Origin of the sequence: Emticicia fluvialis (assembly GCF_024793945.1) — a bacterium.
In the GTDB taxonomy this organism is placed as follows: domain Bacteria; phylum Bacteroidota; class Bacteroidia; order Cytophagales; family Spirosomataceae; genus Emticicia; species Emticicia fluvialis.
Genome location: NZ_JANUSD010000003.1, coordinates 83732 through 140313, shown reverse-complemented (window position 1 = coordinate 140313; position 56582 = coordinate 83732). Strand labels below are relative to the sequence as shown.

General features: G+C 43.3%; 56 protein-coding genes, 1 pseudogene and 1 riboswitch. Of the genes and pseudogenes, 27 read left to right on the top strand and 30 right to left on the bottom strand.

The annotated features are described in order from the left end of the window. The first annotated feature begins 216 nt into the window (after positions 1-216). A complete protein-coding gene (mgtA, locus tag NZ848_RS04465; protein ID WP_259014525.1) occupies positions 217-2745 on the top strand; it encodes a magnesium-translocating P-type ATPase in 2529 nt (842 codons plus the stop codon). Positions 2746-2850: 105 nt separating this feature from the next. Here the strand turns inward: mgtA and NZ848_RS04460 are convergent, their stop codons facing one another. From NZ848_RS04460 to NZ848_RS04445, 4 genes are all read right to left on the bottom strand, one after another. Then, the gene (locus NZ848_RS04460; RefSeq protein WP_253524761.1) at positions 2851-3057 is read right to left on the bottom strand and encodes a hypothetical protein; all 207 of its coding nucleotides are present in this window, start codon (positions 3055-3057) and stop codon (positions 2851-2853) included. Positions 3058-3075: 18 nt separating this feature from the next. Further along, entirely contained in the window at positions 3076-3342 is a 267-nt protein-coding gene (locus tag NZ848_RS04455) for a YciI family protein (protein ID WP_259014524.1), read from the bottom strand. 822 nt (positions 3343-4164) lie between these two features. Then, positions 4165-4317, bottom strand: coding sequence for a hypothetical protein (locus NZ848_RS04450; protein WP_259014523.1), 153 nt, complete (start codon positions 4315-4317; stop codon positions 4165-4167). A gap of 192 nt (positions 4318-4509) precedes the next feature. Then, a complete protein-coding gene (locus NZ848_RS04445) occupies positions 4510-4665 on the bottom strand; it encodes a hypothetical protein (protein WP_259014522.1) in 156 nt (51 codons plus the stop codon). 415 nt (positions 4666-5080) lie between these two features. Here NZ848_RS04445 and NZ848_RS04440 point away from each other — a divergent pair, with 415 nt between their 5' ends. Continuing rightward, the gene (locus tag NZ848_RS04440; protein WP_259014521.1) at positions 5081-6904 is read left to right on the top strand and encodes an asparagine synthetase B family protein; all 1824 of its coding nucleotides are present in this window, start codon (positions 5081-5083) and stop codon (positions 6902-6904) included. A gap of 144 nt (positions 6905-7048) precedes the next feature. Here NZ848_RS04440 and NZ848_RS04435 read toward each other — a convergent pair whose 3' ends face one another. After that, on the bottom strand, positions 7049-7198 hold the full coding sequence (locus NZ848_RS04435; protein WP_259014520.1) for a hypothetical protein: 150 nt from the start codon (positions 7196-7198) through the stop codon (positions 7049-7051). Between the two features lie 395 nt (positions 7199-7593). Further along, positions 7594-8403 carry an SDR family NAD(P)-dependent oxidoreductase gene (locus NZ848_RS04430; protein WP_259014519.1) on the bottom strand — a complete coding sequence of 270 codons (810 nt, stop codon included), beginning with the start codon at positions 8401-8403 and terminating at the stop codon, positions 7594-7596. 62 nt (positions 8404-8465) lie between these two features. Here NZ848_RS04430 and NZ848_RS04425 point away from each other — a divergent pair, with 62 nt between their 5' ends. The 5 genes from NZ848_RS04425 (at position 8466) to NZ848_RS04405 (ending at position 10672) form a co-directional block, all read left to right on the top strand. Next, positions 8466-8597 carry a hypothetical protein gene (locus NZ848_RS04425; protein WP_256503988.1) on the top strand — a complete coding sequence of 44 codons (132 nt, stop codon included), beginning with the start codon at positions 8466-8468 and terminating at the stop codon, positions 8595-8597. Positions 8598-8611: 14 nt separating this feature from the next. Next, on the top strand, positions 8612-9430 hold the full coding sequence (locus NZ848_RS04420; protein WP_253524716.1) for a universal stress protein: 819 nt from the start codon (positions 8612-8614) through the stop codon (positions 9428-9430). Positions 9431-9462: 32 nt separating this feature from the next. Further along, complete coding sequence (locus NZ848_RS04415) at positions 9463-9684, top strand: heavy-metal-associated domain-containing protein (RefSeq protein WP_253524713.1); 222 nt, start codon at positions 9463-9465, stop codon at positions 9682-9684. A 47-nt stretch (positions 9685-9731) separates the two neighbouring features. Then, positions 9732-10139 carry an Hsp20/alpha crystallin family protein gene (locus NZ848_RS04410; protein ID WP_259014518.1) on the top strand — a complete coding sequence of 136 codons (408 nt, stop codon included), beginning with the start codon at positions 9732-9734 and terminating at the stop codon, positions 10137-10139. A 164-nt stretch (positions 10140-10303) separates the two neighbouring features. Then, positions 10304-10672 carry a hypothetical protein gene (locus NZ848_RS04405; RefSeq protein ID WP_253524707.1) on the top strand — a complete coding sequence of 123 codons (369 nt, stop codon included), beginning with the start codon at positions 10304-10306 and terminating at the stop codon, positions 10670-10672. A gap of 80 nt (positions 10673-10752) precedes the next feature. Here NZ848_RS04405 and NZ848_RS04400 read toward each other — a convergent pair whose 3' ends face one another. Continuing rightward, entirely contained in the window at positions 10753-11493 is a 741-nt protein-coding gene (locus NZ848_RS04400) for a sulfite exporter TauE/SafE family protein (RefSeq protein ID WP_259014517.1), read from the bottom strand. Between the two features lie 763 nt (positions 11494-12256). Here NZ848_RS04400 and NZ848_RS04395 point away from each other — a divergent pair. The 3 genes from NZ848_RS04395 (at position 12257) to NZ848_RS04385 (ending at position 15027) form a co-directional block, all read left to right on the top strand. Further along, positions 12257-12997 carry a hypothetical protein gene (locus NZ848_RS04395; protein ID WP_259014516.1) on the top strand — a complete coding sequence of 247 codons (741 nt, stop codon included), beginning with the start codon at positions 12257-12259 and terminating at the stop codon, positions 12995-12997. Between the two features lie 176 nt (positions 12998-13173). After that, a complete protein-coding gene (locus tag NZ848_RS04390; protein WP_259014515.1) occupies positions 13174-14028 on the top strand; it encodes a DUF4261 domain-containing protein in 855 nt (284 codons plus the stop codon). A 153-nt stretch (positions 14029-14181) separates the two neighbouring features. Then, entirely contained in the window at positions 14182-15027 is an 846-nt protein-coding gene (locus NZ848_RS04385; RefSeq protein ID WP_259014514.1) for a DUF4261 domain-containing protein, read from the top strand. 78 nt (positions 15028-15105) lie between these two features. On the opposite strand, the gene tenA is transcribed toward NZ848_RS04385, so the two are convergent. Genes tenA through thiM form a run of 4 tightly spaced genes read right to left on the bottom strand, consistent with a single transcriptional unit; the run spans position 15106 to position 18004 of the window. Beyond that, complete coding sequence (tenA, locus tag NZ848_RS04380; RefSeq protein WP_259014513.1) at positions 15106-15756, bottom strand: thiaminase II; 651 nt, start codon at positions 15754-15756, stop codon at positions 15106-15108. Next, positions 15743-16579, bottom strand: a complete 837-nt coding sequence (gene thiD / locus NZ848_RS04375; RefSeq protein ID WP_259014512.1) for a bifunctional hydroxymethylpyrimidine kinase/phosphomethylpyrimidine kinase — start codon at positions 16577-16579, stop codon at positions 15743-15745. Before thiD ends, tenA begins: the two co-directional genes overlap by 14 nt. Next, positions 16576-17211: a thiamine phosphate synthase gene (gene thiE, locus NZ848_RS04370; protein WP_259014511.1), complete on the bottom strand. Its 636-nt coding sequence runs from the start codon at positions 17209-17211 to the stop codon at positions 16576-16578. The genes thiD and thiE overlap by 4 nt, the downstream gene beginning before the upstream one ends. A 1-nt stretch (position 17212) precedes the next feature. Beyond that, the gene (thiM, locus tag NZ848_RS04365; protein ID WP_259014510.1) at positions 17213-18004 is read right to left on the bottom strand and encodes a hydroxyethylthiazole kinase; all 792 of its coding nucleotides are present in this window, start codon (positions 18002-18004) and stop codon (positions 17213-17215) included. 77 nt (positions 18005-18081) lie between these two features. Next, positions 18082-18174, bottom strand: a riboswitch (TPP riboswitch). 279 nt (positions 18175-18453) lie between these two features. On the opposite strand from thiM, the gene NZ848_RS04360 reads away from it, so the two are divergent. The 4 genes and pseudogenes from NZ848_RS04360 to NZ848_RS04345 form a co-directional block, all read left to right on the top strand. Then, entirely contained in the window at positions 18454-18867 is a 414-nt protein-coding gene (locus tag NZ848_RS04360) for a hypothetical protein (RefSeq protein ID WP_259014509.1), read from the top strand. A gap of 76 nt (positions 18868-18943) precedes the next feature. Continuing rightward, on the top strand, positions 18944-19336 hold the full coding sequence (locus NZ848_RS04355; protein ID WP_259014508.1) for a hypothetical protein: 393 nt from the start codon (positions 18944-18946) through the stop codon (positions 19334-19336). A gap of 568 nt (positions 19337-19904) precedes the next feature. Next, complete coding sequence (locus NZ848_RS04350) at positions 19905-20474, top strand: PKD domain-containing protein (RefSeq protein ID WP_259014507.1); 570 nt, start codon at positions 19905-19907, stop codon at positions 20472-20474. 943 nt (positions 20475-21417) lie between these two features. After that, positions 21418-21615, top strand: a pseudogene (locus tag NZ848_RS04345) (helix-turn-helix domain-containing protein); the annotation flags it as partial. Between the two features lie 148 nt (positions 21616-21763). Here NZ848_RS04345 and NZ848_RS04340 read toward each other — a convergent pair. From NZ848_RS04340 to NZ848_RS04325, 4 genes are all read right to left on the bottom strand, one after another. After that, a complete protein-coding gene (locus tag NZ848_RS04340; protein ID WP_253524592.1) occupies positions 21764-22738 on the bottom strand; it encodes a DUF4435 domain-containing protein in 975 nt (324 codons plus the stop codon). 1 nt (position 22739) lies between these two features. Continuing rightward, complete coding sequence (locus tag NZ848_RS04335; RefSeq protein ID WP_253524589.1) at positions 22740-24113, bottom strand: AAA family ATPase; 1374 nt, start codon at positions 24111-24113, stop codon at positions 22740-22742. 224 nt (positions 24114-24337) lie between these two features. Continuing rightward, positions 24338-25003 (bottom strand): DNA alkylation repair protein, encoded by a 666-nt coding sequence (locus tag NZ848_RS04330; RefSeq protein ID WP_259014506.1) that lies wholly within the window; start codon positions 25001-25003, stop codon positions 24338-24340. Between the two features lie 29 nt (positions 25004-25032). Further along, the gene (locus NZ848_RS04325) at positions 25033-26490 is read right to left on the bottom strand and encodes a hypothetical protein (protein WP_259014505.1); all 1458 of its coding nucleotides are present in this window, start codon (positions 26488-26490) and stop codon (positions 25033-25035) included. A 285-nt stretch (positions 26491-26775) separates the two neighbouring features. Here NZ848_RS04325 and NZ848_RS04320 point away from each other — a divergent pair, with 285 nt between their 5' ends. Continuing rightward, positions 26776-27999 (top strand): sialidase family protein, encoded by a 1224-nt coding sequence (locus NZ848_RS04320; RefSeq protein WP_259014504.1) that lies wholly within the window; start codon positions 26776-26778, stop codon positions 27997-27999. A gap of 118 nt (positions 28000-28117) precedes the next feature. On the opposite strand, the gene NZ848_RS04315 is transcribed toward NZ848_RS04320, so the two are convergent. Next, positions 28118-28336: a hypothetical protein gene (locus NZ848_RS04315; RefSeq protein ID WP_259014503.1), complete on the bottom strand. Its 219-nt coding sequence runs from the start codon at positions 28334-28336 to the stop codon at positions 28118-28120. A gap of 376 nt (positions 28337-28712) precedes the next feature. On the opposite strand from NZ848_RS04315, the gene NZ848_RS04310 reads away from it, so the two are divergent. The 8 genes from NZ848_RS04310 (at position 28713) to NZ848_RS04275 (ending at position 40816) form a co-directional block, all read left to right on the top strand. Continuing rightward, positions 28713-29039, top strand: coding sequence for a PadR family transcriptional regulator (locus NZ848_RS04310; RefSeq protein ID WP_259014502.1), 327 nt, complete (start codon positions 28713-28715; stop codon positions 29037-29039). Between the two features lie 307 nt (positions 29040-29346). Next, positions 29347-32025, top strand: a complete 2679-nt coding sequence (locus NZ848_RS04305) for an FtsX-like permease family protein (RefSeq protein ID WP_259014501.1) — start codon at positions 29347-29349, stop codon at positions 32023-32025. Between the two features lie 405 nt (positions 32026-32430). Continuing rightward, a complete protein-coding gene (locus NZ848_RS04300; RefSeq protein WP_259014500.1) occupies positions 32431-35073 on the top strand; it encodes an ABC transporter permease in 2643 nt (880 codons plus the stop codon). Between the two features lie 449 nt (positions 35074-35522). Further along, positions 35523-36902: an ApeA N-terminal domain 1-containing protein gene (locus NZ848_RS04295; protein WP_259014499.1), complete on the top strand. Its 1380-nt coding sequence runs from the start codon at positions 35523-35525 to the stop codon at positions 36900-36902. A 153-nt stretch (positions 36903-37055) separates the two neighbouring features. After that, positions 37056-37871 carry an AraC family transcriptional regulator gene (locus NZ848_RS04290; RefSeq protein WP_259014498.1) on the top strand — a complete coding sequence of 272 codons (816 nt, stop codon included), beginning with the start codon at positions 37056-37058 and terminating at the stop codon, positions 37869-37871. 71 nt (positions 37872-37942) lie between these two features. Continuing rightward, positions 37943-38395 carry a VOC family protein gene (locus NZ848_RS04285; RefSeq protein ID WP_253524543.1) on the top strand — a complete coding sequence of 151 codons (453 nt, stop codon included), beginning with the start codon at positions 37943-37945 and terminating at the stop codon, positions 38393-38395. Between the two features lie 119 nt (positions 38396-38514). Then, positions 38515-39444: a hypothetical protein gene (locus NZ848_RS04280; protein ID WP_259014497.1), complete on the top strand. Its 930-nt coding sequence runs from the start codon at positions 38515-38517 to the stop codon at positions 39442-39444. Between the two features lie 172 nt (positions 39445-39616). Then, positions 39617-40816: a multidrug effflux MFS transporter gene (locus NZ848_RS04275; RefSeq protein WP_259014496.1), complete on the top strand. Its 1200-nt coding sequence runs from the start codon at positions 39617-39619 to the stop codon at positions 40814-40816. A 105-nt stretch (positions 40817-40921) separates the two neighbouring features. On the opposite strand, the gene NZ848_RS04270 is transcribed toward NZ848_RS04275, so the two are convergent. Next, on the bottom strand, positions 40922-41695 hold the full coding sequence (locus NZ848_RS04270) for an NYN domain-containing protein (protein ID WP_259014495.1): 774 nt from the start codon (positions 41693-41695) through the stop codon (positions 40922-40924). A 267-nt stretch (positions 41696-41962) separates the two neighbouring features. Between NZ848_RS04270 and NZ848_RS04265 the strand changes: the two genes are divergently transcribed. Further along, entirely contained in the window at positions 41963-42391 is a 429-nt protein-coding gene (locus NZ848_RS04265) for a hypothetical protein (RefSeq protein ID WP_259014494.1), read from the top strand. Between the two features lie 225 nt (positions 42392-42616). Continuing rightward, positions 42617-43030 carry a hypothetical protein gene (locus NZ848_RS04260; protein WP_253524509.1) on the top strand — a complete coding sequence of 138 codons (414 nt, stop codon included), beginning with the start codon at positions 42617-42619 and terminating at the stop codon, positions 43028-43030. An 87-nt stretch (positions 43031-43117) separates the two neighbouring features. Here NZ848_RS04260 and NZ848_RS04255 read toward each other — a convergent pair whose 3' ends face one another. Next, positions 43118-43891, bottom strand: coding sequence for a hypothetical protein (locus NZ848_RS04255; RefSeq protein ID WP_253524506.1), 774 nt, complete (start codon positions 43889-43891; stop codon positions 43118-43120). 157 nt (positions 43892-44048) lie between these two features. Further along, positions 44049-45128 (bottom strand): alkene reductase, encoded by a 1080-nt coding sequence (locus tag NZ848_RS04250; RefSeq protein ID WP_259014493.1) that lies wholly within the window; start codon positions 45126-45128, stop codon positions 44049-44051. Positions 45129-45200: 72 nt separating this feature from the next. Between NZ848_RS04250 and NZ848_RS04245 the strand changes: the two genes are divergently transcribed. Continuing rightward, a complete protein-coding gene (locus tag NZ848_RS04245) occupies positions 45201-45545 on the top strand; it encodes a winged helix-turn-helix transcriptional regulator (protein ID WP_259014492.1) in 345 nt (114 codons plus the stop codon). Positions 45546-45624: 79 nt separating this feature from the next. On the opposite strand, the gene NZ848_RS04240 is transcribed toward NZ848_RS04245, so the two are convergent. From NZ848_RS04240 to NZ848_RS04195, 10 genes are all read right to left on the bottom strand, one after another. Next, entirely contained in the window at positions 45625-46353 is a 729-nt protein-coding gene (locus NZ848_RS04240; RefSeq protein WP_259014491.1) for an Ig-like domain-containing protein, read from the bottom strand. A 420-nt stretch (positions 46354-46773) separates the two neighbouring features. Further along, positions 46774-47433, bottom strand: coding sequence for a hypothetical protein (locus NZ848_RS04235; protein WP_259014490.1), 660 nt, complete (start codon positions 47431-47433; stop codon positions 46774-46776). A 243-nt stretch (positions 47434-47676) separates the two neighbouring features. Next, on the bottom strand, positions 47677-48414 hold the full coding sequence (locus NZ848_RS04230; protein ID WP_259014489.1) for an Ig-like domain-containing protein: 738 nt from the start codon (positions 48412-48414) through the stop codon (positions 47677-47679). Positions 48415-48749: 335 nt separating this feature from the next. Further along, complete coding sequence (locus NZ848_RS04225) at positions 48750-49271, bottom strand: TetR/AcrR family transcriptional regulator (RefSeq protein ID WP_259014488.1); 522 nt, start codon at positions 49269-49271, stop codon at positions 48750-48752. 119 nt (positions 49272-49390) lie between these two features. Further along, on the bottom strand, positions 49391-50935 hold the full coding sequence (locus tag NZ848_RS04220; protein ID WP_259014487.1) for a hypothetical protein: 1545 nt from the start codon (positions 50933-50935) through the stop codon (positions 49391-49393). Positions 50936-50976: 41 nt separating this feature from the next. After that, positions 50977-52152 (bottom strand): HlyD family secretion protein, encoded by a 1176-nt coding sequence (locus tag NZ848_RS04215; RefSeq protein ID WP_259014486.1) that lies wholly within the window; start codon positions 52150-52152, stop codon positions 50977-50979. A 35-nt stretch (positions 52153-52187) separates the two neighbouring features. Then, the gene (locus NZ848_RS04210; protein WP_259014485.1) at positions 52188-53507 is read right to left on the bottom strand and encodes a TolC family protein; all 1320 of its coding nucleotides are present in this window, start codon (positions 53505-53507) and stop codon (positions 52188-52190) included. A gap of 126 nt (positions 53508-53633) precedes the next feature. Continuing rightward, complete coding sequence (locus NZ848_RS04205) at positions 53634-54476, bottom strand: helix-turn-helix domain-containing protein (RefSeq protein WP_259014484.1); 843 nt, start codon at positions 54474-54476, stop codon at positions 53634-53636. Between the two features lie 75 nt (positions 54477-54551). Beyond that, the gene (locus NZ848_RS04200; RefSeq protein WP_259014483.1) at positions 54552-54908 is read right to left on the bottom strand and encodes a YdeI/OmpD-associated family protein; all 357 of its coding nucleotides are present in this window, start codon (positions 54906-54908) and stop codon (positions 54552-54554) included. A gap of 5 nt (positions 54909-54913) precedes the next feature. Beyond that, positions 54914-55072, bottom strand: a complete 159-nt coding sequence (locus NZ848_RS04195; protein WP_259014482.1) for a hypothetical protein — start codon at positions 55070-55072, stop codon at positions 54914-54916. Between the two features lie 572 nt (positions 55073-55644). Here NZ848_RS04195 and NZ848_RS04190 point away from each other — a divergent pair. Continuing rightward, positions 55645-56019: a hypothetical protein gene (locus NZ848_RS04190; protein WP_253524401.1), complete on the top strand. Its 375-nt coding sequence runs from the start codon at positions 55645-55647 to the stop codon at positions 56017-56019. Between the two features lie 245 nt (positions 56020-56264). On the opposite strand, the gene NZ848_RS04185 is transcribed toward NZ848_RS04190, so the two are convergent. Then, positions 56265-56582: hypothetical protein (locus NZ848_RS04185; RefSeq protein WP_259014481.1), on the bottom strand; the 318-nt coding region annotated here is incomplete at its 5' end.

Here is a 56582-nt window from a genome sequence, read left to right as displayed (position 1 = left end):
AGCTTAGGATTAGAACAGTTAGGTTAGAAGAAGACAGGCCATGCCTGTCTTTTTTCTGATTATGGCATTCAGCCGTCAGCTATTCTTTTTTCAGGGTACACGTACAGCCTGTAAAATACCGGTTGAAAATTCTTTTAACAGGTATTTAATACTTTCTTAAAACTAAAGCTAATGTCTTGATGTTCAGGGTCTGACAGGCTTCAAACAATCTTGATAATGCAAACACCCGACTCTAAGTTTTTCTGGCACTATAATGTTTCAGACTGGGTTCAATGGCTTGGCAGTTCAGACACCGGCTTAACCGGGGCATCTGCACAGCAGCGTTACAAGGCATCGCTTTCCGGCCGCAAAAACAGGTCTGGTTTCAGAAAAGACCTTGATTTGTTTTTGGGGCAGTTTAAAAATCCGCTTATGCTTTTGCTGATAGGCGCGGTTATTCTCTCGGCTTTTCTGGGCGACAGCTCAGACGTTTTCATTATTCTGTTCATTATCTTAAGTACAAGCGTGCTTAGTTTTCTGCAAGAACGCAACGCAGGGCGCATTGTAGAGCAGTTGCAGGGGCTTATCAGCCTGAAAGCCATGGTTATCAGAGACGGCCAGCTGCAAAAGGTGGCGTCGGCAGGGGTGGTGGCCGGAGACCTGCTCGTGCTGAAAGCCGGTGACATTTTACCCGGCGACTGCCTGCTGATGGAGGCCAATGAATTATATGTAAACGAAGCAAGCCTGACGGGCGAGTCGTTCCCGGTCAGGAAAGAACCCGGCCTGATAGAGAAAGAAACTGCGCTTGCCAAAAGAACCAATTGCCTGTGGGAAGGCACCAATATTGTAAGTGGCACAGCCAAAGCGCTGGTGGTTCATACCGGAGCCGACACCATATTTGGCAGCATTATTAAAAGCAGCGGTGTTACCACAGAAACGTCGTTCGAAAAAGGCATCAGGGATTTTGGTTTTTTTCTGATGCGCATTACGCTCATCCTGTCTATTTTTATATTGGTTGTTAATTTGCTTGAACACGAAAGTGTGATAGAGTCGACACTCTTTGCGCTGGCGCTGGCCGTGGGTATGGCTCCAGAACTGCTGCCGGCCATTACCACCATTGCCATGAGTGCCGGAGCCAGGCGCATGCTGAAAAAGAAAGTAATTGTAAAAAAGCTGGCTTCTATACAGAATCTGGGTGAGGTAAACCTGCTTTGCACTGACAAAACTGGCACCATAACCGAAGGCGTAATAGTAGTAAATGCGGTGCTTGACGGCACCGGTAAAGATAGCCCGTTTGTGAAACAACTGGCGTTCTGGAATGCTACGTTTGAATCTGGCTACAGTAATCCGATTGATGATGCGCTCAGGCAAATGACAGTGGGCGATATACAGCCAGCCACCAAAACCGGAGAAATACCTTATGATTTTATCAGGAAACGCCTGAGTATTGCGGTTGAAACCGGAGGCGAAAAGCTACTGATAAGCAAAGGTGCATTTGGGCAGATTACGGCTATATGCAGTCGGATACGGTTATCTGACGGTACTTTGGAGGCCTTTGATACCTACCGCGCCCAAACAGAAGACCGTTATGCCCAGTATGGTAGCCAGGGGCTGAGGGTAATTGCTGTGGCCTATAAAACCATAACCATAGGCAACCCCGGAAAAGCTGAAGAGACCGACATGATTTTTGCAGGCTTTGTATTGCTGCAAGACCCCATTAAGGCAGGCATAACAGACACCCTTGCCCTGCTGAAACAATTGCACATAGATTTGAAAATCATTACCGGCGACAACCAGAACATAGCCCGCACCATTGCACAAAACATAGGCATTGCGCAACCGCTGGTGATGACAGGCAAAGAACTGATGAGCACCAGCACCGAGGCTTTGACACAAAAGGTAAAAAGTGTGCATATTTTTGCCGAGGTTGAGCCGCAACAAAAAGAGAGCATTATTCAGGCATTGCGGAAGTCGTACACGGTGGCTTACATGGGCGACGGCATTAATGATGTAGCTGCGCTGAACGCTGCCGATGTGGGGATATCGGTAGATAATGCCGTAGATGCCGCCAAAGAAACAGCCGATTTTGTGCTGATGGAAAAAGATTTATCGGTGCTGGCAGATGGCATGCGCGAAGGCCGCAAAACATTTGCCAACACGCTCAAGTACATTTATATAAGCACGGGGTCTACCTTTGGTAATATGTGCAGTGTGGCTTTTGCCTCGTTGATACTGCCGTTTTTGCCCATGCTGCCCAAACAATTGCTGCTTACTAATTTTCTTACCGATTTGCCTTACCTGATGGTGGCGTCTGACAACGTAGATGAAGAGCAACTGGACAAGCCGGGCAAGTGGCGGCTTAAGGTAATCAGAAACTACATGGTAGTTTTTGGGATCCACAGCTCTTTGTTTGATATCATTACGTTTCTAACCCTGATGTTTGTGCTGAAGGCTAAGGAGGCCACGTTTCAGACAGGCTGGTTTATTGAGTCTGTTTTGTCTGAGTTGTGCATCTTGTTTATCATTCGCACGCATAAGAATTTTTTCAAAAGCAAGCCGGGCGGCTCGTTGTTTCTGTTGAGTATAGCAGGCTTGGCGCTCACCATTGCATTGCCCTATCTGCCGTTTGCGGCAAGCATTGGGCTGGTGCCTTTGCCACCTGTTTATCTGGGAACCATGCTGTTAATTGTGCTGGCCTATATTATTACGGCCGATATCCTGAAAGTCTGGTTTTTCAGGCATTTTCAGGGAGCCGGGAAGGGGTAAGGTCAATCTAATTCAGCCACGGATTATAATTTTAAAAGCAGTGGCTGAACACGATTTTTGAAAACACCTGCTATCGGTTTTTAATTCTATGCGCCAAACAGAAGGCTAAATGGTTTCTTCTTTTATCTGCGTTACGTCGACCCCCAGTTTTGTAAACGCTTTTTCTCCTTCGGCGGTAATATAAAAATGTTTGTCGGTTGGCGTTTGTCTGGCAATCCAGCCTTTGTTTATAAAGGTTTCAGCCAGCAGCATGCCCAGTTTACCACCTATGTGTTGGTAGCACATTTTTGCAGGTTTTACTTTTTCAGTCATTTGATTGGTGTTTAAGTTTTACTCGGGCAGTAGGCTGTCGTTCCAGTCGCGGATGGTAAATGATTTCACCAGCCCTTCCAGTATAAACGGGTCTTCGGTTACAAATTGCTCGGCGGCGGCACGGGTCTTGAAAATAGCCATATTGCCAAAGTCGCTAAACGGCCCGATGCCAATTACCTGGCCTGTTTCAATATATTTTTGTACTACTGCCAGATGGCGCGGATATACGGCCATGATGGACTCCATGCCTGCGCCAGACGGCTCGCCAATTACTACTGCTTTCATAGAAATAGAAAATAGGTTTATGTTTTGTGTTCAGAGATTTTTTGGTGGCGTTCAACCATCAGGCAAACAGGCAGGTAGGAAGGGCTTTGATTTTTATCAGTTTAGCTCTCTCTGAAAGCCTTTGGTTAAAGCCCCGGATGAGGAATGAGTCAAGTCTGAAACCTTCTATTTGATGCCGGAAGCGCCTATGCAAAGATGCTGAAAAGTAAAGGGTTTTCAAGGCCATTGGGCGTGTTTATTTTAGAGAGTGGCCGTGGGATAAATCGGTACAGCTTGTATAACAAAAGTGAAAATGCTGTTTTGATGCTTCAGATAGAAATTAGACTTTTCGCAATGGTTGTAAAGACGTAATTAAAAATCCGGCAGAGACGCTGCCGGATTTTTGAAATGTAATTCGCAGGTTGTTTTGAGACGCAGTCTCTTTTTTTAAATTTCGCTTAAGTTTTAGAATATAAGATGTCTGTTGCAAACTTATCAACTCTCCTAGGATATTTGATCGGTGTAATCAGACTCTTCCCTGTAATTATGGCGAGAGCCACTTTTCAAAGTAATTTTCTGTATTGTTGGTGTTCTCCATTTTTTCTTAGCAGGAGTTTTAGTGGTGTGTACGGTTTTCATTTCTTTTTGGGTAGAGTATAAGTTAATGTTGTTGGTTTACGTAACGAATTAGCTGGTAATTGAAAAATACAGATGGATGAATACAGAAACTGTGTTCAGTAAGCCACACCTTTACCAGACCAGTACTTTCATAGTCAGGCATGGGGCTGACCAAAAACTTTTGAGTTAGCCCCGGTTTATTATGCCAGAATAAATTTTTAAAGTTTATGAAAGATCATTGTTATAAATTCCACTTTCATTAATATCTCTTATACTTCCATTATTGACAGCCAAAATCCTCATTTTGGGTACTATCCATGTTTTCTTTCCTCTAGCATTAGCTATTTTGTTGTGTTTTTTGGTTGGTTCTTTCTTCATTTTTTTTTGGTAGATTATAAGTTAATGTTGTTGGTTTACGTAACGAATTAGCTGGTAATTGAAAAATGGAGATGGATGAATACAGAAATTGGATTCAGCAAGCCACACCTTTTCCAGACCAGTACTTTCATAGTCAGGAATCCGACAGAAGCTCTGCCTGATGAAAGATTCATTTTTATGAATTATTGAAAATTATGAAAATGGAGCTTCATATAAATTTTCAAACTCAAATGGACCGGGATAATTCCCATTCCTCAAAACAATGATCTGCATGCCGGGTGTTTGCCATTTTTTCTTAGCAGGAGTATTGGTTGTGTAGTTGTTTTTTTGTGCGTGTACGGTCTTCATTTTTTTGGGTAGATTCTCTGTTAATTATTAATTGTGCGTGCCCATGTAGCCGTCAATCAGCCATTGACGACTAAATAAGTATTTGCGGTAGAAAGAAAGAGTGATTGAGTGGATTAAACATTCACAGCAGTTTTCTTAAGCGTACCGGGGCGTAAAAATGCGAAATGGTTTTAAAAATTCAAAAAATTAGGAAGCGGAAAATTAACAAACAATTAAAAACTTATTGAGCGGCAACAGTTGGCTTTTAAACGTAAAAATAGAAGTAACTGAGCATAAAGTAAGCCATTCAAATATTAAGGAAGCTAAGCCGTTTTATAACACCGCTTACTCATTTTTTGGTTTGTCTGGCTGCACAATCCTGTAAATATATCTAAATTGCCGCGCTGTTTAGTTAACAAGTCACAACCTATATACAATGAGTCACTACTGGGGCTGCATAAGCCTTTCATCTGATTTTGACGCTACCGGCATCTACCATCAGATGCAGAAAAGCATGGAATTCTTCAAGGCCGACGCCCATGTTGATTATCAATCGGCAGAGGCGGTTTTAGCCAATGATATAGTGTTTATTACGCCCGAATCGGTTGGGCAAACCCAGCTTTGCCGCAATGAACGCTACGTGCTGGTGGCTACTTGCAGGCTGGATAACCGCCCTGAACTGGCACAAAAGCTAGGCCTGAGCGAAACCCTTACCGATTATACGTATCTGCTGGAAGCCTATATTAAGTTTGGTAAAGACTGTGTGAAGCATATCGTGGGCGACTTCTCTTTTGTGGTATGGGATACCCACACCCGCACGCTTTTTATGGCTAAAGACCAACTGGGTATCAGGCCGCTGTTTTATTATCAGGATGCCGAAAAGCTGGTTTTTTCAACCACCATGCAGGCCATCAAGGCAGTTATTACACCTGTGCTGAACCAGCGCTACATAGCCATTGAGCTTAAAAATTATGTGCAGGATTATGCGCCCACCTTTTTTGAGAATATACACCGGTTTTTGCCTGCACACTATGCGCTGGCAGATACGACAAGGGGAGTGTATGAAACCGCGAGATACTGGGAGTTGGAGGCCGAGGATATATCGGGTTTCAGGAACGAGGCCGAATTGTATACAGAGCTCAACAGGCGTTTTACCGAAGCAGTGGTATGCCGCGCCCGAACACACAAAAATGTAGGTTGCCAGCTAAGCGGTGGGTTAGATTCGTCGGCCATTGCGGTTTTGCTTTCCAGAAACATCCCTAAACAACGCCTGCATACGTACTCATTTGTGTTGTCTGACAAAACACGGCCGTATTCAGAGAGGGGTATTGACGAACAGGGAACACAACAAGCCATTATTGATTATGCCGGCTTGCTGCCGCAGAATCATCATAAAATAGAGGATTTTTATTTTAAAGATGTATACGAGCAACTGGAGCGCACCGATTTGGTAATGGGTGGGTTTGCCAACTCTGACTGCCTGTGGCAGGATTCGCTGTTCAAGACGGCCTCGGCCGATAACGTGGGTGTGATGATGAGCGGTTTCCCGGGCGACGAAGGGGTATCATGCTCCGGAAGTAACTATTATTATGATTATTTCGGGAATTTTGATATTCCGGCTATAATCAGGTTCTTTATGAAATATCCGCTACGCGGCCCCAAAAGAATGCTTGATTACCTGCGGGCCAGATGGCGGGGGTCTCTTGTAAAGGGCTATGATAAAATACAGCAGGGCAGAAACCTGCTACGGGCCGACAGCCCCTGGCATCAGCAGCTGAAAGACGAAAGTTTTTTGTTTTATCCTACATTTAAAAAATGGTTTAAAGAACAGATAACCCGCCCGCATACCTGCCACCGGACAGAGTCAGAAGGTGCTTATGCCCTAACACATGGCATGGAAACGGTGTATCCGATGGCCGATATACGTTTAGTCAGGCTGGCATACAGCCTGCCTGTAGAAATGTTTGCCCCTGCTACTTATAACCGTGCGCTTTTCAGAAATATGTGCAAAGATATACTGCCCGATGCTGTAAGGCTGCAACCCAAGTTTAGCGGAGCCATGACACTGGCATTTGCCGAATACTGGAAGAAAAAGAACATTGAAGACCTGAAGACTTACCAGGTTACAGACCCTCTGCAAATGATGTTGCCCGATAAACGGCTGGCGCCAGATGCCGACCTGATGGATATGTTAATGAGGCTTAATTATTACTACATAGACTACTTTGTTAACAAATATATGCCTGCAAAAGCAAATTAAATGGGGGTAGATAATTATTTAAACCTGAACGAATGTTGTTTAAGTTACCTGCTAAAGTTTTTTTTAGCACGGTGGCAGCAAAAAAAAACACTCATGCCATAAAGTATGCCGAGTGTTTAAGTTTATTTATTTCTTGCTGCTAAATTAACTTGGTCCCTGAATCCCCATTATTTCAATCGGAAGGATTACAATTCCACTGTTAACTTTGAGTACCTCCATTTGCGGTTTTACCCATTTCTTTTTGGGGTTCATGGCTGGTGACTCATGACTGGTTTTGGCCTGTTCTAAGTTCATTTTTTTTGGTGGTTATAAGTTAAAATAATTCGGAAAACCTGGAAATTTATATTGGCTATAATTGGTTGCTAAAATCTATACCTGCACAGGTATATACGGTGTTTATCTTACGAAAAGAATAAGGTTTTTGACTTACAGTTTATACGCTTGTTATGAAGCCGGTAGGTTTGTCCGGCGTTGTTACTAAATTACTCCTTAAAATTAGGTATTTTATTTTATTGCTTAATTACACAACTAGTTATTTTTTACTAGTTATTATTGATTAATTATCAGGCGGTGCTGTATAATCTAATTCAGTTGGTTCAGGTAAAATACCTGCCTTTATGCATAACTACGCCATAAGCAAAAGCCTCCTTTTCCAAAACAGAGAAGGAGGCTTTGCTTTTTTTTATTGCTTACATTAAAAGCAGGCCGCCGTCTACCACAATGGTGCTTCCGGTTATGTAGTCAGATGCTTTTCCGGCCAGAAACAACGCCGCATTGCCAATGTCGTCAGGCTCGCCTATGCGTTGCAGCGGCAGGGTTTGTATAAACTGCGCTGTCTGGGCCTGCATGGCCTCCAGTTGCTCTTTGGGCAGGTTGTCGCCTGCTATTTTTTGTACACCCGGGGTATTTACCCCGCCCGGTGCAATGTCATTTACGGTAATACCATATTTGCCGGCTTCTTTGGCAAAAGAGCGGGTCAGCATTCTTACACCACCTTTAGAGGCATCGTATTGAGCCAGGTTTCCGGTTGGTTTCAGGCTGTCAATAGACGAAATGTTAATTATTTTGCCGCCATGTTTTTTTTCAATGAGTGTATTAATAAAAGCCTTCGACAAAAACGCCACTGCTTTCAGGTTTATGTTCAGGGTTTTGTCCCATAGGTCTTCGTTCAGTTCAGTAATGGGCATGTATTTAAAAATCCCAGCGTTATTCACCAGAATATCAATGTCGCCAAAAGTATCAACCGCGGCCTTTACTATACCCGGTAAAAGGGCAGTATTGCTTAAGTCGGCCTGTATATAGGCCACTTTACCACCCTGCTGCCTGATACCATCTACGGTAGGGGCGGCCTCCTGCTCACTTACGATGTCGGCAATCAATACCGACGCCCCGGCTAATGCCAGCCTGGTGGCAATACCTTTACCTATACCCATAGCGCCACCGGTTACAATGGCCGTTTTATTTTGTAGTCCGAATAAATCCTGAATGATGTTGTTCATAAAGCTGATAAGATTGAATGATAAACGCGGGGCAAAGCAACGAAAGCCGGCGTATAAAAATTATGAGTAAAATCATGAAGCCGGATGATGCCCGACAAGTGCGGGATATCAGGCACAGACCTGACCGGAATCATATATGCGGCTGTCTGGTGTCAGGTTATGAATGGTATTTGTGTGGCAATTTTGTGGTGTAAATTTAAAGCCCGACATGAAAAAGATAATTTGCACAACCGACTTTTCAAGAGCAGCCTCTAAGGTTTGCCGCTATGCCGCACAACTGGCAGCACAAACAGGGGCAGAGCTTTACTTGCTGCACGCCTCGCATCCTTCCTATACATTCAACCCCGACCTTCAGGTAATGCCTGTAGAAGACGTATCTGTTGAGCTTTATTATCAGGCAAGGCTGAAACGCCTGGCAGCCAGATTAACCAGACTAACCGAAGGCGCAGTTTATATAGAGCCTGTTAACAGGGTAGGCCTGGCAGCAGATGTAATTGCCGAAACAACCGCCAGGTTTAAACCAGACCTGCTGCTGATGAGCACCGTAGGGCAATTGCCGAGGAGCTCTGAGGTGATTGGGAATGTAGCCAGCGAAATGATAGGCAAAGTAACGGTACCCACCATGTTTGTGCCGCCCAAGGCAGGTTTTAAGCCTTATGAAAACGTGTATGTGGGCATAGATGTGAACGAAAAGATAGATGCCGTAGCACTGCAACAGATGATAGACCGGCTGAAGGCCTTTAAGGCTGTAATAACCATTTTTACGGTGGTTAAAGACCCTGAGGCTCCGGCGGTGAAAGAGGTTACTACCAGGCTGCGCGAAATGCTGCATGAGTACCCGCACGTAATAGACATTAGCCAGGGTGATAACTTTACAGATACTTTTCTGAGCCATGCACATGCCAATAAAGCCGACCTGCTGGTGGTGTTTCCGAAACAGCACAACTGGCTGAAACGCTGGCTGACGGTATCTAATACCGAAGAGCTGGTTTTCAGAACCGGGCTGCCCTTGATAGCCATAGCCTGAAAACAAACCGCCATGATAACAAACCGATAGCCATGAATGCAGTAACAGATAAAATATGGGTAAGCAATAACCTGAACAATGCCGAAACCGCCACCGCCCTGAAGCACAAGCTGATGGCTTTGGTGGGCGTATTGCAGGTGCAGGTAAACCCCGCCGAACACTGGGTAGAAGTAGAGCATGAAGACTTTACCGATACCGAGAGCATAACCGCCACACTGGCAGCCCTGGGTTATAAGGTGGCTTTTGTGGCATAAGTATTAACAGCAGCTGTAATTTTTTTAATTTTTCAATCTTTAAATGTATGAAATCGTTAGTGAAAAATCCGCTTGCAGATTTGTTTAAGGATGATTCGTTCTTTTCAGGTTTGCTACACAAAGACAACGTTCCGGCTATAAATATCAAACAGACAGAAAATGCCTACGAAATGGATATTGTTGCGCCGGGTATAAAAAAAGAAGGTTTTAAACTAGAGGTAGATAATGGTTTACTGACGGTGACAGGGCAGGCAGAAAGCAGCACAGAAAACGACACCGGCAAGTATTACAGAAAAGAATATAGTTTTGAGTCGTTCAGCAGGCAGTTTATTTTGCCTGAAGGATTAGACACCGATAAAATTGCGGCCAGCTACGCCGACGGCGTGCTGAAAGTAACCCTGCCCCGGCAGGCAGAAGAAAAAACAGATAAGAAAAAGACTGTAGCAATTGTATAGTTATAGAGGTTTAATGTTAGCGTTGAAAGGCAGGGCAGGGTTTGCTCTGCCTTTTTTATGAGTTTTATCATAGGTGGCATTTGGCTTTGCTCATGTTTTAAAACAGGCCTGGCCATTACCTTTGTGGGCATCTATACGCACAAACACCAAACAACAATACCGCTATGAAAAGCACTGCAAGCCAACACCCGCAACAGAAGCTCTGGCAGAAAGAACTGGAGCTGATGGCCGAAGACAACGACTTTATGCTAAGCCTGCTGGCATCGTTACAGGCAGAGCAGATTCTGACCCATAAGTATGACGACCGCACCAGTATTTTCTTCAACCATTTTCAGTATTTCTTTCATCAGTCGAAACACCTGCAGGAAGGGCTTGAGCTGATAACCAATGAAGAAACCCTGCCCGAAAGCCACTATTGCCGCCTGAAAGAAGAAATCAACAACCTGATTGAAAAATATGAGGTTTTCAAGGGTAATTTCAGAGGGTTTCTGTCGTCGCTGGCTGTCAGAAAAACTGCCGTTACCTTTTATTGAGCCAGCCACCAGCTAAGCAGGCAGGCTGCTCAACGCCTCTCCCATACCTGTTTAAGCAGCCGCACACTGCGCACGCGCACTTATTGCCTATCTACCCAATACTGTATAAGGCTGTAGACGCCTATGAGCAGGATAAGCCATAACGATAACTTGCGGAATGGCTCCTGCGGAATGTGGTTCAGCAGCCTTTTACCCAGCCATGAGCCAGTAAAGCTGATAACCAGCAATGCAGGCGCCTGCCACAGCATATCGCGGGTTAAATATCCCTGAAAACTATATACGCCGAAACGGCTTAGGTCTACCATAAAATCAATAAGGGCCGAAGTGGCCAGAAAAGTATCTTTCTGTACATTAAATGAGGCCAGCGCCAGGCCTCTTACGGCTCCGCCCGTGCCAAGCCAGCCGGCCATCCCCCCAGACAACCCACCGCCTATAACGGCATTTACCAATGTGGGTTTAAAAGCGAAGTCGGGCTTTAAAATCAGCAACCCTGCAAAAAGCGACAAAAACAAGCCCAGCAACAGATTAGCTATGCTGGTATTGACATACTTTGAAAAATAGGCGCCAATAATTACAAAGATGATACTGGGGATGCCGATTTTGAGAAAAATAGATTTATTGAAGCCTTTTCTGAAAAGTACAATTTTTGAAAGATTACTGAAAATATGCAGCAGAGATAATATGCCCAGCACCTGATGAAAACTAAGAAAATGATTGGCGATAGGTACAAAAAATACCGAAGAACCAAAGCCGCCTATGGTTCCGATTATTTCAGCAAGCAGGGTTAGGAAATAAAAAAGGAAGCCGGGAGCGTAATTCATGCACGGCAGGTTTGTTGGTTAATAACTGGTAATTGCGATGCTTTTGTGATTTATAACGATGAAAAGAAAAAAAATCAGGACAAAATCCTGATTTTTTAAGATTTTTTTGCTGTGACTAAAAAAGTTTGCAAATGTTGCAAGAATTTTTTTCAAAAAACAAACATGAAGTAAAAAAATATGCTTATTATTGTTAAAATTCTTTAATTTAGAAAGAATATAAAGTATAAAGCTATCCGGCGTTGTTTCTGGGTAATCCTGCCGATAGCCAATGAGCGTCAGGTACCGGCAATGTGGCTGGTGATTTTGATTTTAAACCGGCTGATGGCCTGTTTTACAAATAACAAAGTAAACCAAAGAGAGGAGTGAATACCTGCTCGGCTTTGAATACAAATACCGTTGATAATTACTATTTGAGATTGAATTGTTCTCTGCACCAATCCGGGTGATTTTTTGAAGACAAGGCCCGGTGAGTAGTTGCGTATGCTTGTCTTTGTTTTTCAGTTTTGATGTCGTGTTACCAGATTTGTCAGGCAGTGTAATACGGCAGTTCAAATTACGTTTTTACTACATTTGCTGAAACCCTATAATAGCTATTTGATTGATACTTCTTTTGTAAGGTCTGAAAACCAATAATTTATAACAATCTGAATTCATGCAACTATACCAGGGCATTATCTGCTTGTAATTTTTGGTATATGCGCCTGATTTACAGATGCTGTTTTAAATATTAATATCCGTCAGGCCAACACACACCAATTTTAGAATGAATAATAATTTATCAACAGCAGACTCCGGCGAACCGCTTTTCGATTCCGGATTAAAACTTATCCTTAAGTCGGGGTCGGTCAGGGAAAAAGAATTTGCATTGCTTAACAGGGCGCTCAGCAACGAAAACAGCCTGGGTAATATGAACCTGTTTCTGAAACTGATAAAAGACCCCGAGCTTGAAACCATTGCCTTTGTATGCCTGGGCAAATTGCTTGCCCATGCGCCGGTAGTAAGCCTGCCGCTGGTGCTGCCAGTGTTAATTAAAGGCCTGGGTAGCACTAAAGAGGCAGTAAGGCAGGCCAGCCAGACCGGGCTGGACAGCCTCATCAGGCCATCGGGTCAGCGAGAAGACGGCCAGACGGTTGTTCATCTGGGGGTTCAGCTTAAACCCAGGCAGGTACATGAGTATCTGGAGTCTGATTCGGCAGAAGAAATCATTACAGCTTTGGTGTACCTCTACTACAAACCTCATAAAGATGCCGACCTGTTTGAGATTCTCGACACCCAGCTTGATAAAAATATAGAAGCCGTTGATTGCGTGGTAGGTGCCATTGTAGATACTAAATTATGGGGGATTATCAGGAAAATAACCGACCTGAGCGACCTGAGCCTTAAAACCTACGCCCGTGCCAGGCAAAAGGGTCTGAAATCGAAATCGTCGTGGGTGTACAGGCGGTTTGATTCCATGCGTGAACTGGCCCGCGAACACCTGAAGTTTATGAACGAAAGCGCCTGACAACACCATTTAACGCCCCGGTTCAGGCAGGGCGCTGCCTGTGAGCTTTGGCGGTTGCAGGTAATTAGCTGGTTTTTTTCTGAATTTCGGCTTTAAGTTTAAACAAAGCCTGCCCAAAGCTGTTTCTACTATTTAAGAAAAAACCTTTACCCTTTAGCTTTTTACCTATTATTTGTATGAGTTTTTCTGATTTTTTTTATACGAAATCGGCCGACAGTCTATCGCACCAGTGGTCAGGCTACCTACCTGCTTATGCGCCATCCTTTCAAATCATTCACCTTTTATTCAGGCATAAACCCCATGTTAATACCCCGCACCTACTGGCAGAGCTGAAGACGGTTTTCGGAAACGTTGAATTGGCGCCAGACGGTAGCTTCAGTGTGGATTTTATGCCCGAATACACCACAGGCACCAACCGCGGACCAATGAAGGCCGCAGCGGCCATTATGCCTCAGGTAACCGAAGCAGCCACAGAAAAATATATAAACGCCGCAAACCATGCCTGGCATTGGCCAGACGCCGCCGCTGAAATACAAAATTGCCGTTACGAAATAAGCCTGCAAGAACTGATGCCGGAAAACCTGCCTGCGGCCATAAGGCTGGAGTTTTTTCAGAAGTTTGCCGGGGTGGTTATCAGTGCCTGTAAGCCTGCGGTGGTTTATTTCAGGCATAGCCATAAACTGGTGGATGCCGGTGATTTTCTGAACGCCCTGAGCCATGAACCACCTGCTTTTTTATACGGCGCCATGAGCGTGCGCCTGATGCAGACGGCAGATGGAAAGGTGCTGGCAGATACCCTCGGGCTTTATGCTCTGGGCCTGCCAGACTTTGAATGCCTGCCCGGCTTACTTGAACCGGCTGGCATGGCAGGCACTCTGACCGACCTGGCTTATGAAATGCTGGAAAGTGGCCGGGTTATCAGTGATAACGACCTCTTTAAAGCGCAGGGCAGAAACGAAAGCTGGAAAACCCGGCTGGGACAAGCATCAAACGGGCCTGACAGACTGGTAATTAAGCTGCTACCTGCCTGATGGTGGTTATGGCCGCACCTGTACTGAATGCGCCCTGCCAGGCTTGCAATTTGTGATGGTTCGTTAAGAATTTCTTATTTATTGTTACTGAATTGTGTGGATAAACGTTTCTGATTAGTTTTACCGGAAACTTAACCATAACAACCAACAATAATGGGACTATTCGACATTTTTAAGAAGAAATCTGCTGAGACTACTCCGCAAAGTATTGCACCTAACCAACCGGCTATTCAGTTTGTAAGCCTCTTTTATGAAAACAAACCTGAAATAAACCCGGATGCTATTCTGGCTGAACTGAAACAACGTTTTGCCAACGTTGAGCCCTTGCAGATTGACGGCACAACGGCATTTGCATTCCCTGATTTTATGACAGATTTTAACGGCGTAAACGTACCGGCACAAGGGCTTGTTTTAAATACAGACGTTGAAATTGACCTGGATAAGTATAAAGATGCCATTGCTGATTCGATACAGTGGTCTGGTGCTGAAGACGCCATGAAAAAGTGCAGGTATCAGGTAAGTGTTACCGAGCTGATGTCTAAAGGTTTGCCGCATCAGGCAAGGCTAGAGTTTTTTAATACCCTGGTTTGTGCCGTGGTGCAGGCTACCGGTGCACAGGTGGTATATTACAGAAACAGTAATAAACTGCTGGATGCGACGAAATTTATGGAGGCCTGCGATGCGCAGGAGCCGGAGTTTCTGGAGGGCGCGATGAATTTCAGGTTGTTTGAGCTGAGCAACGGAGAAATACTGATGGATACCCTTGGCCTGCATGCGTATGGTATTGCTGATTTTCAGTGTTCGTTTCGTAAGTACGAAGCACATGAAATAGCAGGTATGCTGAATATGCTGGCTTACTACGTGGTTGACACCGGCGATTTTATCAGAGACAACACCACCGTGCAGGGTATTGGTAAAAACCCGGTATGGAAAACCAGATATGAGGCTTCAAAAGTAGAACCTACCCGGCAGGTGGTAACCGTTATACCTAATTACTAGGGTTTTAAGCTGTTTGTAACCGTGCCAGACTCTTTTGCATAAGCATATTTGGTTTGGCACGGTTGCGGCGCGCCGCGGCTATTTCCACCGGCGGTTAAGGTAGGCTGCTTCCCAGAAATCATATTCCAGCCGGGATGATGCTGCGAAGGCTTCTGTCATTTTAGCCCTGATGGCGTCTGTTGTTTGCGCCGCATTTCTGTCGCATATATCAATGGCTGCCTGTACGGCCACGCCAAATTCTTCTCCGGCATAAGTATCAATCCATTTCTGATATGGGTTATTTTCTTTTTGCTGATGCCCGTAAATGTAGTCGCCAACGGCTTTGTAAATCCAGAAGCAGGGTAGCACGGCTGCCATGCCAACTTCAACGGCGTCAAGCGCGCAGGTGCTTTTCAGAAAATGCGCATAGTGGTGGCAGGCTGGTTGTATGTTATCTTTGGTATCAACGCCAAAATCTTTAAAGTAAGATTCGTGCAGGGCGTTTTCTACAATAATGGTGGTTTCGGCAAAACGGAAAAACGCCAGCATATCGGGTATGGCATTGGCTCTGGCACCCACAATGGCCAGCGCCCTGCCGAAATGTTCGAGGTACAGGGAATCCTGCATCAGATAAAACTGGAATTTTTCAAGCGGCAGGGTGCCGTTGGTCAGTTCCTGAATAAAGGGCATTTGCAGAATAGATTCATACACCGGAGCTATGTTTTGCCAGGCGTTGTCAGACCATTTCATTTTTAATCAGTTTTTGAGGATTGAAGAAGTGATTCAGCGGGCCATTGCCTTTACCGATGGCCACATTTGCCCCATGCCTGATGGCCTTATGCACGTAAGTCTGCCCGAGTTTTACGGCTTCATTCAGGCCATTGCCCTGCGCCAGATAAGCCGCAATGGCAGACGACAACGTACAACCCGAACCATGCGTATTATTGGTAGCGAATTTCTCGAACTCAAACGGGAGGATGTTGCCCTGTCCGTCGAAAAACAGCGAAGTAATAACGGGTAAATCAAGATGCCCGCCTTTCAGCAATACCGATTTGCAGCCCAGAGCCAGTATTTTTTCTCCGGCCAGGTACATATCGTCCAGCGTTTTAATGGGCATATTAGCCAGAATGGCGGCCTCGTCCATGTTGGGTGTAATAACCGAAGCCAGCGGAAACAGCTTTTCAATAATGGCCTGAATGGTGGCGTCTTCTATCAGTTTGTGGCCGCTGGTGGCCACCATTACGGGGTCAAACACCAACGGAACGGCAGGGTATTTCTGCAAGGTGGCAACAATGGTATGTACCAGCTCTGCGGTATGCACCATGCCGATTTTGATGGCACGCGGGGGGATGTCGTCCATGATGGCTTCTATCTGCCCGGCCACCGCCTGATAGGGTATAGGGTAAATGCTGCGCACGCCCTGTGTATTTTGCACCGGCAGGGCGGTAAGTACCGATGTAGCGTAACAACCCAGCGCCGAGAAGGTTTTGATGTCGGCCTGAATGCCTGCGCCACCGCTGCCGTCGAACCCGGCAATGGTGAGGGCAGATGAATAGGTGTATTTTTGCTTCATTTCAAAATCAGGTTTCGTAATTCGTAAGCCGCTTTTTCGGGGTGCGGCGCAGCGCAAATGGCCGACACCACCGCCAGGCTGTCGGCTCCGGCCTGCCAAATGGCGGCAGCATTGGTTTGGTTAATACTGCCTATGGCTATGAGGGGTTTGTCGGTCAGGCTTCTGATGTGCCGCAGGCCTTCCAGCCCCCATTCTGTAACGGTATCAGTTTTGGTAGGCGTGGCAAAAATGGGGCTGATGCCGTAATGGTCGGCCGTTTCAGCTTCTGCGGTATCCAGCTGGCTCAGGTATTCTATCGAATAGCCGATTTGTAATTGCGTACCCCATTTTTTTCTGATTTCTGTTGGCGGAGTATCACTCCGCCCTACGTGTATCCCAAAAGCCCCAACCGCGTTGGCCACAGCCAGGTTGTCGTTAATGATGAGCGGTATGCCGTAGCGCTCGGTTATTTCTTTCAGTTGCAGGGCTTTTTCTATAAAAGCGGGCGTGGGCAGCGTTTTTTCTCTCAGCTGAATAATCTCCACGCCTCCGGCAATGGCCTGTTCTGCCACTGTCAGAAAGCTGCGACCCACACAGGCGGCTTCTGAAATTACCAGATATAAAGCATACGGAAACTGCGGATGCCCGGCCATGTCAGGAAAGTTTGATGGTTTGCAAAAACTCTTTTTCGGTTATGTTGAAGAGCTTGTCAAGCAGCAATACCTGCAAAGTGCCAGGGCCTTTTGCTTTTTTGGCGGCCAGTTCACCACAAATGCTGAACAAAGCCATAGCGGCTGTCAATGCCTCGGTTTTGTCTTCAATAACAGCTATAAACGCACCGATAACGGCAGTGGCCGAGCAACCCAGGCCCGTAACGCGGGTCATGAGGGCATGGCCGTTGTTGAGGTAAATGCGCTTGTCTTTGCTGACGATGATATCGGTCTTGCCGGATATACACACCAGGGTATCATATTCGGTGGCTATTTGTTGGGCGGCATCAATGGCCTCGTTGCTTTCGGCGGTGCTGTCTACCCCTTTAGTTGGGGTGGTGTTGGCGCGTGCCAGTGCCAGTATTTCAGAGGCATTGCCGCGAATAACGGTTGGTTTATAAGAGAGTAACTCGCTCAGAGAGCTGTCGCGGTAGGGAGTAGCTCCGGCGCCAACGGGGTCAAGTACCCAGGGTTTGTTGAGTTTTTGTGCCTGCTGAGCACCCAGAAGCATTGATTGCACCCAGTATTGGTCTAGCGTGCCGATGTTGATAACCAATGCCTGGCAGATACGGGTCATATCCTGCACTTCGGCGTGGGCATGTGCCATAATGGGCGACGCCCCCACAGCCAGCAACGCGTTGGCGGTGTTGTTCATGACAACGAAATTGGTAATGTTGTGTACCAGTGGCGACTGTGTGCGGACAGTCTGGATGTGTTTCCAGAGGGTTTTTTCCATTGTTCGGAATTTTAGGATACAATGGCCCGGGCGAGAAAGCTTTGAAAAAAAAGTGGATAAGATATGCGCTGTGCAGCTATATATTATTCGCTTTTCCCTACGTCGGTATCAACCGTATCAGGTTCAAAGGGACTCTCTCAATTCTATACAGAATACCCCTAAAGCCGTGGCAAAGATAAGGCTTTTGAGGGGAATGGCAAATTATGGTTGGGGATTGTGGGGCGAACTTTTAGTACGCTGTTGGATTTTGAATTGATAGCCTATCTCAGTAGGGGTTCAAAATATTGAACCCCTACTGATTCGCGTACAGAAATTTTGATGACTTTTTCTCATTTAATTCTTATTTTAATTAAAAGTATTTCTAAAAAAGGATGCACAGCAATTTCAACCCTTGCAAATTGTAGCCAATATATCTATTTTTACATATCACTAATCTCAAATCCTGTGGCATGAAAAACCTTTTACTGCTGTTGCTGGCCTTTGCATTTTTTGGCTGTGGCAAACCAACTGCTGAACCTGAGCCCCAAACCGATTTGGCGGTACAGGTGGTGGGTAAATATCGGGTCTATGAAACTGTAGTGGATACGAAAACCGAGGCAGTTGACCCTAGGCAACCCGAAGTAATAATTGAAATTATTAGTATTGGAGAAAATAAAATTGTTTTCAAATTAACTAATTTAGAAGGCAAAATGTATACAGAACCGTTTTATAGTAGATTTCTTTTAAGAAAGAAAGGTACTGCAATTGAATTTAATTTATTAGATAGCGGTGGGGATTATGGACTTTTCTACAATCAGGTATTACAACTATATGACGGCGGAGTTACAGGCAGCAGCAGAATGGTTAGAGCAAAAAGAATATAATTATCAATGATTGTAGGAAGTAATGAGTGTTTTGTTTTAAGCAAACGTATTATTTACTAATCTTAAATTCTACCTAATGAAGCAACTTTTACTACTTATGCTCGCGATTATGTTTTTTGCTTGCGGCAAGCAATCTTCTGAGCCGGATTTGTCGACTGAAATAAAAGGAACTTATCAGGCTTTTGATGTTATTATTGATGCAAAGGAGTATCCGGCCCCATTTGCCGGCGGAGAGTTCTTGCTGGAGTTAATTCCACAGTCTGAAAGTAAATGTACTTTGAGAACCTCGTCAGTGATACCCAATGCTTCTGAAGCTGGCAAGATGGAGGTCAGTCTTGTAAAGAAGGAGAAATCAACCGAACTGCAAAAAGACAAACAAAAAGTCGGGCTGGTAACCGGGCAAATACTGGAGTTTTATTTTGTTGATAATGACGGCAAGGCTGTTACCATTAAAGCAAGAAAGAAGTAGTTTTACCTATGATACAAAGCAGAGTCCCCTTCAAACCGCAAGGCTTGGCGCACGGGAGACTCTGCTTAAAGCTCTAATATAATGAGTAACTCAAGCCGCTGCGGCAGAGTCCCCTTGCCGGGCAATGGGCTTATGCAGGCGGGAGACTCTGCCGGGATAACAAAAGCAGAGACCTATACAAATGGCAAGGTTTTGAGCCAGGGGGATTGCGCTTAGAACCCTAATGTAATGAGCAACTCAAGCCGCTGCGGCAGAGTCCCCTTGCCGGGCAATGGGCTTATTCACACGGGAGACTCTGCCGGGACAACAAAAGCAGAGACCTCTACAAACGGCAAGGTTTTGAGCCAGGAGGATTGCGCTTAGAACCCTAATGTAATGAGTAACTCAAGCCGCTGCGGCAGAGTCCCCTTGCCGGGCTTATTCAGGCGGGAGACTCTGCCGGGATAATAAATGGAACCGCCTTGTTATTCCATTATCTTCGCAAGCTTATTTGTGTTAAATCAAACTTTAGATTTGGTTTTTTTTGACTGAATTTATTAACTTTGGCATCGATAAATAAACTTTTCCGATGACTAAAAAGTATTCTTTTGCTATTTTGTTATTATTTCAATTGTTCTTCTTTGGGTGCAAAAAGGATGAAATCCCGCCTGTAATATCAGATTTTAGTTATAAACAAAATGACTTGGGTAAAGTTACGTTTCAGAACAAATCGCTAAATGCAGAATCTTTTGAATGGGATTTTGGAACCGGTGATATTTCAAATTTAAGGAATCCCACTTATCAATTTGATGAGAATAAAGAGTTCTCTGTGACATTGCATGCCCGAGGAAAAGCCGGGCAAAACTCAAAGACCACTACTGTAAAAATAGTTACTGTCCAACCTAAAGGTACCTTAATGTTCTGGACTAATATTACCGACTCGGGCACCATCACGGTGTATATGGATGATATTAAAGAGGGTGTAATAACACGTAGTAGCCAGGCTTCATCTATTTCGTGTGGAACAACAGGTTTTGTAACCGTAATAAAGCAAGCAGGAGATTATAGATATAGGGCTTATGCTCAGAGTGGTATGGTATGGTCGAATACAATTACAATCGATCCATATATTTGCACTACGCTTAGGCTGATAAAATAGAATATTATTGTTGTGTTTCTGTTTCTTAATCTCTTTTTACCGTGTTTTTTTAGTTTATTCTGGCAAATTCTTGTAGTTAACCCGTAGTGCATCTGGAATCGGAGAATATAAGTTGCCAATAAATATTCTAAAGGGTTTGATTGAACCATTCAGTTCAACATCTTCAAGTCATTTGATGCAGAAATGAATCTGCACTTGTTTTAGATTGCTTTTAGATTGATTCTGCGTTTTTTGAAAGATTGGGTATCCCGTAGGGATGGTATATAGGTAGAAAATATTGCTGATACACGTATAAAGTCCCATCGGGACGATATATTAAATACTCAACAATAAATATATTATCCCTGACGGGATACACAGCTATAAGCCCAATCTACGTCTACTGATATACCATCTCTATGGGATTCCGTTTGAATGGAAGGTTAACTGATTAAATTCAACAATCTTTGATTAGTGCTAATTTGAGGTCTATTAGTGTATTCATCTTAAATTCACTACGAGTTATACTTATTGCTTCAATATTACCAGTTTTCCATAGCTCCAGACCCAGGGCATGATTCGTCTTTATTTTATTAGCTAACTTTCTGATGTCGCCCATTATTACCCTAATTTGACCGTGGCACGCGTGTACCTGGTTTGAAGTCGGGCTGGTAACCGGGCAAATACTGGAGTTTTATTTTGTTGATAATGACGGCAAGGCTGTTACCATTAGAGCAAGAAAGAAGTGATTTTACGCTGCGGCAGAGTCCCCTTGCCGGGCTTTGGGCTTATGCACATGGGAGGCTCTGCCGGGACAACAAAAGCAGAGACCTCTACAAGCGGCAAGGTTTTGAGCCAGGGGGATTGCGCTTAGAACTCTAATGTAATGAGTGACTCAAGCCGCTGCGGCAGAGTCCCCTTGCCGGGCTTTGGGCTTATGCAGGCGGGAGACTCTGCTGGGAAAAAAAAAGAAACAGGGAAATCGGCGCAGGAGTATATTCAATGGAAAGTGATTGATTTGGCTAAAGAAAAAGTGGTTGATTTCAGCAAGTCTATCAGCGAGGTATCTTACGAAATGTGCTTTAAATATCCTCCACATTTTACGCGCTTCTTTAAGCAATGGGTAGGGCAGTCGCCTAGTGAGTATAGAATAGCGAACTAGGGGATTGTCGATTTTCAATTGCAGATTGTCGAATTGGGTACGCGGCACACCCGCCTTCCAGCACCAATAGAGTATAGGCGTGCCACGGTTAAGTTTAGCCTATTTAATTAGCGATAGGAGCGACTACAACGTAGGATTTTAATAATTATCAATTTTGGAGTTTTGCTATATTTAAATCTAAAAACTTTTTTACATCACTAGGGATAGGTATCCTAGGTGCCATGATATGAACAATATTTTGTAGTTTTAGTTCTATACTCAAATTAGGTTTAGAAATTTTAACATTGTTATTTTTATTAAAAGCTTTAATGTTTTCTTTAATCTCTTCAATAGTACTATTACCTACTTTTCTGCAAAAGATAAAAAGAAACCAAAGCTCATATTTGCCTCTAATATAGACCTTTGGAACACTTAATTGCTTCAGTTGTCTAGCTATTAGTAATACATCCCTAAATGATAAATTATGATTTGTCCCAGTTGATTTACATAAATAAGTATATAAAGATTTATAATCCTTTCGTTGTCTTCTTTTGATTTTTAAATCATTATCAATAACAAATATTTTATCCAAATCAATTTCGTTAAAATTTGTTGGATAATCATTTTTTATAACATAAATAAGCCAAGCTGACATTACTAAAACATTGTCTGAAAATTTCTTCAATTCAATTTCAAAAATGTCTTTTAGGGCCTTAACATGATTGTCTACTTCTAAGCGGCATAATTCTCGCAAAAACCTTTCTAATATTGATCCATTAACTAAGTAGTTTTCGAATGAGTAGAATGCAGTAACGAATATATTCTCATCCGATTTCCTTTTAACATTTAAAATGTCATCAAAATCTTTATCTGTAAAAAATAGTGCTCGGTTCTTATTATATATTTTCCAATTAATTGAATCGTGGTTTTGATAAACGTTATCTTTTCCATTACATACATAATAAAATTTTGCATAATTTTCTGGAATCAATGTCTCAATATAATTTACATAAAATGACCTATCTTCTTCTCCTTCAAAAAATACGTGGAACGTGTTTTTTTTGAGTTTATACTGTTGTAGAAATTTAATATAAGAAGCCTCTGGTATTTCTGCAGCTAATAGTAAGGTTTTGAGAAAGGACATATTAATTGAACTTAAACTCTTCTAAAGAATGAGAATATGATTTTAAAAAGTTTCTAAAAATGAATGGAGAATGGGTTACAGCTAGAATACCTGCGCAGTCTTCTGTATTAACAATATCTTGAAGGAATCTTTCTTGCCATGGTACAGAAAGAGAAAGCTCTGGTTCATCAATAATTACAAAGTATTTTTGTTTTGATAAAATTAAATGGCTAAAAAGTGATACTATTTGTTTTTCACCTGATGACAAATCTTTATATTCAATTGATGAAAAGGAATCCGATAACTGAATATCAACTTTAAAATTGTCATTATCGTAAAAAAAACGTTTTGATGAGCCAATATAATCGTTGCATATATCTACAAATTTATTTATGTCTAGTTCCGCTTTTTGTTGCTCTTCGTAAATTTGAAATAGTTTCCATACAAAATAAGCGTTAATTTTATCTTCATCGCTAATTGCTCCCTTTTTTTGAACCATTTCTACGAAACCATTAAGAGCTTCTTTTCCGGATTTGCTTATAATACTATCATCAAGTCGATTTAGTAAATAATCAAGCGCTTCTCTATTAAAAATTTGAATTTTCTCTGAATCAAAACTTTTATACCTTTTATTTAGTATATCTTCTAAATAAGACCCAGTTATTTTTCTACTCAAATTATTGTAAAAATGATGTCTTAATTCCTGACACCTATTTTGAATCCTCTCCTTAACATCTTCCATCCCAAATTCTACAAGCTCAATAAAAGAAGGTGTTTTATCACCTCTTGATCTAAGTCTTCTACGGAGTTCGTATTCTTTCATATTTCCTTCAAGCTCTGGAAATATATTTTTTAAATCTTTTTCAATTCTTCTGTATGTGGGCAAATAAACAATTTGTATGTTTTTGAAAATTTCATTTAATGCCTCATCTATTTTTTTTAAGTCACTAGAACTATCAATAGATATTTCTTCATTTCGCAGCATTCGAGCAATCTCATAAGCAATACTACGAGGAATATCATATTCTGACATTATATAATCAATAAACTCATGTGGTTCAGCAATTTCACTAATACTATATTCGCGAAGAATTTTTTCTGCAATAATTTGATATTGTCCAGGAAATCTCTTGAAAATTTTTGCTTCTCTTAAAGCAATATTTTTCCATTTCATTTCATAGGTGTAAATAGTATCATCAATTTTTAACTCAATTTTCTCGAACTTAAATTCATTTAGCTTTTTCCATTGTCTTGATAAGAAATAATAAAATATATTCACAAGAGTGGTTTTACCAGAACCATTTTCCGCTACAAGAATTAAGTAATTATCGACAAAGTCTATATTATAATTAGCTGTCCCATGTAATTGAAATACTTTAAAGCTTTGTATTTGCATGTATTTGAAATTTGAATTTTTTTAAGAGAATTTGATGAATTTTATTTCCACCAAATATTTAATTCTAAAGGAAATCAAGAAATTAATATAAAGCAAATTTATTTTGTGGAATAAGTTTTATAGCTACTATAATTGAGTATATGTAGTGAAAAATTAATTTTATTAAAAATTACGTTACTGAATGTTATATTAAAATGTAATTAGTTTGTTATACAATCATATTATCACCCCTGCCGTTTCACCATTTCGTTTATCCAGATGGGGGCGAAGGGGCTGGTGCAGCCTTTGGAAACGGGGTAGTCGCGGTAGATGCCTAGTTTTTCACCTAAAGCTAATGCCTGTTGCCTGTATTGAGGGTGATTGATGCCTATCTGTGCCAATGCCGAGTTCATGGTCCATTGTACAAATGGGTCGGCGGTGGGCATTTCGGTTTCTATTCTATTGAGCAGCCCGGGTATATCTATTCCTTCCGGCTCGCGGGTTATTCTGCCACTCGTCAGGCTCCAGCCATGGCGTGCCACCGTGGGTTCGGTTTCCTGCATCCACTTTATACGTAGTTCTTCTTTGTTGGGGTGTAGTTTAATTATGTATGAATACAGCCAGTCGGCCAGTTGCGGAAACTTCTCCGAACGGGCGATATTATCCAGCTCGTCAGCCGATAAATTCTTTGGCACCATTACCAGCGTTGCCAACAGTCTGGCTTCAATATTGCCTGTTGCCCATAGCTCCAAACCCAGGGTGTGGTTGGTTTTTATCTTGTTAGCTAACTTTCTGATGTCGCCCATCATTACCCCAAACTGGTTGTCGTGCGCACCGTTTTTCTTGTTCATCTTCCACACCTTCTCGTTCGCGCGGGCTTTCAGGTCGGTCAATATCTCGTCAATGGTCATAGCTGAATAGTATTAATCCTTAAAAATATTCAATCTTTATCAATCTGCGTGTTTGTGCCAACGTTTGTTGCAGGTTTTTTATTTATTCTCAGCTGTAATTTGCTGCGTATCAAATCTATGGTTTTCGGTTCGGTGCTGTTCCAGTATGCCACGTGCGACAGAAACGGTATTTTGTTCAGGGCTTTTGCCTCAGCAGCTATATAATGGTTTTCTACCCCATGCCCGAAAGCACCAATATTGCCACCCACAAAATCTTTGGCAAAGGTTATGTTTGTCCAGCGGGTAAGTGCAAAAGGCGCGGCATGGTGCAAGGCTGTTTTACGCGTCTGGTTGCTAAAGAAAGTAAATTTTTTGCCTGTTTCAGGTGTTGGCGGGCAGGTGGGGTACTCGCGTTCTTCCTGCTTTTGTTGCAGGTCGGCGGGGCTGGAGGCCAGCAGCAGTTCGGCATGTGCCAGCGGGCTGCCCAGCGTAATGAAGTCTGATATACGCCATGAGCCAAGCGATTGATACTGGCTGACCCAAAGCTCAAACTGCTTTTCGCGGTAGGCGTTCCGGTTGGTTTCTGTCGGGTCGGTATTCAGTTTATCTGCGGCGTCTTCAATGGCTTCCAGTTGGGTTTTTGTCAGTTTAAGTAACTCATTTTGCCTGGTCCAGAGAAACTTGATTAAGTCGTAGGCAATAACTGAACCCAGGCTGTGGCCAACCAGAATGATGCGGTCATATTTGTTTACATAGCGTTTGGCGGGTTTCTCGTGGGCAGGGCTGTCGCCTGTTTTCTTGGGTGCAGGTACTTCAATTTTTGCCTCATGCAGCCGGGTAAGTAGTTCAATGCCTGTTTGCCTGATGTCCTGCCTTTGCTCAATATTGCCCGTGCGGGGCGTCATATACCTGACGGCATCGCCTAAAAAGTAAATCAGAAAAAAGCTGATACCCGCCCACACAAGCGGAAGCAGCACTTTACTGATGGCGAGCAGCTTGGGTAACAGTGGCGAAACCGAAGTCAGCCAGGCATAGAGGCTGTTTTTCCAGTCCAGCTCAAAGGTTTTGTCGGCAAAGTAGGTTAGTGTAGCCAGTAATGCCAGCACCATACCCGACCAGAAAAAAGAGTATATCCACCTGATGCGCGGCGGGATGTTTCGCCTGGGTCGCCACAGAATTTCTTTCATCCACCAGCCAATATCAGATAACTTCGTACCGCTCATTTTATAGGCCCAGTAATACTCAAAGTAGTCGGTCTTGAAAGTTCTGGCGTGTTCGCTGGCTGTGAGGCGTCTCAGCTCAAAGGTTTCAGAGAGGGCATCGGGCTTGTTAAAAAACTTTCTTTTTGGTGGCTCTTGGGCATCGGCATTGCCGGCAAGGGGTACCGGAGGGGCTATCGACTGCACAAAGTCGCGGAGGGTATCCATCGGTCTTTGTTCGCCAATGCCATGAATTACGATAATGGCCTGGCGTTGCACATCAAATTCGGGTTCTTTTTTGTCGGGCATGGTAGCAAAGGTTTTTACTAATGTACGATTGAAAACAGACCAGGTGCAAATGATTACTTTGGTTTTTATTATATGGCATCAGGCTGATGCTCAGATATATAGCCGCGCATAAGAGGCCAAGGTCTGCATCGACTAAATTTTTGAATATCAGTAGTTGATGCCCCTGCGCTATGAAAATGATTTTAAACCGATTTTTCTTGTTTTGCTATGGTTACTCTATTAGTTTTGGTATTTAAGGTTCTTCTAAATTATTCCTTTACAGGAAACTCAACCATTATAGAAACAATGAAAAAGAATGTTTTTTTGATGACGGCCCTGCTCGTGGCCGGGCTATTTGGGGTAGCCGTTGCGCAGAGCAATCCGTTCGGCAACACCGCTAGCGCCTACACTTTGCCTACTTTTACTAAAAATAATAAGGGTGAACCCGTTTTGTACTGGACCGAAAAAGATGCAGCCAATGTACTGAGCCTGTTCTTTGCGGTATCTAATGACGGCGGCAAAACCTTTGGCGACAAAAAACTGGTTTTTGCCAGCCCACTCATGGGCAGCAGCCGCCTGATGCGCCCGAGATTACTCTTCAAAAAAGATGGCAGCATGGCGGCGGTTTTCTCGTTCAGAAACGAGGTGGCGGCTCCGGCAGTTGCAGAAGGCGGCCATGCCAATCATGACAAACCTGCTGCCCCGGCGCCCAAACCCAAACGCGATTTGCAGATCAGATTCACGGTTTCTAAAGACAATGGCCAGAGCTGGACAGCCCCGGCATCGGTTGATTCGGACACGTCGCGTCTGACGCGTGGCTTTTTTGATGCCGTTGTGCTGGCTAATGATGAAATAGCCGTGGCTTACCTGAAAGATGTAAAAGGCAGCACCAAACATGAAGAGCGCGACCTGCGCATGGTAATTACCAAAAACGGGGTGTTTCAGCCTGAAAAAGTGATTGACCCTGTGGTGTGCGACTGTTGCAACATCAGCCTTTTGGTTGATACCAAAGGTGTGCTGAATGTTTTTTATAGAGATAACAATGATGATATCCGCGATATTGCGCGCATGACCTCGGCCAACAATGGGTTGACATGGACAAAACCGGAGATTCTGCATGATGACAAATGGGAAATTAAAGGTTGCCCGCATACAGGGGCTACTTCTGTGGCTACCCAAAATGGCGCGCTGGTAACGTGGTTTTCAGGAGCCGCCGTGCAGGCTGGCGTGCGGCTGGCCACCACCGATGGCCATTTACTGAAGGTACTGAACGCCAACGCCAAAAACGGCACGGTAACTGCCGACGACAAGCAGGCCTTTTTTGTGTGGGAACAAACCACCGAAGGCGGTGCCAGCCGGATTTTATACAGCAAAGTGGCAGGCGGCAAAGCACAGGACGAACAAGTACTGAAAGGCTCTGACTACGGCCAGAACGCCACCACATTACTAGCCAACGGCAAGCTATTGATAGCCCACGAAGTAGCTAAACCCAACCAAAAAACCGCTTTGAGCGTGAGGGTGGTGGAGTGAGCTAATGAGCTAATGAGCGAATTAGTGATTTAGTGAATTAGCGGGCGGCGTTCCGCTGATTTAGTGAATTAGCGGGCGGTGTTCCGCTGAATGAGTGATTGGTAAATTAGCGACTGGCTTACTTGTGAATGAGTGGCTGGTGCGAACCACTGCCTTTGTCGAGACATTTTATATATTGAAAGCCAGCCTGGTGCTGGTTTTTTTTGTTTTGGGGTTTGGATGCCTCCCTGGCCACAGCATCCCCTTGCCGGGCTTTGGGCTGGTGCGCACGGCGGTCTATGTCGGGGCATTTGATTCTTGTTAGTTTGGGGTGAAACTTGCAGGGCAGTAAAGCCACCGTTTGATATGCCCAAAAACGGACGACGGATGTCCGATTTCGGACAGGTGGGGGATGGGTATTTTAAAATATCCAACAAATGTATATGAAATATTATTTGGTTTTAACTCCACTTAACCTTCCTCAACCGTGTGGAGGAAATTAGAAAGCGCCTTTTTGTTGTTGTAGCGAGCATTGTGTGATGAGGGTTTTGGGTGAGGGGTGTTTTGAAACCAAATATTATTCTGAATCCCCGCTTTAGTACTTGCAGTTGCTTTTGGTTTGGCACTGCATTTGTTTAACAAAATATAATGAAATAGAAAGTCGGGTGGCGTTGAAGGGAATGTGGGTTTGTAGGCCTGATTTGTTTAGCAAATACTAATGAAATAGTAAGATTATGGGAAGACCCTATTTAGGAGAATTTGAAGAGCTGGTTTTGCTTACCGTGGCGGTGCTTGAAGGCAGCGCTTACGGTGTAACCATAGCAGCAGAAATCAAAAAACGCACCGACCGGGTTATCAGTCTGAGCGGGGTTCATGTGGCTTTGTATAGGCTGGAAGAAAAGGGTTTTGTGCAGTCGGAGTTGGGTGGTGCTACCAATGAAAGAGGTGGCCGCCGGAAAAGATATTTCAGCATTACGGGCTTAGGTAAACGTACGCTCGACGAAATGCGAGACATGAGAAACGAACTCTGGAGCGCCATACCGAAGCTGTCGTTTAATTGAATTAGTGAATGAGTGAATTAGCGGCCGCCGTTGCGGTGAATTAGTGAATGAGCGGGCGGCGTTCCGCTGATTTAGTGAATTAGTGATTTAGTGAATTAGTGATTTACTGATTTAGTGAATTAGCGGCCGCGTTGCGGTGAATGGTGTCTTGAACTTTGCCTCGAAGGCGTATCGTTTTAACTGATTGTTATGATTTTATCTAATGCTTTACACTATTTGATTATTAATTGCAATTAATCACTAATTCACCATTCACTAAATCGCTCATTCACTCAATCACTCATTCACTCATTCACTCAATATCTAAATGAAAGAACCTGAAAACATATCACCACCCAAGCTGGCAGATAAGCTGCTGAGGGTTCTGCTGCCGGATGAACTGGCCGAAGAACTTCAGGGAGATATGCACGAGCAGTTTGAGCTGATGGTAGAAGAAAAGGGTCTTTTTAAAGCCAGATGGCTGTATGTGTGGGAGGTGCTGCGGTTTTGCAGGCCGTATTTTCTGAAACGCCGGTTGATCCGGAAAACAAATGAGTATCAACAAGTTTCTATATTTTCAACAATTATGATAAGCAATTACTTTAAAATAGCGTGGAGGAATCTACGCAAGAACATGACCTTCGGGTCTATCAATCTGTTTGGTCTGGTTACGGGCCTTACCACCTGCCTGCTCATATTTTTATATGTGAGCGACGAACTGAGCTTTGACCAGTATCATACAAAGGCCGACAGAATTTACAGAATTGATAACGAATTGAAATTTAATGGCAACCATTATGATATGGCGGTGAGTTCTCCGGCTATGGGGCAAGTCTTTAAAGGGGCATTCCCCGAAATTGAAAACTACGTACGCCTGCGCTGGTTGGGTGACCTGATATTTAAAAAAGATGGTCAGATTCAGAACGTAAACCGGGTGGCTTTTGCCGATTCAACACTCTTTGAAATTTTTACTTTCAAGCAGCTGGCCGGTAATCTGAGCACGGCTCTGAATGAACCCAATGCCATTGTACTTACAAAAAAAATTGCGCTGAAGCTCTATAACAGCACCAATATAGTAGGGCAGAATTTTGTTTCAGACAATAAAATCTATAAGGTAACTGCTGTTATTGATGATATTCCTAAACAAACGCATTATAATTTTGATGCCTTTGTGCCTATGCAAAACGATGAGTGGAGCAAGAAAAACACCTGGCTGAGTCAGAATTATAACACGTATCTATTGCTTAGGAAAGATGCCAACGTGATGGCCTTAGAACGTAAGTTGTATAAAATGAACCACGAAAGACTGTCGCTGGAGCTAAAGGCAGTAATAAACCAGACCCTGGCTGATTTCTTGAAAGGTGGTGGGCTGGCCGATATCAGCCTGATGCCTGTAAGAGATATACATCTGAGATCGCATAAAGTAGCTGAGCTGGACGGCAACGGTAACCCCGAAAACGTGTACATTTTCTCGGTAATTGGTTTTCTGATTTTGCTGCTGGCCAGTTTCAATTATACCAACCTGTCTACAGCCGTGGCTGCCAGCCGGGCCAAAGAGGTGGGCATGCGCAAGGTAATGGGAAGCGGCAAACTGAGCATTGTGATGCAGTTTCTTACAGAATCGTTCGCTTTATCGTTCATTGCCCTGTTTATTTCTTATGCTTTGTTGTTTGTGCTTTTGCCGTCTTTCAATGAGTTGGCGGGTAAATCTCTGGCCTATGCAGAGATACTTCAACCCGGTTTGTTACTATCGTCGTTGGCTTTGATGTTTGCTTTGTCTTTATTTTCGGGTGCCTATCCGGCCTTTTATATTTCTTCTTTTGTGCCGAGCCAGGTACTGAAAGGCAAAGTTGCCAATGGGTTCAGGTCGGGCTGGTTCCGAAATTCGCTGGTGGTGTTTCAGTTCAGTATCACTATTATACTGTTGATAGGTACGATTGTGATTTACCGTCAGCTCGATTTCATCAAGCATAAAGACCTCGGTTTCAACCGCAATCAGGTGTTGATATTACATAATATGGGGTCATTTGGCGACAAAACAGAGAGCTTTAAAAAAGAATTACTGACCATAGCCGGGGTTGAGAAAGTGGCTCTCAGCGACTTCCTGCCGGTTAATAATTATCGATCCAACAACACATTCTTTAAAACAGCGACGGCTGATGTTAGTGGCTCAGTTACTATGCAGAACTGGTGGGTTGATGAAGACTACCTCAGTACTTTGGGTATTAAGCTATTGAAAGGACGAAATTTCTCGAAAGAGTTTGGTACCGACTCATCAGCCATCATTCTGAATGAAATAGCGGCCAAAAAGTTTGGCGGGGAGTCTATACTTAATAAACAGATTTTCTATCTTAGTAATATTAATTCCGGAAAGGTAGGGTCTTATACGGTAATAGGAATCGTAAAGAATTTTAATTTCAGCAATCTGCGCGAAGAAATAACCCCACTGTCATTTATTTATTCCAAACAGGCTAATAGCCTTTCACTTAAGATTTCGTCGCAAGACCTACCCGGTGTAATCAGTCAGGTAGAATCAAAGTGGAAAGCGCGCGTACCAGAGCAGGCCATGAACTACAGCTTTATGGACGAAGACTTTAACCGCCAATATGACGTAGACAGAAAAACAGGTAAAATAGCAACGAGCTTTGCTTTGCTGGCTATTCTGATTGCGTCGCTGGGTCTGCTGGGGCTGGTGCTGTATGCGGTAGAATTGCGCACCAAAGAGATAGGCATCAGAAAGGTGCTGGGCGCAAGCATCAGAAGTGTGTACACCCTGCTTACCCGCGAGTTTATGGTACTGGTGGCGGTGGCCATGCTGGTGGCGTTTCCGGCGGGCTATTATCTGATGCACCGGTGGCTGCAGGATTTTGCCTACCACATAGACATTGAGTGGTGGGTTTTTGCAGTGGCTGGGGCATTTACCATTGGGGTTGCTTTGCTGACGGTGAGTTACCAGGCCATTAAAGCTGCCCTGATGAATCCGGTGAGGAGTTTGAAGAGCGAATGAGCGATTTGGCGAATTAGTGAATTAGTGAATTAGTGAATTAGTGATTTAGTGAATTAGCGGGCGGCGTTCCGCTGAATGGCGAATGAGTGATTGAGTGAATTAGTGAATGAGTGAATGAGCGGGCGGCGTTCCGCTGAATGAGTGAATTAGTGATTAATTGTACATAATAATCAAATAGTCGTGAGCATTGAATAAAACTAAAAATCATAACAATCAGGTAAATCAGTTAAAAACGATACGCCATCGCGGCAAAGTTCAATACACCATTCACCTCAACGGCGGCCGCTAATTCACTAATTCACTAAATCGCTCATTCACCATTCACCATTCACTAAATCGCTCATTCAGCGGAACGCCGCCCGCTCATTCACTAATTCACTCAATCACTCAATCACTAAATAATTCATGAATCAACCCGTAAACATATCACCACCCAAGCTGGCAGATAAGCTGCTGAGGGTTCTGCTGCCGGATGAACTGGCCGAAGAACTTCAGGGAGATATGCACGAGCAGTTTGAGCTGATGGTAGAAGAAAAGGGTCTTTTTAAAGCCAGATGGCTGTATGTGTGGGAGGTGCTGCGGTTTTGCAGGCCGTATTTTCTGAAACGTAAATTATCTGCTAAGGCTGAATCTATGAAAGACTTTTACTTTTTAATCAATTCTGGTATGCTACAAAATTACCTGAAAATCGCTTTTCGTAACCTGTTGCGTGCCAAAGGTTATGTGTTTATTAACATTACTGGTCTGGCTGTGGGTATAGCTGCCAGTACACTTATTATTCTATGGATACAAAGCGAGTGGCAGTATGATCGTATTTATCGAAAAACCAGCCGTTTGTATCAGGTCTATAATAAAGATGTTTTTAATGGTGAACCCAATGTTTGGGATGCCACACCAAGACCATTGGCCCCTGCCCTGAAACAGAATTATGGAGAGGTTGAGGAGGCCATAAGGGTAAGACCGACGGATTTGCTGTTAAGCGCATATAACACCCGACTTAACGCTTCCGGCGCTTTTGTTGACCCTGCTTTTATAAAACTATTCGATTTCCGGCTGAAATCAGGCAATGCCCAAACGATGCTTAATGGCAACAATGGCATGGTGATTACCGAAACACTCGCAGAGAAATTGTTTGGTACCAGCATGGCCATTGGTAAGGTGGTGCAGATTCAGAATAAAGACCTTTTTACGGTAACAGGTGTGTTGGAAGACATACCCCATAACAGTAAGTTCAGCCAAGTATCTTACCTATTGCCTTACAATTACTTTGTAGCACTGGGCTGGGGTTCTGACGCCTGGGAGTCGAACAATGATTATACTTATGTATTGCTGAAAGAAAACACCGATGAGGCATCGATAAACCGAAAGATTAAAAAGTTGACCGCGAGGTATCTGACGGGCATTATTAAAGACCTGAATAATCGGGAAGTTTTTTTGCATCCGGCTGACAGGTGGCACCTGTATTCGAAGCAGGAAAACGGGCAGCTTGTAGATGGAGGAATAGTAACCGTGCGTTTGTTAGGGCTGATAGCTTTTTTTATTCTGCTGATAGCCGCTGTTAACTTCATTAACCTGAGTACCGCCCGTAGCGAGAAAAGAGCCAAAGAAGTGGGGGTAAGAAAAGTTGCCGGTGCACAAAAGGGCGCATTGATTTTACAGTTTATCGGCGAATCGTTGCTGCTAACTTTTTTGGCGGGCATCATCGCATTGCTTGTAGTACAGCTGGCGTTGCCATTTTTTAATGACCTGACAGGCAAAAGACTTGCCTTAAACTTTGCCTCGGGTAGTTTCTGGCTGGGTGCATTGGGTGTTTTAATGTTTACCGGTATACTGGCGGGGGCGTATCCGGCATTTGTGCTGGCAGGCTACCAGCCCTCAAAGGTGTTAAAAGGTGCGCTGAAATCTCAGAGAGCAGCTTTTACACCAAGAAAAATTCTGGTTGTAGTGCAGTTTACATTTGCCATTGTCCTTATTGTAGCCACGCTGATAATAAACAGGCAGATTGACCACGCGCAATCGAGGAATCAGGGTTATGACCAGAACAACCTGCTTTTTACCTATCTGTCTGGCGATATGCCCGGGCATTACACGGCCTTGAGGCAAGAACTGATGCAAAGCGGGGTGGCTGTTTCTATAAGCAAATCATTAGGGCCTCTTACAGAAATAAACACGCGCCAATGGGGGGTGGCATGGCCGGGTAGCACTCAGGCCGATAAGGATATTGAATTTGACAAGTTTGGAACAGACGCTAATTTTCTGAAAACCACCGGTACGCAGCTGCTGGCCGGGCGAGAGATTGATGTTAATAAATACAGCACCGATTCTACGGCCATTATGTTGAATGAAGCTGCCGTTAAAAAAATGAATCTCAGGAATCCGGTGGGTACAACTATCCGTATGCAACGGACCGACTGGCATGTGGTAGGGGTGGTGAAAGACTTCATTTTTGCCTCGCCCTATGACCCCATCAATCCGGTATTGATAGAGGGCCCCGGCGGCGCAATGGCTAAAAATTGGCTGAGCATAAGGCTCAACAACCGGCTTTCTATGCAAGAGAATCTGGAAATACTGGAACGCATATTTGCCAGATATAACCCGGCGTATCCATTTGAATACAGCTTTGCTGACCAGTCGTATCAGGCAAAATTTGCCGATGAACAACGCACCGGCGCACTTACGGGCTTGTTTACAGGGCTTACTATATTAATTGCTTGCCTGGGCTTATTTGGTCTGGCCGCTTATACGGCACAGCAACGTACAAAAGAAGTAGGCATACGAAAGGCGCTTGGCGCACCTGTAAGCAGCATTGTGCAACTGCTAACCAGAGATTTTATTCGTTTGCTGCTGGTTGCTTTTGCCATTGGCGCGCCCATAGGCTGGTTTGCGATGGAAAAATGGTTACAGGGCTTTAGTTATCGCATTGGCATAGGTGTAGGCGTGTTTATAGTTACGCTGGTGTCATCTATTATATTAGTACTTGTTTCAGTTGGTTTTCAGGCTGTGAAAGCAGCTTTGGTGAATCCGGTGAAGAGCTTGAAAAGCGAGTGAACGAATGAGCGGGCGGCGTTCCGCTGAATGAGTGAATTAGTGAATGAGTGAATTAGTGGGTGGCGTTCCGTTGGATTAGCTGGCTGGGGTTTTGTTCAATTTTTGGTTGGCTTTGGGTTTTTTGTGGGGTGTTTGTAAAGGGTTTATTCCTGATTGGAGGTTTAGCGGTTTAGCTATGCTGAAAGTTGAGAATAAACCCTGTTTTTTGCTATTTTGAGATATTATTAAATTATTTTATTAATTATGGGTTAAAAACCTGTTTTTTTTATAAAAATGTATTGTACTTCACCCTTATGTGCTTTTATTTGTATAAAAAGTTAAAATAAATTGTAATTAAAGCAAAAACCCCCTTTGTTTAGGGGCTTTTTTGTAGGTGGCTATCTGCGTGTTTATTTAATCTCCCAATTAACTAGTGCATAATTTTTGTTAAGACTAAAACTAACTGTTGTATGAACCAAAAATTTAAAATCAAAGGGCAATGGTTTTTGCCTGAAAATATACATGATAAATATTCTGGTACATTAGCATATGATTCTGTAAATGGAGCTTATTTGGAATTGTTTGGCATTTTCAATTCTTATTCTTCTACAATAGGAGTAAGTATGTATGAAAGTATATGGGGTATTACGAGTAGTGGACAGCGAATAACTTTATTCAAATCATATGTCTTTAATTCTTCACTCTCATTTTCAAACATAGATTTTGAAAATGAGATATCTTTCGCCAAATATAGAGTTAATATCGTCTTAATTGGGTTGCATTCACATGATTATTGTGAGAATGAATTTACCAGCATTAAGTGTCAAATTTTTTATCTTGATAATTGGATTGGAATAAATAATTTTGATTTAAATCTTGAGACCGATGAATTAAGATTAAAGAACATAATTGTTAATTATAAGAGAAAAGATCCAATAGAATTTCAAATAGATGATAATACACTTGGTAGTTTTAGTTGGAATATTAACTATTCTACCAATGAAAAGCACAAAATCGGAATTAAACTTGAACAAGAAGTGGTATTCGAAGTCAAATCTAATATCCTGAAAAAAATTCCAGATTTGTATCGATATCTTAAAAGATTTTGTGATTTTTTAATTTTAGCAATTTATAAAAACACATACATTCATAATATTAGATTATATAATAGTCAACTTAATGAAAGTTATGAGTTGTTTTTTTCAATTACCAACTTTGAAGAGAATGTGGAGAGTAAAAATTATTCTAGTTTAATATTTTGCTATCATGATGTACAACATAATTTCGAGTCTTTAATTAAAAGCTGGTTTGAGAAATATGCTTTGTATGAGAATTGTTTCTATCTTTTGTTAGATCAATTTTATAATCGAAATCGGTTTAATGAGAATAATTTCTTAAATCTAGCTCAATCCGCAGAGGCTTTTCATTCTAAAATAAGCAATAAAACTAGATTTCCTAAGGATGAATACGAAACTATGAAACGAGAAATTCTAGATAGTACTCCCCAAAAATATCATAATTGGCTAATTGAACAATTTGTATTTGGTAATAGTATAAACTTGCATTTAAGACTTGAAGATTTAATCAATAGGTACTCAAATGAAATGCTGAATAAATTAATTGGAGATAGCAATAAATTTATTCTAGAAATTAAATATTCACGAAACTATTACACACATTATTCAAAGAATCTTGAAAAAAAAGCATTGAAAGGTATGAGGCTTCGACTATTGTCCGAAAAGTTGAAAATTTTAATAGTTTATGCATTATTAGTTGAAATTGGTTTGGAAAGACAGTTTTTGGGGGAAGCAATTTATAAACATAATGTGGAGATTTTTAAAAGATTTTAGTTTTTACTTTCTAATTAAAATGAGAGGTAAGTATAAGGTTGCTATGAGTTTCAGGCTTTTTAGATGACTAAAAAAAACAAAGCGATTTAGTTTGTAAAGAGAATGAACATTTTCTTTTCACACAAATATTTGAACAATTGTCTTTAACCCCCCATGCCCTCGCTCCCTACCATACGTAACCTCTATATGCCTGTGCAGCCTACTGTGCGGCAGTCGGCGGATGATGTGGTTTATCAGGAGTGGGCGCCGCATGAGCGGCTGCTGCCTTTTGTGTATTGCTACTGGGAACTGAAAACGGTGCAACCGCTGCAAGATGCGTTTGTGTATAGGGTGGTGGCCGATGGCTGTATTGATATTTACTTTGAAATTAACAACCCTGCCGATGCCTACGTAATGGGTTTTTGCAGGCAGTTTACTGAGTTTCCGCTGGGTAATGTGTTTCATTATGTGGGCATCAGGTTTTTGCCTGCGCAATTTCCGCAGTTGTTTGGGGTGGATGCCGCCGGGCTGAGCAACCGCTACCTGCCGCTGGCTGATGTACTGCCGCAGATGGCTGGTTTGATGGCTGCTTTACCACCTGGCATGGCTGGCATGGAAACCCTGCGCCACCGGCTTGATGCTTATCTGCTGCGGCATCTGGCGCATTTTGTGCCTGATTTTGATAACCGGCTGTATGGCGCCATTGGTCTTATTCTGCAAAATTGCGGCGTGCTGAATGTTGAAAAAGACCTTGATACGGGTATCAGTGCCAGGCAATTGCGGCGGCTTTTTGAATTTTATGTGGGCGACACCCCCAAGACCTTCGCCCGGGTGGTGCGTTTTCAGCATATTCTGCGGGCAAGGCCTTCTTCTCAAAGCCTGCATAAAAACCCGCTGTTTTTTGATACGGGGTACTACGACCAGGCGCATTTCATAAAAGAATTCAGGAATTTCTACGGGGTTACACCCAGCCGGGCTTTCGGCCGCTGATGATGTCCGTTTTTTACAAGGATGGCTTTTGCCGTCTGCCGAACTTTGTGGGGTAATCAATCAGCATAAACATGAAACGTATCTTTATTTTTGTGTGGCTGCAGGCATTGCTGAACCCTGCCGTTGCGCAAAACCAAACTAACAAACACATGAAACTGAATGCAGGCATTATTACCCGGAAGCTGGCCGAAACCAAGGCTTTTTATACGCGGAATCTGGGCTTTGGGGTTACGTTTGAAAACGAATTTTATCTGCTGATGCACACACCGGGGCAGGAGGCCGAAATCAGTTTTCTGCTGCCTAACCACCCCAGTCAGCAGCCGCTTTTTCAGACGCCTTTTAACGGGCAGGGCATGTACCTGACCCTTGAGGTGGCCGACGTTGACCGCGTGTACCAAGAGATGAAGAAAAAGGGGGTGGCTATTAGTGTCGACCTGAGAGATGAACCCTGGGGCGACCGCCACTTTGCCATTGTTGACCCCAACGGCATTGGCATTGATATCGTAACGTATTCGCCGAGATAGGGCAGGGTAAATGTACGGTTGGACAGATTAGCCAGGCACTTTTTTATTTGCGCGTTTAGGCGTGCCAATGTTTGGGGATTTTTTTATTTTGCGCCCTGAAACAAAACGTTGTGGCTAAAATGAAAACAATTTTGGTGTGCTTTATTTTTTTATTGGGTTCGGCAGTTGTTTTTGGGCAGCCGAATGACGTACCGACTGACTGGAAGGCTGGGGATGTATGGACTTACGAATTAAAAAAGCGTGAGGCTACCAGATGGCAGGAACGAGATGAAAAGAGCCTGATTGTTTTTGAGCTGAAAATAACAGGCCGCAAGCCCGGCAAGGCCGGGAGCTACGAAGCTGAATGGCGGTATTTGTCTATTAATACCCTGCCTGACGAAAACAAATATGACAGTTGCCTGAACCTTGTAAGGAAATTTTTATTGCATACGCCCCTGCAGCTTAGTTTCAGTAAAGAAGGTGGGTTTGAAGGATGGACAGACCTGCCCGGCCTCAGGAATGCACTGTTGGCCACCCAAGGGTTGAGTAACCATCAGAAACGGAGCGACGACTGCTTTTATATGCAGGATTTTATACGTAAGTCGCAGGGCGATTCGTCAGATTTTCTGTCTGGGTATGTGCCGGAGGTTAAACAGTTTTTTAAGTCTTTAATGTTATTAAAAGCAGACTCTCACCTGACCCGCGATACCGTTACAGTAATGGAAAACGAGCTGGCAGGTAGGATGGAGATACCAAAAACAATAAACAGAGCGGTGCGCACCTCAGCAGCGGGCTATGAGGTTAGCCTTAATACTGCGCTTTCGCCTGCTGCTTTCAAGCAATTCAAAACGGCCGGTTTTGAAAAAGCCTGGATTGAGATGGGTTTGCCGGTAGAATCTATGGCTACAGCCAAAGCGCGGCTGGAGGCATTTCAACCACAAAGAAAAGAGACCATGCTGGCTGTTTTTGAAAAGCCAAACGGAGTAATGAAGCGATTTGTGTATCAGTATGATGAGTACGTATCGCCCATGGAAGATGACCTGCTGGTTTATGAATTTGTGCGTAAATAATACTGCCAGCCCCCACACTTTATACTGTTTGCCGGTTTTGAGCATAATTGTCTCGTTTACCCCTCATTTTGGCGTTTTTGCACCGTTGCCGGGCACATAAGCCGGGGTATCTTTGCAGGTGTAAACGGATGGCCAATTTACCATGCCAACCATAAGTAAGACCAAACCCTACATGAAAAACATAAGCCGCGCCGAATTTATTGCCATGATGGCCTGCATTGAGTTGCTTACGGCTTTGGCCATTGATATTATGCTACCCACTTTTGCCGATGTACGCAAGCATTTTGGCCTAAGCAGTGTGTCGGCGGCTACGGCGCGGCTGGTTACTTTCTTTTTTATGGGACAGGTCTGCCAGTTGATTTTCGGGCCAATGGCTGATAAATACGGCCGCATACCCGTTATGCGCACAGGTTTTGTCTTGTTTATAGGCGCTTGTGTGGGTGGCGCGCTGGCTCCTGATATTATCTGGCTGTCGGCGGCGCGGTTTGTGATGGGCGTGGGGTCGTCGGCTATGTTTGTAAGCGTGCTGGCCTGCGTGCGCGACCGGTTTTCGGGCAACGAAATGGCTCGTACGATGTCGCTGATACTGACTATTTTTCTGATTGCCCCGGTGCTGGCTCCGTTGCTGGGGGCAGCTATTCTGTCGGTTTCTAACTGGCAGGTGGTGTTTCTTACGCCTGCGGCTTTTGCGGTGGTGTTTTTTGTGTGGTCGTTGCGTTTGCCTGAGTCGGCACCACCAGAAGGGCGGCAAACAACCGACGTGCTGGCTTTGGTGAAATCGTTCCGCGCTGTTTTCAGCAACCGGCAGTTTGTGCGTTACACCGCCATTACTACGGTATTATTTGCGGCTTTCAGCTCTTATGTTGGTAGTTCTGAACGCATTATAGGCACTATTTATGGTCAGCCGCAATGGTTTGTGTATATATTTGGCAGTATTGGTTTTTGTATGAGCCTGTTTACGTTTATGAATGCCAGGCTGGTTGCAAAATTCGGCGCCAGGCGCACCCTGCGTATGTTGTTGCTGGTATATGTGGCCGGGGCCCTGGTTCTGTTGGCGCTTACGCTTGGTTGGCAGGCACCAGTCCCGCTGTTTGTGCTGTTTGGTATTATTGGTTTGCTGCAGAGTGTCAACGTAGCCATTGAACCCAACAGCAGCTCGCTGGCGCTAGAGCCAATGGGCGACAAAGCAGGCATGGCCGCCTCTATTTACGGCACTGCTTATCTGGTTATCGGGGCGTTTCTGGGGTCTGTTATCGACAGCCTGCTGGTAAATTCAACCACCCCGCTGGCCATTGCCTACTGTATTGATGGCTGCCTGGCTTTGGGCTTGTTTTTGTGGGGGAGGGGAAAAGCGCCAAGTGCAGCTAAGTAAGAGCATAGCGATATTTGAATGAAATTCATCAAATCGGAATGCGATTCCTCCTGATACAGCTTTAACCTGCCCGATAGAAATTAAATGATGAAAGTATTATCACTACTACCCCTGCTTCAACCTCAACAACGGGTGGTTGATGCCGTTGATTTCTTTTCTGATTACTTCGTATTTGTCCAGGTTCTCCAGCAGTTTCGATAGCGTTTTGTAGCCATAAGTACGGGAGTCAAAACTTGGGTCGATTTTCCTTAACGAAAGCCCGATGTTTGATACGTAGGTTTCGTCGTCGGTGGTTGAAATCTCAAAGGCTTTGTCGATAATGGCCTCGTCGAGTTCCTGAAATTTTTTGAGGTGGGTAACGGCCGGGGCTTCTTTTTGTACCACCTTGCTTTGGCGGTCTTTTTTCTTGCTTACCTGTATGGCCTCGGCCATTTCCGATTCGGCTATCAGGTTTTCTGAAAAAGTAAAGATGTCGCAGGAATTAACAAAAGCGGTTGGCGTATTGGTTCTGCCTATACCCATTACAAAGAGGCCTTCTTCACGTATTCTTTTGGCCAGCCCGGTGTAGTCGCTGTCGCTGGAAACAATGCAAAAACCATTGATGCTCTTGCCGTGCAGAATATCCATGGCATCAATAATCAGCGAGCTGTCGGTTGAGTTTTTTCCGGTAGTATAGGCAAATTTCTGAATAGGGTTGATAGAATACTGGTTCAGAACCTCTTTCCAGCTTTTCATGCCGGTGTTGGTCCAGTCGCCGTAGATACGTCTTATGGTGGCCTTTCCGTATTTGGATACCTCCGCCAGAATTTCCTTGATTAATTTTGCCTGAGCGTTGTCGCCATCAATCAGAACCGCAATGTTAAACTTATCTCCGCTCATGTTTTTAGTGTTTTTGTAAGAAATTTTGGTGCTGGTAAGGCATCCTTTTGATGTGATGTGAAGCCAGAAAATCATTTTCCCTGCACAAATATATGGTTTCTTATTTATTTTCTGTTTTATGGCCAACAAGATGTGGTTTGCAACAGCCAGGCAGATTCATTATTGAGCCTTTTTAAATGCCTGATTAGCTGCGCCAGTTTATTGGCGCACCAACTGGCATAGATTTTTGATTGTATGGGGTATTCACACAATTTAAAATTAAATACTATGAGAACTATTAGAATACTGGGTTTAGGCGTGCTGGCTTTTTATGCCTTGCAGGCCTGTGAAAAAGAAGAGGAGCTTACTAACGAACCCATAAGCATTACAGAACTAACCTGCCCCGGGGCTGTATTTACTGGTTCGGCTACGGCAGGTACTACTTATAATGGTGTGTTTACGGTGCCTTATAATGGCGGCGACGGCAGTACGTATGGTTCTAACAACGGGGTGTCGTCAACGGGTGTAATGGGGTTGTCGGCCATATTGGTGCCGGGTACGCTGGCCCAAGGTTCGGGCATGCTTACCTACTCAGTTGCCGGAACCCCCAATACGGGCGGCATTGCATCTTTTGTGATTAATTTTGGCGGACAAACCTGCACGGTGTCTATGGCAGTGGGTGGGTCGCCGGTTGAACCGCAACCCCTGGGGCAATAGCTTGCCCTGCAAAAATATATTTGGGAGCCTCTGCGTGCAGGGGCTTTTTTATTTGCTTAGCCCGCCTTTCAGCAATGAGGTATGCCTGAGGGTTGTTGCTGAATAATATCCCTGAAATGCGTCATAAAAGAGGTTTTTTTGCCTGATGTTGTAGAAACAGTGCCTCCGGGGGCTATGGTACAGCGTTTTTAGCTTTCGGTTTACAAATCAAAAAAACAGAATGCTATGAAAATTGTTAAAATTTTAGGACTTACGCTGATTGCGCTTTTTACTTTACAGGCCTGTGACAAAGACGATGATAACCAGATAATTATCGGGACGATATCAGGGCTGAAATGCCAGGATGCTGAATTTGCCAGCAGAGCCAAGGCAGGTACAAGCTACACAAGTACATTTAAAATACCGTATGCAGAGGGCAACGGAGTAACTTATACCACCAGCACAGGTATAGCCTCTACTGGTGTTACGGGGTTGTCGGCCACGCTTACACCCGGCACACTGGCAGTAAATGGCGGCCATTTAACATTTAATGTTACCGGTACGCCATCTGTGGCAGGTACGGCTTCATTTATGATTAACTTTGGTGGCCAGACCTGTACGGTATCTATGCCGGTAGATGCTGCTACTACTAACCCATAAGGTTTTGGTTGTATTACTGGTAAATACATAACGAGCGTCTCATTGGCTAATGAGACGCTCGTTATGTATTGCATTGCTCGTATTTTCTTACTTGCAGGTAGTTTCTATTCTGGTAGTTTTGGTTTCTACTGTTTCATCACAAGTTGTCTTTGTGATAGACTTTATCAACCGTTTTGAGGAATCATACTGATAATCATATTCCTCATGTACAATTTTCGATGTACATCCCTCTTTTGGTTCTTTTCCGGAGTAAGACAGTTTTAAAGGATTATTACGACTTAGTGCCAATAAAGAGTTGAAACCGTCATAACCTGTATAGGTAGCTATATGAAGCATTCGTTCAGTTTTCGTATCATTATTGATGGCCTCATCATAAGTGACTTTCTGAATTACAGTAAAAACGCTATCTTTTATTACTTCTCGTACTTCTATTTGTGTTAGATTGCCATTTTCATAGGTTAAATTGGTTTCATTTGCCAGATCAGGTGAGGAACCAAACATCACCACTGATGTTTTTATTTTGGTAACCAGATTATCTTTATACTCTAATTCATTAATAATAGTGAAATCCTTATCGATGGAAGTTGCTGTGGAAGTTAACTGGTTTGCTGTGTTATACTTTCCTTTAATTTGCATTTTTCCTGCAATATTTACCAGAATGCAATTGCCTTTTGTATCATATTTAAAATTCGCAATCGATTTTGTCTTGTTTTCTTCTATAATTTCAACTTTCGTTGGCTGTTTATGTGCATTAAGGTAAAACGTTTCGGTAGTCTTGTCTTTGATACGCTTTTCAATGCACTGTGCAAAAGAGTTAAATTGTGTGAGCAATACGGTTAACAGCAAATAAATTTTTTTCATGAAGGTAGTTTTATGTGTGAGTATTATTTTGCCGCAATATTAGGTTAAATGCAGGAAGGCTCCAAATCAATTTATTATAAAGGATACTTGCCTTAAAACGCAAAAACGCCATTGAATGAGCATTCAACGGCGTTTTTGCGTTTTTCACCTGTTGGTTTTATACGGCAGCGGGGTAGTCTGTAAAGCCTACGGCATCTGCTGTATAAAAAGTATTGGTATCTGGTTGTGCCAGCTCAATATCGTTGGCCAGGCGATGCGGTAAATCAGGGTTGGCGATAAACGGAGTACCGAACGATATCAGGTCAGCCTCATTATTGGCCAGTGCCAGATTCCCTCTCTCTTTGGTATAACCCGCATTAAGTATCAAGGCCGGTTTAAAACTGGTTCTGATGCTTTGCAACAATGCACGGCCTTCTTCGGTGGCGCGTGATGCGTAGTCTATCAGGTGCAGATACGCCAGGTCAAGTTTGTTCAGCTCAATGGCCAGGTAATCATACAGCGCGGCGGTATCATCATAAGCAGGCATATTGTTAAAACTGTTATAGGGCGACAACCGGATTCCGGTTTTGTCGGCTCCGATTCTTTCTACTACTGCCCGGGCGGTTTCAATCACAAATCTGGCTCTGTTTTCTATGCTGCCGCCGTATTCGTCGGTTCGTTGATTGGTGCCTGCATTGAGAAACTGCTCAAGCAGATACCCGTTGGCGCCATGCAGTTCTACGCCGTCGAAACCTGCTTCAATGGCATTGGCGGCGGCCTGTGCAAACTCTTCGATGGTGGCTTTGATTTCGTCAGCCGTCATGGCTTTGGGTGTTTCGGTCGTTTGCATACCCTGGGTGTCGGTCCACATGGGGCTGTCGGCATTAATGGCCGACGGCGCAAGTAACTGCGCACCGGCAGGTAAATTGGCCGAATGACCCACACGACCCGTGTGCATCAGCTGCATAAATAGCTGGCCTCCGGCTGCATGAACGGCCTGTGTTACGGTTTTCCAGCTTTCGGTTTGTTCGGGGCTGAATATCCCCGGTATGCGGGCATAGCCTAATCCGTTAGGGCTGGGGGCTACCCCCTCAGTTATAATCAGCCCTGCTGTGCTTCTCTGGGCGTAATATGTGGCTATTAGCGGATTGGCCAGGTTGCCTATGGCGCGGCAGCGTGTCATGGGCGCCATTACAATTCTATTTTTCAGGTTTAGTTTACCCTTAAAAGGAGTAAATAAATTTATTGTTTCAGACATGAACCTAATGGTTTAAAATTTATGTTGCAAAATTGCAATAAATGAAATTGAGAGTCAATTAGTCAGAAAAACATGACCACTACTACTGCCGAAATTAAGACTAATCTGGTTTGCCCTCTGGAGGGAGGCGTGCCTGTGTGCCCTACACAGGATGTATTAAAATTGCTAACCAGCAAATGGACGTTGCAGGTGCTGTTTATTTTGCATGTAACGGGGAAATCGCGCTTTAGCGAGTTTCTGCGCCGTATTCATGGCTCTAATAAACAAACGTTGTCTGTTGCACTGAAAGATTTAACCCAAAACGGTTATATTCTGAAAAGCACCATTCAACTGAAACCCCTGCATATTGAATATTGCCTGACCGACAAAGGCAAGCAGCTGATACCTTTGCTACGGCAGTTTGAAGCCTTTAATTAAAGCCGCTAAAAAAACAAAAGCCATGTGAAGGTATCACATGACTTCGGTTCTGCAAACAATATTTTCTTAATCCGGGTTTTTATCGGCGTGCTTTGAAAGCAGCCAATGCTTTTTTGAAACTTTCAGCCTGTTTTGGTGTTAACTCTTTTCTGGCACCAGTTGTATTCTCCATATAAAGTGCCACCAGGCCTAATTCTTCGTCTACACCCATAACAGCAAGGTATTTGTTATTGTCAGAGAAAAAGTAGATTTCAGAACCATCAACTCCGCTAACTGGGTAGCGTTCTTTCATGTAGGTAGTGGCTTCTTTTACTACTGCTGAGGTAGACTGAAAAAGTACTGCAGCATACTCCAACCTATTGTTGGAAAATGTATAGGCAACATTTTCTATTTTGCTGTTTTCACCGGTGTAAAGAAGTCCTTCGGTGGCTTCTTCTTCCAGTTTTCGTTTTTCTTTTGATTTTACACTTGCTTTAGACAAGCCGAAATCAACTACCGGTTCGGCAAAGAATGTAGTGTATGGAAAAATTTCTATAGATGCGCTTACAGAACCATCGCTGGTTGATGCTGTAACATCTGTTTTGCCAATTTTACGGGCTTTGAAATTACCGCTGTTATCGACAGTGCCAACTTTGGTGTCGCTGCTTTTCCAGGTAACGCCTGAAACGCTATTGCCGCCTTTTTTTACTGTAAATTGGTGGGTGCCGTCATATTTTAACTGACCATTCGGCTGGTTGATAGTCATGGGGTCTTCTTTAGAGCAGGCAGCAAGGCATAAACCTATGAAAAGGATAGTGAGTTTTTTCATAAATGTGACAAATGATTTTTTTGTAATACGTGGTTTAAATTATTATGGTTTGGATTAAGAAAATCTTGTTGTCAGTTGGTGATATTTTACAGCGAGTTCTGCTGAGTTTTACTGTTAATTCTGATTTAAACTTTACTTCTAAGGATTCTTAAGAATTTGTTTTAATAAAACCTACTGTACTTATATTCCCCTGTTGTTACTTTTTACGCAAAAAGTAACCAAAAACCAGCATCATTTAAACTCGCCCAATTAAAAATCCGATATTACTTTTATCTTTTCTAAATATTTTACTCGATTTTTAATCGGTCTCAAACAGAAAATGATGTTTAGAGGACTTTAATTTTTAGTTGTTATTTAATCTCTCAGAGATATTTCTACAATTTGGCGCTTTGAATTTTAATAGAAATTAATGCTCTCTTTTTATTTGGCTGAGTAAATTATTGTTAAGTCTTCGTCTTTGGTTTGCGTTAATGATGCAGTAAACAGTTGTTCATCAGGGTAGTAAACTTCGGTGTTACCATTTTTTACCATAACCGGGTATCTTTCTTTTAAGAATGTGACTACTTCATTCCTGAAAATACTGTACGGGATGGTAACAATACACTTGATCATCTTCCCGTTTTCAAAGTAATACACAAGGCTGCATGGCAGGCCCTTTATGCCATTGGAGTATTGAAGCGTTTCAGAACTCTCTTTATGAAGTATTCTTTTCTCTTTGGCCTTTATAGCAGCTTTTGTGGCATAAAAATCAAGAACAGGGTCTTGAATAGACCTGTCATAAGTAACCACTTCTACATCGGCCTGATAAATGGCGTCTTTGGTATAGGCCGAAACAACGCTTTTGCCCAGCTTGCGCGCATGGAATGTGCCGCTAACATCAATGGTACCTACTTTTTCATCGCGCGATTTCCAGATAATCCGTGTGTTATCAATGGGCATAGTGCCATACTTTAGCACAAACTGATGTTTGCCGTCATGGTTGAGTTCAATTTTGGTGTCAGACAACGTGGTTACCGGCTCTTCTTCGCCAATGCAGGAGACAACAGCAAATGATATGAAAAGTATGGTTAGCTTTTTCATCAGATGTACACTGGGAAAAGGTATGGGCTTTGAACCTAAAAGTCTACAGCTACAAATTTTATAAACGAATGACAGGTGGTTGAAGCTATATTGTGTGGCTTTCTGTGGTAAATATAAAAAGATTAGTGCAGCGTTGCAAAAAAAATAATTTAACGGTACCTTATGTAGAATATAAGCACTGAAAGGCGACCAACTCTGCCTGTTGCCCGCCTTCAGTTTTTAATACCACCAGTGGTATTAATGTTATTTTTGCCAGTTATAGCTTTGTACCAGACTTAATACTTTACCTGCCTGTGCATTGCTATTGGCTATGCGGCGACCATTGACGCTTTCAGGAAGGTAGGTAACAGCCAAACCTGCGGCGGCCTGTTCGTTAATAAGAGCCGCAAATTGCTCGGTGTCTGCCATGTAGCCGGATAAATCACCACGGGTAATGGCTTCGGGGTAGCGTTCGCGCAGAAAAGTGTTTACCTCTTTTCTGAACGATTTGTCGGTAAAGAACACGCCACAGCCAATCAGTTGGTCTTTTTCAAAAAAGTAAATCAACCTTTGTGCTTTGGTGTTACCGATGTGGTAAACCAGCATGATTCCGTCGTCACTTACCAGCTCACGCTTTTCTTTTGCTTTGATAGATTGCTTTGACGAGTAGAAGTCCAGCACGGGTTCTGAATAAGTGTTGTAATAAGGCTCAATGTCAACTTCAGCCTTAAAGGAGCCATTCTGAGTAGCGGCGGTAACTTCTGTAGTGCCGATTTTACGGCCTTCGAATTTACCTGATTTGTTGATGTTACCAACTTTGGTGTCGGCACTTTGCCAGGTAATTTCACTGCTTGAGACAATAGAATTGCCTCTTTTCACAACAAATTGATGCGAGCCATCATACTTCAATTGAACGTTGGTGTCGTCCATGATGGTCAACGGTTCTTCAACAGTAGTGCATGCAACGCATAGCACCAACAGCATTGGTGAAAATCTTTTCATAAGATTTACTAAAGGGAGGTTAATTAAAACAATCTACAGCAGATTATTTTTACTTTTTGTTTGTAATTATTAGTGAAAACACGATTTTTCTACGCCCTTTAAAATTGTTATTCAAAGTTAATAGAAGGTGACCGCAAATCTATGATAAATTTATTAAACGGTAAGTGTTTTTTAAAAAAAAATATGACGGCTATCATATTAAAAACTGCTTCAGGTAATATTCTGAGGCCGATTTTGTTTTTTTTTGGCTGTGGCAGGTCTGTTATTGTATCGGCAATATGGCGGGTGCGGGTAAAGGCAGTTTTGGGCTTAAAAAAAACGGCCGGGTATTCAGTTTATGATGCTGCTTTCATCATCATTTTATTGTTCTCAATTCGAATAAATTCTTTTACCATTCCGAAAATGGCATGGTATTTCAAGGTTGTGCAACTGTCGGGAACAGAAGCCTTATAGTTGTGGTGGCTTTTCAGGATAGAACAAAAGCATTCAAAGTGATTTTTCTCTATGTTTTTTACCATTTCTGCTGTCTGTGGGGTAGAGGCCTGCAGTTGCTCTTGCATAAAGAGATGAAATAACTTGTCATGCTTTTGACATACTTCAATGGTTTGTCTGATAAATAACTCGAGTGTTTCGGTTTGCCCCCGGCCGTTGTCGACCGGAGGATGAACCGTGTCAAAACTTTTCTGGAGTTGTTGTAGCACAGCCAGATACAGGTTTTCTTTGCTCTGAAAATAATAATTGACCATTGCATTATTAACCGAGGCCTCTGCTGCAATATTGCGGATGGTGGTGGCGTGGTAACCTTTACGGAAGAATAAATCTTCAGCCGCTTTCAGTATCTGTGCTTTGGTATTCATGTTAAGGTTCTGTTGTGGTTGGTTATGCCTAGGATTATTGCCTGCATCGGGCATTCAGATACATAATGTCATTGCGCTTGGTATGCTTTGCCAGACTATGAAAACCATTTTTAAAAGCATCAGGTAAGCCTGTATCCTTTTATTGAATTTCCTCTTATGATTTTTCTTAAAAGAACAATTCTCTTGAAATGAAACTTACCATAGCTATGTGTGGCAATGATTATCAGAACCGGAATAATAAGCCAGCACATAGACCCCAGCACGATTTTTCCGGAGGCCATCAGGGCATTCAGGCTTATGTTCTGGTAAATGGCCATTCCGTTCGGGAAATCTCCCGTATCAAGGTAAGCCGAAATGTCGTTCAGGCTTTGCCATTGTGCCTGATAACCGGCCCAGCCTATAATGGCACCACCAATGGCGGTGGCAAGAAAAGCTCTGATAACAATTAATATGCCCATTATGCCTAATAATTGCTGCATAGACAGGTTCAATGAGGTGTAAAACCATATTCCGATAAAAAGTATGCCCATACCCAGGCCTTTCAAAAACATGGCGAATGCCAGATAACGGATGTCGGCATAGGGCTGTATAATAAGATACAAGAGCAGGGTATGCAGGAAAAAAGATACAAAACCAGCCGCTATGTAGTATTTGATGTACCAATTGTTTTTGAAGCCAAAGTAGGCCATTATTCCGGACAGCACAATGCCTGGTATCATCCAGAGGTTCAGCTGAGCGTTGATAAGGTTGTTGTATCCAAGAACAGCCACAGAATATTGAGAATAAATGCTTGAACTTGCCAGATACGCACCCAGAAAAAGTAATAGAATTATGGAATGGATTACGTTTTTCTTCATTAATGCACTGAAATCAATGAGTTTTCTTTTCAGGAATTGCTGTCTGTAAATAAGCGCGGCAAAAAGTAAAACACCGGCTATTAACGTACCCACGACGGCGGGAGAAATAAACCAGCCCTGTTGTTTCATGAAGACAAGGAAATAATTGAAACACATTAATGAAACCGCCATTAAAGCCAATGAAAGCCAGTCTACCTGGTACAATGGCATTTTGAAACTGAACCTTTGGTTATGCTGGAATATGAGCGACAAGGCTGCAATGCACAGCATTATGGCCGACATAAGAAAATACGGCGCCTGCCAACTGCCATTGAATACCAATGAAGCAAAGGTATAGGCCGAAAGCTGACCAAAGCCGATAGACAAAGGATAAAATATGGCGTAAAACTTGCCTCTGTCTCCGGTGGGCGCTATCATAAACATCACGGGCAGAATCATTTCAATAATGGGCAAAAATTTTATGAATCCAATCATGAAGCTGCAGCCGATTAACACCAGGGGGTTGTCGGTGGTGGCGCACATATAAGATAACACTGCCAGCAGAATGGCGCTGGTGGTAATAATTTCTTTGCTTCTGAAACGCATTTTTAAGCGCATGGCTATCGGAAAAATGACTCCCATGCCTATTGTGCCTGCATTGTTGGCCAAAGAAATGTATTCGGTGTAAGTTGCCAGGGCCCCTGTTACGTCTGTGAGCGTGGTTGGGTACACCCCCGAAATGGTCATCATCGGAAATAGAATGACCAAAATAAGTATCAGCATAACCGGCTTGGGAACCCAGCTTGCAAACGGACCTTTGTTATACATGTTTTGTTTCTTGTAAGACATTGGCAGTAATTACCTGCCGGTTAATTTAAGGTTACTTCTACATTCATACCTGCCCGAAGCTGTTTAAGGTCGCCGGGACGGTTGTTGGCCGTAAATTCAATTCTTACCGGTATCCGCTGCTGAACTTTTACAAAATTACCTGTTGAATTATCCAGCGGCACGGCTGCATACTTTGCCCCGGTTGCTCCGGAAATGGCCACTATTTTTCCTTCAAAGACTTTGCCTCCCAGTGCGTCGGCCTTTATCGTGGCCAATCCGCCTATTTTAACGTTCCCCATTTGTTTTTCGCGGTAATTGGCTGTAATCCAGATATGATCAATATCAACGATGGTAGCTACCTGCTGGCTGGGGTTGAGCAACTGCCCGGTATTGACGGTTCTTCTGCCCATTATTCCATCATGCGGAGCCGTAATGACTGTGTATGAAAGGTTGATTTTTGCCATTTGCAAGGCACTGGCTGTCCGTTTGATTTCGGCATCGTTCATGCCAAGCCGGGATTGTACCTCGTTTACCGATAATTCGCTGGACGTTCTGGTGTTGATTGCAGACTGGTACTGCGATATCTGTGCTTCCAGTTGTGCTTTCTGTGCCTGATATTCGCTATTTATCTGGTCGAACTGCTGTTGGGTTACGGCTTCGTCTTTTAATAACCTTTGGTAACGTTTAAAGTTCTGTTCTGTATTCCACAACCGGGCTTTAGATGCTTCAATGTTGGCTTTGGCGGCGTCGACATTTGCCACCACTGTTTTTACGTTGTTAGCTACCGTTTTAATGGCGTTAGAGGTGGCATTGCGTGAAGCCAGCGCAGCCATATAGGCTGCTTCTGCCTGCCCAAGCTGGGTTTGTATCTCGCGGTCGTCAAGTATGAGCAGTGTATCGCCTTTTTTTACGTACTGGTGCTCAATAAAACGGATTTCTTTTATGTAGGCAGACACCCTGGTATTGACAGGGTTTATGAACGCCTCCACCTGTGCCGCATTGGTGTAGTTGTCTTCACCAACACTAACGTACGACTTTGCAACATAATACAAGCCTGCCAGTACCAGCGCCAGCACAAGCATGTTTACTATAAATGCGCCTCTTTTTTTAGTTTTATGCTTTGCTTTATGTGCGGTTACTTTGGGTGCAGGAGCAGCCTGTTGCACGGCTGCGGGCTGTTGAGTTTCTGTGGTTGTATTAGCTTTATTTTGTGACATCTTCTTTGTTTCTTTTGATTTTGCTGTTAAATATTTTACAGTTTGCCGCTTTCTTTCAGTAGCTTATAATAGGCATAAATGATGTTTATTTCAGAATTAACATATTGCAGCCCGGCATCCAGTTTCTGGTTACTGGCATCAATCAGGTCCAGTAAAATGGCCAGTTGGTTGTTGTATTTACTCTCCATGATGCGGTAGTTTTCGTCGGCCAGGTTTTTGTTGGTTGCCAGTGTGTTATTCTGTGTCAGGGCTTCATTGTACTTAATGTAAGCGGCATTAATGGCAACGTCTATCATCAGCCGGGCTTCGTTTGCCTGTGCCAGGGCTTTGTCTTTTTCAAACTGTATCTGTTTTATTTTCTTTGGGGTTTTGTATAAAGCATCAATATTGAAGTTGAGCGACAAGCCCGCGCTCCATCCGTTGTAGTACATATCACGGGCTGGCAGAGAAGTGGTTATCGGGCGCGCCAAGCGGTTTCCGGCAAAGGCCGACAGTGCGGGCATCAGCTCTGCTCTGGTGATATTTTCTGAGGTTCTGACCATTTCAACGGCTTTTTGGGTCATGAGCACCATAGGATGATTCACTGCCTCTTTCCGGTAATTGTCTGGCGCCAGAATTTGCGGTCTTGCAGTCAGCAGGGCTTCGTCGGGTATTATTTGTGTCTGGTCTGTTAAACCCAAGGCGGTGGTTAGCTGCCTGTTGAGTATCTGCCGGTTGTTTTCTAATACCTGCAGGGCAAGCCTGAGATTAGATAATTGCAACTGCCCGCGGATAACATCATTGCGCGTAACCATGCCTTCGCCGAAAAACCTGTTGATGTTTAGCAGCCTTTGTTCGGCAAGTATGATGTTCTGTTCATAAATCTTTTTTTGATTGATGAGCTTATACAAGTCCAGATAGTATCCTAAAACCAGAAGTTTGATGTTTTGCTCGTTGCCTTTGTAGCTCAGTTCGGTTAGTTCTTTTCGTTGTTTTTGTACCTCAATACCATTGCGTACCATGCCTCCGCGCCAGATAAGCTGGCTGGCATCTACCGAAAAAGTATTACCCAGGTGCGGCATATTAATGCGGGTATTATCAGATAAATCTTTTGTGATGATTTGGGCATCGCCCAGATAATAGCCCTGCAAAGCTGTGCTGATGGTGGGCAATAGGGCATTTTTTGCTACCTCTATGCCCTGTTTTGCGATATAAATATCGGTTTTTGATACAGCCAGGCTCGGGTGGTTTTCTTCAACCAAGGCAAGCAGGCTGGCTATCGAAAATTTTCTTTCTACCTGTTGGGCATGGGCAGGCTGTAATGAGGATAGTGAAATGGCCAGCAGTAATAAAATGTTGTATCGTTTGCGTTTCATTAATTTACACTTGTTTTTACAGTGCAAAGATTCAATCAAACGCTTGATTAAAAAAGGTCGTAAAAACGCAAAAAGAAGTCCGGATGGTATCAAATGGGCTGAAACGCATAGAAATGCGGCTACCAGCTATACTATATTGCTGAGCTGATTCTGTTTTCTGAAGTTTCTGGGGCTTAAACCCGTATGTTTTTTGAAAAACTTGCCGAACGCATATTGGTCAGAGTATCCTAGCGTGTCAGTAATCATACTTATGGTAGCTTTGGAGTTGAGCAATGCTATTTTTGCTTCATTGACCAGGATATCGGCAATAAACGTGGTAGGCGGTACGCCGGTTATTTCGCGCACACAATTGGATAGGTATTTGACAGAAAGCGACAGGTGGTCGGCATAGAACCGCAGTTCTTTTTGTTCTTTGAAATGGAGAGAAACCAGGTTGAAAAATTTAATTGTAATTTCTTCTTTCCGGGAGCTGTTTTTAAAATCAAAATCTTTTTTTTCAATTAACAGACCCGTGATCATATAGACGACAGACGTAACCAGGCCAGTAATGATTTCTGCTTTAAAAAATCGGTGAGTATCTGCGTAAAGGTAGTTGTAGATTTGTTTGGCAATGCTTAAAAGGGAATCAAATTCACTTTTCTCGACTTTTATTACATCGCCTTTCCATTCAAAATTGGCTAACCGGTAAACATCATACAAACTAAAGTTAAAATTGATTCTGGCGCGAAGTACCTCCCTGTCAAGTACTAGTATATATACTTTCAGGTTTTGCGAGTGTTCTTTCAGCCGGTAAACTTTTAGCGGAGAAACCACCAGAATACTGTTTTCCTGGTATATGTTCAACACCCCAGAGAGTTCTATTTCTAAAGTTCCCTGATAAATAATAAACAGTGCATAGTTACTAGGCCTGAAAGAAACACTCTTATTTATGTTTTTAAAAATATTGTCTTCTGTTAAAATCTTGATCATGCTTCAGCATTGAAAATTAGAAAAATCAGTGAATCAAACACAAAATGCCGGTGGAGCGGCAGGTAATTCTACACTTTATTCAGTTAGCATGGCAATTTCCGGTTTGTTTCTGTTTAAGTTAACCGGGAGCCGTCTATATTTTTTTTGCAGTTGCAGGTCTGCCACTGCTTTTTCAATCCGCCGGGTGCGGGTATCGGCAGTTTTAGCCTGTTCAATGGGGCCAATATAAAACTTTTTGTTGCTGTTAGAAAGCCCCTCAAAAAACTGTGCGGCGGTGGGGTTGGCATCTAATGCAGCCCGGAAATCGGCCGGAACCTCAACCACACTTGGCCGGGTGTCTGCTTCAAGGGTTATTTCTATGGTGTCTCCTGCTTTTATGCCCGCTTTTTCTCTAACGTCGGCGCTCACTGGCAGCATAAAGGCGCCGCCCATTACGGCTACTGTACTGCGGTAAGTGTGGCCATTAATGGTAAATTTACGGGTGGGCGCTTGCTTGTGCCCAGTTGGTTTACCACTTGTGGTGGTACCTCAATGCCTGTGGCTGTTTTTTGCGCCAGCAGCAGCTCGGCAGTAAATGTTATTTTTTTGGGTGCCATTCAATCAGGTGGGTTTTTATTTGCAAAGGAAATGCAAATTAATAAAAAGAGATAAGCCAAAAAACGACAAAATAAGGTGAGCCTTGCAACAGGTAAAACTAACCTGCCGCGGCAGGCAGAATAAATGGAAGATTGAGAGGTGGTTTCAGGACGGGTTTCGCAGGTTATTGTTCTGCATTGAAGCTGGCAAAGAAACCTATCTCGGTTGGGTGAATTTGTCTTGACAGGCTGAACTAAAAGCCAGTTGATGAGGCATTTGGCATAAATACGAAAAGGCGGTACAAAATTCTGTCGGGGTATTTACTTTGAATTAATTTATTAGTAATATACCTTTGCAGTAGAATAGTAACACTGTCTGTGAAAAAAAGGTGTTGGGTATATCACTGCTGTTTTCTTATTAAACCCAACTCTGCATTTTTAAGCTGCTTCAATTTATTTGAGTGTCAGGAACATATAGTGTCTCCTTTATGTCTCGTGGTTGGTTGATTTTGAGTGAAACGACCGTAGCGGGAAAGCCATATCCTATGGAGTAACCCCAAAAGAAAAGTAAAAAATTAAAACAACTGTCATTTATGCTGAAAAAATCACTCCCTCTAATCCTGGTTGTACTCACTTTTGCTTGTAAAAAAGATGTAAAACCCAAAAACCCGTATGTTGGCACGAGTTGGACAGCCACAGACGACATCGCCGAATTTTTGTACGGCCCGACCTGCACTACTACTATCGAATTTATGTCTGGTGATAAATGCCAGCAAATCGATATCCGCAAAACAAAAGGTTTTGGCTCGGGTACTAACACCCAGCAAGGTACTTACTACGTAAAGAATGACTCTGTTTTCTGGAAGATTGACAAAACCCAGATTGGTGGCATTGCCGTTGGCGGCGTGCTGAATACCAACATGGGCAAAGTAGAAGGCGGAAAAAGAGTTTATACCCGAGACAAGTAAGGCATTGCCCCTTGTGCATTGACGGCAAATGGGCGAGGGGCAATTATTTTTGCCTGAATGTGCTGCCGGGTAGCTTTTTATGATTAGTTACTTCATTAATCCGGTAAGTGATTTTTTACTGATTATCAGGTATTGTATCTGTTGCATTTAGCTTGCTGCGTGCATGGGCTGTGGTTTTTTATGCGTTCTAAGAACGCCTTACATACTGATTAAGTTTTTGTGGGGGAATGGGCGGGGGGGCATAATCAATGATTTCCCTCACAGTTTACAGGTGTAGCAAAGGCCCCAAGCCGCACGCAGTGCGGCTCTACCAGAATCACCTCTACCAGAATCACCTCTACCAGAATCACCTCTACCAGAATCACCTCTACCAGAATCACCTCTACCAGAATCACCTCTACCAGAATCACCTCTACCAGAATCACCTCTACCAGAATCAGCTCTACCAGAATCAGCTCTACCAGAATCAGCTCTACCAGAATCAGCTCTACCAGAATCAGCTCTACCAGAATCAGCTCTACCAGAATCAGCTCTACCAGAATCAGCTCTACCAGAATCAGCTC

What these genes read in the sequence shown, in the direction of transcription:
- mgtA (WP_259014525.1), top strand. Translation starts at nt 217, where the DNA reads ATGCAAACACCCGACTCTAAGTTTTTCTGGCACTATAATGTTTCAGAC.
- NZ848_RS04460 (WP_253524761.1), bottom strand. Translation starts at nt 3,057, where the DNA reads ATGACTGAAAAAGTAAAACCTGCAAAAATGTGCTACCAACACATAGGT.
- NZ848_RS04455 (WP_259014524.1), bottom strand. Translation starts at nt 3,342, where the DNA reads ATGAAAGCAGTAGTAATTGGCGAGCCGTCTGGCGCAGGCATGGAGTCC.
- NZ848_RS04450 (WP_259014523.1), bottom strand. Translation starts at nt 4,317, where the DNA reads ATGAAGAAAGAACCAACCAAAAAACACAACAAAATAGCTAATGCTAGA.
- NZ848_RS04445 (WP_259014522.1), bottom strand. Translation starts at nt 4,665, where the DNA reads ATGAAGACCGTACACGCACAAAAAAACAACTACACAACCAATACTCCT.
- NZ848_RS04440 (WP_259014521.1), top strand. Translation starts at nt 5,081, where the DNA reads ATGAGTCACTACTGGGGCTGCATAAGCCTTTCATCTGATTTTGACGCT.
- NZ848_RS04435 (WP_259014520.1), bottom strand. Translation starts at nt 7,198, where the DNA reads ATGAACTTAGAACAGGCCAAAACCAGTCATGAGTCACCAGCCATGAAC.
- NZ848_RS04430 (WP_259014519.1), bottom strand. Translation starts at nt 8,403, where the DNA reads ATGAACAACATCATTCAGGATTTATTCGGACTACAAAATAAAACGGCC.
- NZ848_RS04425 (WP_256503988.1), top strand. Translation starts at nt 8,466, where the DNA reads ATGAGTAAAATCATGAAGCCGGATGATGCCCGACAAGTGCGGGATATC.
- NZ848_RS04420 (WP_253524716.1), top strand. Translation starts at nt 8,612, where the DNA reads ATGAAAAAGATAATTTGCACAACCGACTTTTCAAGAGCAGCCTCTAAG.
- NZ848_RS04415 (WP_253524713.1), top strand. Translation starts at nt 9,463, where the DNA reads ATGAATGCAGTAACAGATAAAATATGGGTAAGCAATAACCTGAACAAT.
- NZ848_RS04410 (WP_259014518.1), top strand. Translation starts at nt 9,732, where the DNA reads ATGAAATCGTTAGTGAAAAATCCGCTTGCAGATTTGTTTAAGGATGAT.
- NZ848_RS04405 (WP_253524707.1), top strand. Translation starts at nt 10,304, where the DNA reads ATGAAAAGCACTGCAAGCCAACACCCGCAACAGAAGCTCTGGCAGAAA.
- NZ848_RS04400 (WP_259014517.1), bottom strand. Translation starts at nt 11,493, where the DNA reads ATGAATTACGCTCCCGGCTTCCTTTTTTATTTCCTAACCCTGCTTGCT.
- NZ848_RS04395 (WP_259014516.1), top strand. Translation starts at nt 12,257, where the DNA reads ATGAATAATAATTTATCAACAGCAGACTCCGGCGAACCGCTTTTCGAT.
- NZ848_RS04390 (WP_259014515.1), top strand. Translation starts at nt 13,174, where the DNA reads ATGAGTTTTTCTGATTTTTTTTATACGAAATCGGCCGACAGTCTATCG.
- NZ848_RS04385 (WP_259014514.1), top strand. Translation starts at nt 14,182, where the DNA reads ATGGGACTATTCGACATTTTTAAGAAGAAATCTGCTGAGACTACTCCG.
- tenA (WP_259014513.1), bottom strand. Translation starts at nt 15,756, where the DNA reads ATGAAATGGTCTGACAACGCCTGGCAAAACATAGCTCCGGTGTATGAA.
- thiD (WP_259014512.1), bottom strand. Translation starts at nt 16,579, where the DNA reads ATGAAGCAAAAATACACCTATTCATCTGCCCTCACCATTGCCGGGTTC.
- thiE (WP_259014511.1), bottom strand. Translation starts at nt 17,211, where the DNA reads ATGGCCGGGCATCCGCAGTTTCCGTATGCTTTATATCTGGTAATTTCA.
- thiM (WP_259014510.1), bottom strand. Translation starts at nt 18,004, where the DNA reads ATGGAAAAAACCCTCTGGAAACACATCCAGACTGTCCGCACACAGTCG.
- NZ848_RS04360 (WP_259014509.1), top strand. Translation starts at nt 18,454, where the DNA reads ATGAAAAACCTTTTACTGCTGTTGCTGGCCTTTGCATTTTTTGGCTGT.
- NZ848_RS04355 (WP_259014508.1), top strand. Translation starts at nt 18,944, where the DNA reads ATGAAGCAACTTTTACTACTTATGCTCGCGATTATGTTTTTTGCTTGC.
- NZ848_RS04350 (WP_259014507.1), top strand. Translation starts at nt 19,905, where the DNA reads ATGACTAAAAAGTATTCTTTTGCTATTTTGTTATTATTTCAATTGTTC.
- NZ848_RS04340 (WP_253524592.1), bottom strand. Translation starts at nt 22,738, where the DNA reads ATGTCCTTTCTCAAAACCTTACTATTAGCTGCAGAAATACCAGAGGCT.
- NZ848_RS04335 (WP_253524589.1), bottom strand. Translation starts at nt 24,113, where the DNA reads ATGCAAATACAAAGCTTTAAAGTATTTCAATTACATGGGACAGCTAAT.
- NZ848_RS04330 (WP_259014506.1), bottom strand. Translation starts at nt 25,003, where the DNA reads ATGACCATTGACGAGATATTGACCGACCTGAAAGCCCGCGCGAACGAG.
- NZ848_RS04325 (WP_259014505.1), bottom strand. Translation starts at nt 26,490, where the DNA reads ATGCCCGACAAAAAAGAACCCGAATTTGATGTGCAACGCCAGGCCATT.
- NZ848_RS04320 (WP_259014504.1), top strand. Translation starts at nt 26,776, where the DNA reads ATGAAAAAGAATGTTTTTTTGATGACGGCCCTGCTCGTGGCCGGGCTA.
- NZ848_RS04310 (WP_259014502.1), top strand. Translation starts at nt 28,713, where the DNA reads ATGGGAAGACCCTATTTAGGAGAATTTGAAGAGCTGGTTTTGCTTACC.
- NZ848_RS04305 (WP_259014501.1), top strand. Translation starts at nt 29,347, where the DNA reads ATGAAAGAACCTGAAAACATATCACCACCCAAGCTGGCAGATAAGCTG.
- NZ848_RS04300 (WP_259014500.1), top strand. Translation starts at nt 32,431, where the DNA reads ATGAATCAACCCGTAAACATATCACCACCCAAGCTGGCAGATAAGCTG.
- NZ848_RS04295 (WP_259014499.1), top strand. Translation starts at nt 35,523, where the DNA reads ATGAACCAAAAATTTAAAATCAAAGGGCAATGGTTTTTGCCTGAAAAT.
- NZ848_RS04290 (WP_259014498.1), top strand. Translation starts at nt 37,056, where the DNA reads ATGCCCTCGCTCCCTACCATACGTAACCTCTATATGCCTGTGCAGCCT.
- NZ848_RS04285 (WP_253524543.1), top strand. Translation starts at nt 37,943, where the DNA reads ATGAAACGTATCTTTATTTTTGTGTGGCTGCAGGCATTGCTGAACCCT.
- NZ848_RS04280 (WP_259014497.1), top strand. Translation starts at nt 38,515, where the DNA reads ATGAAAACAATTTTGGTGTGCTTTATTTTTTTATTGGGTTCGGCAGTT.
- NZ848_RS04275 (WP_259014496.1), top strand. Translation starts at nt 39,617, where the DNA reads ATGAAAAACATAAGCCGCGCCGAATTTATTGCCATGATGGCCTGCATT.
- NZ848_RS04270 (WP_259014495.1), bottom strand. Translation starts at nt 41,695, where the DNA reads ATGAGCGGAGATAAGTTTAACATTGCGGTTCTGATTGATGGCGACAAC.
- NZ848_RS04265 (WP_259014494.1), top strand. Translation starts at nt 41,963, where the DNA reads ATGAGAACTATTAGAATACTGGGTTTAGGCGTGCTGGCTTTTTATGCC.
- NZ848_RS04260 (WP_253524509.1), top strand. Translation starts at nt 42,617, where the DNA reads ATGAAAATTGTTAAAATTTTAGGACTTACGCTGATTGCGCTTTTTACT.
- NZ848_RS04255 (WP_253524506.1), bottom strand. Translation starts at nt 43,891, where the DNA reads ATGAAAAAAATTTATTTGCTGTTAACCGTATTGCTCACACAATTTAAC.
- NZ848_RS04250 (WP_259014493.1), bottom strand. Translation starts at nt 45,128, where the DNA reads ATGTCTGAAACAATAAATTTATTTACTCCTTTTAAGGGTAAACTAAAC.
- NZ848_RS04245 (WP_259014492.1), top strand. Translation starts at nt 45,201, where the DNA reads ATGACCACTACTACTGCCGAAATTAAGACTAATCTGGTTTGCCCTCTG.
- NZ848_RS04240 (WP_259014491.1), bottom strand. Translation starts at nt 46,353, where the DNA reads ATGAAAAAACTCACTATCCTTTTCATAGGTTTATGCCTTGCTGCCTGC.
- NZ848_RS04235 (WP_259014490.1), bottom strand. Translation starts at nt 47,433, where the DNA reads ATGAAAAAGCTAACCATACTTTTCATATCATTTGCTGTTGTCTCCTGC.
- NZ848_RS04230 (WP_259014489.1), bottom strand. Translation starts at nt 48,414, where the DNA reads ATGAAAAGATTTTCACCAATGCTGTTGGTGCTATGCGTTGCATGCACT.
- NZ848_RS04225 (WP_259014488.1), bottom strand. Translation starts at nt 49,271, where the DNA reads ATGAATACCAAAGCACAGATACTGAAAGCGGCTGAAGATTTATTCTTC.
- NZ848_RS04220 (WP_259014487.1), bottom strand. Translation starts at nt 50,935, where the DNA reads ATGTATAACAAAGGTCCGTTTGCAAGCTGGGTTCCCAAGCCGGTTATG.
- NZ848_RS04215 (WP_259014486.1), bottom strand. Translation starts at nt 52,152, where the DNA reads ATGTCACAAAATAAAGCTAATACAACCACAGAAACTCAACAGCCCGCA.
- NZ848_RS04210 (WP_259014485.1), bottom strand. Translation starts at nt 53,507, where the DNA reads ATGAAACGCAAACGATACAACATTTTATTACTGCTGGCCATTTCACTA.
- NZ848_RS04205 (WP_259014484.1), bottom strand. Translation starts at nt 54,476, where the DNA reads ATGATCAAGATTTTAACAGAAGACAATATTTTTAAAAACATAAATAAG.
- NZ848_RS04200 (WP_259014483.1), bottom strand. Translation starts at nt 54,908, where the DNA reads ATGGGCGGCGCCTTTATGCTGCCAGTGAGCGCCGACGTTAGAGAAAAA.
- NZ848_RS04195 (WP_259014482.1), bottom strand. Translation starts at nt 55,072, where the DNA reads ATGGCACCCAAAAAAATAACATTTACTGCCGAGCTGCTGCTGGCGCAA.
- NZ848_RS04190 (WP_253524401.1), top strand. Translation starts at nt 55,645, where the DNA reads ATGCTGAAAAAATCACTCCCTCTAATCCTGGTTGTACTCACTTTTGCT.